The organism is Neisseria shayeganii 871 (genome assembly GCF_000226875.1).
GTDB classification, from domain to species: Bacteria; Pseudomonadota; Gammaproteobacteria; order Burkholderiales; family Neisseriaceae; genus Eikenella; species Eikenella shayeganii.
On sequence record NZ_JH164926.1, the window covers coordinates 2279909 to 2322135 of the forward strand.

A 42227-nucleotide genomic window follows, 5' to 3' on the forward strand; every position below is an offset into this window, starting at 1 on the left:
GCAAAGGTCTCAGGCTATCTGAAAACAATAAAAAGCTGCATTCCCTCGAGAATGCAGCTTTTCGTTTGCCGGCCGGCCAACCCGCGCTCAATACCGCTTATGCCGCCGCAGCCACACCGCCAAACGCAGGCGCACGTCGTGCCCCACCGAGCCGAAGCCGAGCAAAAACAGCACCGCCGCTACCGGCCAAGTAAAGTGATAGCCCATGTGGTGAATGCCCCAGGCACCGGCCACGCCGCCGAGCACAAAGGCCAGCAGCATGCCGGCCAACAGGCGGAATTTGGTGCGGTCCACACGCACATCGGGCAGGCGCGGATTGCGGTCGTGCCGGTAATACAGCATTTTCGACAGCTCGATGCCCATATCCGTCACGTGTCCGGTCATGTGGGTGGCGCGGATTTGGCCGTTGGAGAGCACGGAAATCACGGTGTTGTGCATGCCCATGATGGCGCACAGCAAAAACAGGGTGGCCGGCACAAACACGGTGAATTCCGACAAGGTGCTGCCCATCAGGCCGAACAGCAAAAGATACAGGGCTTCCAGCCACATGGTCAGCCCGTAGCTGCTGCGGAAACGCTGGCGCTTGGCCCACAAAATCATCCAACTGCCGTGGGTGGCCCCAACGATAAAGCCGGCCACCACCAAAGCGGCGGTCAGTGCCAGCTGCCACTCGCCCAGATAAAGCATGTCCGCCGCACGCGACAATTCGCCGCTCACATGCGAGGTATAACTGCCAACGGCGAAAAATCCGCCTGCGTTGATGGCGCCGGCCAGAAAAGCCATCACGGCCCCCAAGAGACGGAAGCGGATGTCGGAAACCGGGCTTTCGTGGATATAGGGTTTGTCGGTCTGCCAGAAAGACAGACGGTAACGGTGAGCAGGCCGGGTCATAACAGGCTACCTGAAAAGAAACGGGAAAAGGCTGTCTCGCGACAGCCCTTGAAACCTGCGAAAGCCCCCGTTCCAGAAGGCCTTAAACAGGTTCTGAGCGGATACGGCAGCTTATTCTACCGTGACCGATTTGGCCAAATTGCGCGGTTTGTCCACATCGGTGCCGCGGGCCAGGGCCGCATGATAGGCCAAAAGCTGCACCGGGATGGTGTGGACCACGGGCGAGAGCACGCCGGCGTGGCGCGGGGTGCGGATCACGTGCACGCCTTTATCTTCATGGAAGTTGCTGTCGAGGTCGGTAAAGACAAACAATTCGCCGCCGCGCGCGCCCACTTCCTGCATATTGGCTTTCACTTTATCCAGCAGGCTGTCGTTGGGCGCAATCACCACCACCGGCATGTTTTCGTCCACCAGCGCCAGCGGGCCGTGTTTCAATTCGCCGGCCGGATAGGCTTCGGCATGAATGTAGGTGATTTCCTTCAGCTTGAGCGCACCTTCCAGCGCAATCGGATAATGAATGCCGCGACCGAGGAACAGCGCGCTGTTTTTCTTGGCGAACTTCTGCGCCCAAGCGGCAATTTGCGGCTCAAGATTCATCACATGCTGGATGCTGCCCGGCAATTGGCGCAATTCTTCCGCATAAGTCTGCGCTTGGGCGGAAGAAACATGGCCGCGCATTTTGCCCAGGGTTACCGCCAGGCCGAACAACACCACCAACTGAGTGGTGAAGGCCTTGGTGGAGGCCACGCCGATTTCGGCGCCGGCGCGGGTGTACAACACCAACTCGCTTTCGCGCGGCAGGGCCGATTCCATCACATTGCAGATGGAAAGGCTGTGCTGGTGACCGAGCGACTGGGCGTATTTCAAGGCTTCCATGGTGTCCAGCGTTTCGCCGGATTGGGAAATGGTGACCACCAGCTGTTTGGGGTTGGCGATCACGTCGCGGTAACGGTATTCGCTGGCGATTTCCACGTCCGCCGGCACTTTGGCAATGCTTTCCAACCAATATTTGGCGGTCAGCGCCGAGTAGAAAGAGGTGCCGCAGGCCAGGATTTTGATGCTGTCGATTTCGCCGAACACTGCGCGCGCCTTTTGGCCGAAATTCTCCGGCTCGAAGCCGCCGCCCAAAAACACCTCGGCCGTATCGGCAATCGCTTTGGGCTGCTCGTGGATTTCTTTTTGCATGAAGTGGCTGTAAGGGCCCAGCTCAAGCGAAGCGAGAGACAATTCGGACACCTTCACCTTGCGCTCGGCCGCCTGGCCGTTTTTATCCAACAGCTTTTCCATGCCTTTGGCACTCAGCAAAGCAATGTCGCCGTCTTCCAGATAAGCGATGCGGCGGGTAAAGGCGATCACGGCGGAAACATCGGAAGCGATAAAGGTTTCGTCTTCGCCGAAGGCCACCAACAGCGGGCAACCCATGCGCGCCACCACCATGTGTTCGGCATTGTCCTGCGCCATCACCGCAATCGCAAAAGCACCGTGGAAACGGCGGCAGGCGGCGGCCACTGCGGCAAACAGGTCTTGGCTTTGCCGGTATTCGTGATCCACGCTGTGGGCGATCACTTCGGTGTCGGTTTGCGATTCGAACACATAACCCAAATCCTGCAGGCGGCGGCGTTCTTCTTCGAAGTTTTCAATGATGCCGTTGTGCACCACGGCGATGTTGCCGCCGGAAATATGGGGATGCGCATTCGGCTCGGTGACGCCGCCGTGGGTGGCCCAGCGGGTGTGGCCGATGCCGATGTGGCTGGCCAGCCCTTTTTCTTTGGCCGCTTCTTCCATCAGGGCCACGCGGCCGACACGGCGCACGCGCTTGATTTTGTTTTTGCTGTTGACGGCAATACCCGAAGAGTCGTAACCCCGGTATTCCAGGCGTTTCAGGCCGTCGGTGAGAAAATCGACGACATTGTGATGGGCGCGGATGGCGCCGACGATACCGCACATAATCTGTTCCTTAGTATCGGTTGGAGGAAACGGGCGCGCCGACGTTCGGCATACGCCCGGCGTTGGTGCCGGAGGCGGGGCGAATTGTAACCAAGTCGGCGGCAAACAAACCAGCCGCCGGCCGGAAAACAGGCTACCTGAAAGTTTTCAGGTAGCCTGTTGCATGCGGAAGATCTTTATTCTTCGTTCATCAAGCGTTCCACTTCGGCCACATAAGCGCGCATGGCCTCCTCGCTAGACATGCCTTTCAAGCCGGCCCAAGCTTCGTATTTCTTTTTGGCCACCAAGTCGAACATACCGGGTTTGTCGCCCTGCACATCGCCGTCAGTGGCTTGTTTGTAAAAAGAATACAGTTTCAGCAAAGTGGCGTTGTCGGGGCGTTCGGCCAGGCTGACCACGTCTTGTTGCGCTTGTTCGAATTGCTGTTTCAAATCGCTCATTGCTTGCTCCTTTGCGGGGGTTAGGAAAACACGGTTTTTAGCACAGCGGCGCCGGTTTGCCTATGTGAAAAATCGGGTAAATGTTCCATAAACACGGCGGCGGCTGTTGTTTTATTCACCTTCCAAACCGTCGGGATGGGTCAGCAAACCCTGCCGTTTCAGCAAAGCCGCATTGGCCGGCGCATATTCGCGGCTGTAATAGCGGGCGAATTTTTCGCGGTAGGGAAACTTTTCGCGCGCCTCGCCGAAATCGCTCATCACCCTTTCATATTCGGCCAAGGCGGTGGCCAAGGTATCGTCGTCGGGGTAGCGGTTTTCCGCCACCGATGCGGCACGCGGCAGGCGCGGTTTCAAGCGCATGGTTACCGCGGGCTTGCCAATGCACAGGCCGAACAGCGGGAAGGTATGCGGCGGCAGCGCCAGCCATTCGGTGAGCTGGGGGGCAATCAGGCGGATGCCGCCGGTAAAACAGGTCGCATAACCGAGGCTTTCGGCAGCAGTGGCGGCATTTTGGGCGGCCAAAGCAGCATCGGTGGTGAGGGTGATCAGCGTGTCCACCGTGCCGACCGCGGCAAAACTGCCCGCATAAGCGCGGCTGGCCAGTTCGGCTTTGTGGGCATCGCCGATAAACAGCCAATATTCGGCACAGGTGGCGATTTGCGGGTTGGCCGGCTGGGCGGCGGCAATGCGCCCGCGCAATTCGCCATCGGTGATGCGGAGAATGGTGTAATGCTGGCCGTTCATCCAAGACGGCGCCTGGCAAGCCGCCGCCAACAGCAGAGAAACTTCTTCGGCGGATAGGGCGGCGGTCGGATCAAATTCACGATAGGTGCGGTGGTTCAACAGGGTATCGATTACGGCATTCATCACGGGCTCTCGGTAGAAATGAAGATATTCGGAAAGGGTGCATCGGCAGCCCCACCAATGAACAAAGGGCTGAGACCTTTGCAAAACCCCCAGATGTGGATGCAGTTCAAGGCGTAGCAGCGCAGCGAGCGTAGACATATCATGAAGATAGGCAAGCGAGCGAGCAGCGCACAACGCAGAAATGCGCCGCAGATGGGGGTTTTGCAAAGGTCTCAGGCTCAGGCTACCTGAAAATCGGCGAGCCCTTCACACGCCGAAATGCCAGGAAGCCATGTCCAAGCGTACGCACAGCAGGCGCCACAGCAGGGGGTGGGTGGCCGGCAGGCGCTGCGCCAAAGGTTGCAATAAGGCGTTTTTGCCTGGTTCGTTCAGCAGCAAAGCGGCTTTCAAAGCGGTTTGCAGCTCGGGCACCGACAATTGCTCGGCCTTGATCAAGCCGGCGGCGACAGGGTGCTCGGCCAGCCTACCGGACTGGGGCAACGGTGCCAGATAGGCTTTCAACAGCAACCACAGATAGGCGGTATCGGCTGTGTGCACTTGCCGGCGCAAAGCAATACGGATCAGATCCAAGGCAGCCTGTTGCGCAGCGGGCGGCTGCATCACAAAGGCGGGCAAGACATGTTCAAGCAATTCGGCATCCGGCATCAGCGTGGCTTTGGCCAATTGCCGCAACTGTTGCCGGACAAAAAGTGGGGTGCCGGCTGCCAGCAGCAGCTTTTCAGGTAGCCTGTGTGCTTGGAACAGATACAAAAGGGCGGCGGTGGCCCGTTCTCCGTCATAAGCGGCCGCCTGCCAATCGGCCGGCAACATCTTCAATCCGGGCAACACACGGTGGCGGCGGATGCGCGACTGCATCATGGCTTCGCAGCGGCGGTATTCGGTTTCCTTTTGCTCGGCCGCCAGCGCATGCTCCGGCAAGGGCTGGCCGGGCGGTGCCAAGCGGTGAAACGGCGTGTGTGCGAACACAACGGCATCGTGTTCGGCCAATTCGGGAGCCAAGCGGCGGGCCGCCACCGGATCCAGCCGCCGGATGCGCTCAAGCAGCGGTGGATGGGTGGCCGCCAAACGGGCATAAGACAGCCCGGCAAACAACATATGCGCATATTCGGGCGCATGGGGGGAATGCAGGCGGTGACCGCCGGCAAGCGCGGTTTTGCGCAAGGCTTCGACCAAGGGTTCCGTTTGGCGGGTAAACTGAACTGCGGCGGCATCGGCCAAAAATTCCCGCTGCCGGGACACCGCTGCCTGCACCCAAGAGGCAAACAAACTGCCGGCCGCTCCCAAAACCAGCAACAGGCCGCCGGGTATATACCAAGGCAGGCTTTGAAAAAAAATTTCCACCGCATTGTCGAAAGGATGGTTATCTACATTCTTTCGCCGGCGGTAGTCGTCCGCGGTGTCATCTCGCCCGTACAGCAGATAACGGCCGCTGCTGCTGATGCCCTGCAAGCCGTAAAGCCAACCGCTCAGGCGTTGATTGAGCCGGGTGTCTCTGTTGAGAATATGGCTGAATTCATGGGCGACCACGGCTTGCAGTTCGTCACGCTTCAATTGCACCAAAGCGCCGTAAGTCACACCGATTACCGCACACTCGGGGCTACGGCCGGCTGCAAACGCATTGATGCTGTGATCGCGGCGCAGCAAATACACTTGAGGCGGCGGCAAACCCGCCGCCACCGCAGTTTCCGCCACCAGATTGAGCAGCCGGCGCTCGAGAAAATGGGCCTGTTGCAACTGCAGCCGCTCGCCGCCTAAGGCTTTGGCCACCGCAGATCCGTCATCATCGATTTGCCGCAAGCGGTGCAGACTCAAGCCGACTGTCATCGCGGTAAACAGTGCGCCCGGCAAAGCATAATGCCACCACAGCTGCTCATGCGGCGACAGCCAAGCGATCAGGGTGCCCAGAACTGCGCTGACCGATACCACCGTTCCGGCAAAAGCCAGGCAATACCAGCCCACTAAACGCCTACTGCGGCGACGGGCTTGGTTTTGCATTCTGAAGAAGCGCATGGCGGATAAGGCTCACAAAACGGAATGGCCCATCATATCACCGAAGCCGTGGCCAAGGCCAAACGGGCAAACCTACCCTAGGGCAGAACCGGCACAGAAATACGCCGCAGATGGGGCTGGCAAAGGCATCAAGCGGCCAAGCACAATAAAGCGTATGATGCGCTTGAGCATAGGTTTCGACTCGGCTCCCGCGCTTCTGTTTCCTCTATTTCTCCTGTTTCGCCCTGCTTGGGGCTACCTGAAAACCGCTTGCCCGATCATGGCTTCATCATCCCGACCCAGAAAGAATAAGCAAATGGACCATCGTTATACGGATACTGCTTCCCCCAATCCCCTTCTCCCGGCAGCCTTGGCCGCCTTACTGACCGGAATCATGATTTGGTCTGGCATCCAACCCACCAGCCGTGCGGTGTGGTGGGCCGAAATACTGCCGGTTCTCGGCGTATTCGGTGCCCTGCTGCTGACTTACCGCCGTTTCCGCTTCAGCAATTTAGCTTATGTCTTGATGAGTTTTTGGCTGCTGATGCATACGGTAGGCGCCCATTACACTTTTGCCGACGTACCGTTTGATTGGGCCAACCGGCTACTGTCGCCGCTATTGGGCGAAGGCCGCAATCATTTCGACCGCGTGGGCCACTACATCATCGGCTTTTATGCCTATCCGATGGCCGAATGGTTGATGCGGCGGCGCGCCTGCAGCATGCACTTGGCTTTTTTCTTCTCGCTGTTTTTCATCATGGGCGTAGCAGCTGCCTATGAAATTATTGAGTGGCAATATGCCGTACTCGAAGGCGGCAATGCAGGTATTGAATTTCTCGGCTCACAAGGCGATATCTGGGACGCACAAAAAGACATGCTGGCCGATACTTTGGGCGCACTGACTGCTTTGCTGATTTATCTGCTGGTGCGGCCAGACCGACAACTCGCCTCTCCTGTTTCAAATGGCTGATTCTTTTTATTTGCCAGTAGCAATAAAAACATTTCAGGTAGCCTATAAAGCTACCTGAAATGTTTTTATCCCTAGACTAAGACCTTTACAAAACCCTCAGATGTGGATGCAGTTCAAGGCATAGCAGCGCAACTAGGGTGCTGCAACACGCCCTAAGCAAGCGCCTATTAGGCAAATAATTTACCCGGTAATTTTTTCGCTGCGGCCTGCCCCATCCAAGCAGCCGTTAATCCGATGAAAAAGGCACCGAAAATATCCATTGGCCAATGCACGCCCAAATAAATCCGCGACCATGCCACCAACAGCATGCTGACCACGGCAAACCAAGCAAATCGACGGGTGGCCGGTAACCAGCACAAACTGAAAGCAGGTGTGGCAATGGCGGTGACGTGTTTGCTGGGAAATGAAGAGGACCATTCGTGGGGCAGAAAATTGGTGCCCAAAGGCAAAGCGAAAGGGCGCGGATGGTAGCAGCCTTTACGAATCAGATAAGCAGCGGCGGCACCGATTGCCAAGCTTAAGATTAAAGCAGCCCACACTTGCGGATTGGCCCGGTGGCGCAGCAAAAGATAGCCCAACAACACCAGGAAAAACAGAATAATCAGATATTCCGCGCACAAAACGGCAAAAACAATGTAAGCGGTATGGCATCATGGTCTGCATTCAATTGCAGAAACAGCCAACGGTTGAAAGTATTCAAAGCATCCACGGCGATATTCGGGACTGAAATAGATTTGAAACATACCATCCACTGGAATCAGAACGGACTTTCAGTTTCAGCATAATAGATTCGATAGTCTACTTGAGTGCAGGCAAAAAAAGAAGCAGGGCAAACGAAAGAAAAATCAGCGGCACAAAATCCCGGATCGTGCATAACAACTGGCCAGCCAATAAAATGCTGAAACAGGCGGCGGCCCATCTGCTTCAGCCACTCAAGCTGTCAAATCCAGGCAAGCCTGATACTCAGACCACTGGATTTAGGTATTTCAACCCCAACAGCTGTTTATCGGCATCCAAATCGGTAATGCCCAATTTCAGGCGGGTTTTCGGCGGAATATCGATCGGAATGCCGACGGCGCGCCCCAATAATGGCAGGCCTTCAATCCGTACCAAATCGTCTTTCAGCAACACCGCCTGCAACTCACGCTCACCTTGCTGCTGCAGATACACCAAACTCCAATAAGCCTCCATCTGACGTTGGAAGTCTGCATAGGCGGCATAAGCCGTATCGAAATCACGCAAAGCGGCAAACAGCATGCTGTCGTTATGCGTAAAGCGCGGCTCGAAATGTTCGCTGATCAAACCGAGCAATTGCTGCTGGTTGATGCAGTCGGCCGCCCGCCGCAGAGGCGAAGTAAACCAGCCGTAATGTTGCACGCCCATGCCGATATGCGCTTCAGATTTGGTGCTCATGCGCACCTTGCCTGCGGTCGGCTGAACACGAAACAAGCCGGGCAAGCCGTGATCGTCCAACATTTTGGCCCAGGTGCTGTTGGCCAAAATCATCATTTCGGAAACCAGGGTATCGATCGGCGCACCGCGTTCGCGACGGCTGATGCGTACCTGCCCGTTTTCGTCGAACTCAATGCCGTAGTCGTATTGGGGCGGCTGATCCGCATCATAGCGGTTACGCTGTTTTTGCAAAGCGAGGGCAAATTGGTAAAACCAGCATAAATCGTGATGATGGGCAAACTGCTCCCCGTTTTCGGCCTGCAAACCGCTTTGTCGGTTAAACAAAGATTCGATTTGCTGGATGCGCAGATTCGCTCCGATCTGCACCCGCTCCAAGCGGATATTCGGCGAGGCTACCTGAAACTGTTCGTCCACATCAAAATAGATGCTCAAGGCGGGGCGTTCGCCTTGATCGAGACTGAAAGCAGCAATCCAATTATCCGGCAACATAGTGATTTTGCCGCCCGGGTAATACACCGTACTCTGCCGCTCGTTCACCAGCGCCTGAATCGGGCTGTCGGCCGCCATCAGCAAAGTCGGCACCGCTATATGAATGCCGACCCGCTTGCCGCCGCCCGCCAAATCTTGCAAAGATAACGCATCGTCAATTTCGGTAGTGCTTTCGTCGTCAATCGAAAAAGCCGTGACGCCTTCCGCCGCCGGCAATTCGGCATAAGTCGGCATCTCAAGCGGCGGCAGCGCCGTGCCTTTGGGGAAATGCTTAACCGTGAAACCGTCCAACAAATATTGCGGCACGGATGTTACGCCGCCGGTTTGTTTGGCCAATTGGTAGGCGGAAATTTTCAAAGCCTCCGCAGCCTTGGTAAAGGCCTTGTAAGTAAGGGACTGTTTGTCCGGCGCATGCAGAATCTGCTTCAAATCCGCAGCCACGCTGGCCGGCAAACTGCCCGCTTGTAATTCTTCCGCCCATGCTTCGATTTGCGCTTCTTGCTGTTTTTTGCGCTCAATGGCGGCCAAAGCTTGTTTTAAGGTTTCTTCGGGAGCAGCTTTGAACACACCTTTGGCTTTTTTGTAGAAATACATCGGGGCCGCATATAAAGCCATCAAAGTAGCGGCCAATTCGATTTGGCTGGGCGGATGACCGAAATATTCTTCGGCAATGCTGCCTGCGGAAAACTCCTCTTCACCGCATACTTCCCACAATAAGTCGGTGTCGATTTCTGCCGCTTCGGCTTCAACCCGAGCCAAAAAATCTTGCAAGGGCATCTCGAACTCAACAAAAACATGGTTTGCCTTAACTTTGGTTCGTTTGCCGTGTTGCGTATCCACCTGGTAAGTGCTGTCGTTTTTCTGCACCACAGAAGCCACTTTGAACTGGCCGCTTTCTTCGTAAAAAATATTCATTGCTGCAAACAGTTTCAGGTAGCCCTCAGCAGGCTACCTGAAAGAAATTGAAAGAGGTACGGATTTTAGCATAAAGCCCGGCCGGCCGTAGGAAACAAAACCGGCCATCATGTTTCACGTGAAACCTAATCGGTTTAATCGTGTACCTTCAGCAATTCGACTTCAAACACCAAAGTGGCATTCGGCGGGATCACCCCGCCTGCACCGCGGGCGCCGTAGCCCATTTCCGGCGGAATGGTGAGCTTGCGTTTGCCGCCTTCTTTCATGCCGCTAAAGCCTTCGTCCCACCCGCGAATCACCTGGCCGACGCCTAGGGTAATGGTTAAAGGCTGCTTACGGGATAAACTGGAATCAAATTGGCTGCCGTCGGTCAACCAGCCGGTGTAATGAACGGTAATGTCTTTCCCTTTCACCGCTTCTTTGCCGCTACCGGTTTGCAAATCTTCAATAATCAAATCCATCTGATTTCTCCAAACAATGATTTACCAAATGGCGGCGATTATAAACCGAAACCGGCCCGGCTGCCGAATCTGTTCATACCGGCTCAATTACCCACGCATTGGTGCAAGGGGAAACGATGCTTCTCCGCTTGTGCCAGCTGTTCTTTTTTGCCGAAACGCTGCCAGGCTTTTTCATGAAAATAGAACACCACCGTATTGGCCAAGGGTTCGATTAAAGCAACAGCACTGGAGATGCCGATGCTGCCGGTTAAAACATAAGCAATGGTAAACGCCACACCGAAATGCAAAACCGCGAAGGTTAAAGTTTTCAACATAAATTGATTATCCGAATGATTGCTTTCATAATTTACGGCCGCCATGATGCCGTCTTCGCCACCGGCAATACAGTTGGAATTTTCTATTCTTTGTTTTAATAAATCTATCAGAAATAAAATTTAAATAGTCAAAGGAAATTTATGCAGACGCTGACCGTGGTGTCTTTGGATCAAGACACCTTAATCAACCAAGATTACCATCTTGATTTTCCTCATCAATTGGTGCTACATGCCAGCACTTCTCCAGAACAAACCGACGCCCACTTAGCCGGCGCCCACATCGCCATCAGCAATAAAGTCAGCATCACCGCCGAACACATGGCGGCCAATCCGCAATTGAAACTGATTGCGGTAGCCGCTACCGGCTACGACCACATCGACATCCAAGCCGCCCGCGAACGGGGCATCACGGTATGCAATATCCGAGGTTACGGTAACGATTCGGTAGCCGAGCACGCTTTCATGCTGATGATTGCCCTGATGCGTCAATTGCCTGCCTACCAGCGCGACGTGGCCGCCGGACTGTGGGCTTCCTCACCCCATGCCTTTTACTTCGGCGCGCCCATGCGCGATTTAAACGGAAAAACTTTGGGCATATTCGGGCGCGGCGGCATCGGCCGGGCTTTGGCCCAACGCGCCGAAGCATTCGGTATGCGGGTGATTTTTGGCGATCACAAACATGCGGGCGCCATCCGGCCGGACTACCTGAAATTTGAAGAAGTTTTGGCACAAGCGGACGTGCTTTCCCTGCATTGTCCGCTCAACGAAGATACCCGCCATATGATTGGGGAAACCGAACTGAAAATGATGAAACCGCAGGCCATACTGATTAACGTCGGCCGCGGCGGTTTGGTGGACGAACAGGCTTTGGTGGCGGCGCTCAAATACGGCCAACTGGGCGGCGCCGGCTTCGATGTTTTGAGCGAAGAGCCTCCTAAAAACGGCAATCCGCTGCTGAACACCCGTCTGCCGAATCTAATCGTTACCCCACATATGGCTTGGGGCAGCCAAGAAGCCATGCAGCGTTTGTTCGAAATGCTCAACGACAATATCCGGGCTTTTGTGCGCGGAGAAGCACAAAACATCGTGGTGTAAACAAAGCTTGGAAAATTCCGCTATTCAGGCTACCTGAACAGGAAAAGCAGACGATTCACTGTTTACGAAAGCCGGGTTATCCCCGGTTTTTGGCAAAGCAGAAAACTTATCCACAATTTTCCACCTTTTAAACAGAAGGTTTGCACAGTTTATTTTTTCAATAAGACGCTTATTTACATTAAGAAAATGAACTTATCTGCCAATATCCGGCCTGCTTATTATTATTATCCCTAAAATTTTTCTTATTATTTTTATTTGAATTTTCTTTTTGTCGTACAATCCATCGGCCTGCCTCCATCTGATCCTATAAAACAAGAAAGGAAATTTGATGACCACAGAACATCGTTTGCCTTATATCAGCCGTACACTCGCTTATACCGCTCAGGACGGTACTGTGCTGAAAAGCCGTCTGTGTTTGCCCCAACATGCGGTGAGCGGTTTATCGGCCGTATTGGTTTTTCCTGAGTGGTGGGGCATGAGCGAACATGCCAAGCATAGTGCAGAGCGTTTGGCCCAAGCAGGTTACGCAGCCATGACGGTGGATTTATACGGTGAGGCTTTATTGACTGACGATGCCGCCGTAGCCAATGAAAATAGGAATGCTTTATTGGCCGATCCGCTTACTTTGATTGAACGCACCAATTTGGCTCTGCAAGCGGTAAAAAACCTAGCCGAAGTGAATGAAAACCGTATTGCCGCCATCGGCTTTTGTTTCGGCGGCAAAGTGGCTTTAGACATGGCCAGACGCGGTGCAGACCTCAAAGCGGTATGCAGCTTCCACGGCAACCTGACCCCGGCTATTCCCGCCATGCCCGGCATGGTGAAAGCCCAAGTGTTGGTTCAGCACGGCGGCCAAGACAGCATGGTGAGTATGGAAAGTTTGGACGCTTTCCGTGAAGAAATGGATGCTGCCGAAGTCATCTATCAAATAGATGTTTTCCCAGATGCCAAACACGGTTTCACCAATCCGCAAGCCACTGCCAACGGTGAAAAAAACGGCGTAGATTTGGCTTATCACGAAACCGCCGCCATTAAAGCTTGGCAAAATATGTTGGATTGGTTGGCAAAAAACATTTAAAAGCAAGCAAAACAGCAGGCTACCTGAATATGTTTTCAGGTAGCCTGCTGTTTGTTCAAATCCAATCCTTAAGCCGCCTTAGGCAGGGCATGGAAAGCATCGGGCAAACCTTCGTTATGCGGGAAAGTGACCCATTCATGACTGCCTTCATCGGCCAATACCGCCCGCAATAGGGCATTATTGATGGCATGGCCCGATTTGTAGCCTTCAAAAGCGCCGATGATCGGCGCGCCGACAATATACAAATCGCCGATGGCATCCAAAATTTTATGGCGCACGAACTCATCGGGATAACGCAAACCTTCCGGGTTCAATACATCATGATCGTCGATCACCACCGCATTATTCAAATTACCGCCTAAGCCCAAACCGTGCGCACGCATCATTTCCACTTCCTGCATAAAACCAAACGTGCGCGCACGGGCGATTTCATCGATATAAGAAGCACCAGCAAAATCGATTTCAAAAGTGGGATGGCTGCGGTTAAACACCGGATGGTCGAATTCAATCGTCAAACTCAGTTTGAAACCGTTGTATGGCGAAAAACGCACCCACTTGCCGGTTTCTTTCACTTCCACCGGCTTGAGAATCCGTAAAAAGCGTTTTTCGGCTTTTTGATTGACGATGCCGGCATCCTGCAGCAAATAGATAAACGGCAGGCTCGAGCCGTCCATAATCGGAATTTCCGGCGCATTCAACTCAATCAATACATTGTCGATGCCGTAAGCCGCCAGAGCCGACATAATGTGTTCGATGGTGCCCACCCTCACACCCCGTTCGGTTACCACGGTAGAAGACAAACGGGTATCGTTGATCAGATAAGGATTGAGGGCAATCACCTCTGCCTGCTCGCCGGACAAATCGTTGCGGCGGAAAGCAATGCCGCTGTTTTCCGCTGCCGGATAAAGCGTTAAAGCCACCCGCTCTCCGGAATGCAAACCGACACCGGTAACGCTGACCGGTTTGGCTAAAGTGCGTTGTTGCATCGTTATTTTTCCTGCATAACTTTAATCTCGCCGAATCATACGTGAAAAGCTTCCGGCTTGCCTGAGGGTTTGATTAAATTTACCTATGATTCAGGTAGCCTAGCGATCGGTTTGCTAGCGCGATGTGTTTTAGCGGGCAATTGTCCACATCCCGTTAAACGCTTTACTGATTTATCTACCGGTTTCCACTTCAATACTTCTGGTTTTCCCAAACAAAATCACAGGTTTTAAATCAATAAATATATTTTTAAACATAATCTTATGTGAATAATCCACAGATTTCCCTGCTCTTATCATTAAATTCATCATTTTTATTTCTTAAATAAAACTATAATTTTGCGTTTGGAAAACTGATTTTATCTGCTATATGAAAATTCTGTTGGTCCGTTTGTCCAGTATGGGCGATTTGATTCATACCTTGCCTGCAATACAGGATTTGTCCCTACATCAGCCTGAAATTGAATTACATTGGCTGACGGAAACTGCTTTTGCAGATATTCCCCGTTTACATCCCTTTGTACGGAAAACGATTCCGATGGGTTGGCGGATGTGGCGGAAAAATCTGTTTGACCGAGCGGTTCGCCGAGAAATTTACGCTTTAAAGCAAATATTGGAAACGAATGCCTACGATTTTGTTTTAGACAGCCAAGGCTTATTGAAAAGCGCTTTGTTTGCCCGCATGGCGAAGGCACCCGTAAAAGGGTTTGATCAACACAGCGCTCGGGAAGGAATAACGGCTTGGTTTTACCGACAAGGTTTTCAGGTAGCCAAAGGTCGCGATGCGGTTTGGCGCAACAGGGAATTGTTCGCCAAGGTTTTTTCCTATTCTTTCGATAAAGCAGTCAATTTCGGCATAAAATTGCCGTCTGATGCCATTGTTTCCGAATTGCCGCAACATTTCCGCGTGGCCCTGCACGCCACCAGCCGAGACAGTAAACTTTGGCCCGAAGAACATTGGATTGCGTTGTTGAAAAAATTGCATGAGCAAGACGGCGCAGGTGTTTGGCTGCCTTGGGGAAACGAGGGAGAACGCCAGCGGGCACTGCGTTTGGCAGGCAAAATTCCCGGCGCCTGGGTAAGCGGGCGTTTGGATTTATTGCAAACGGCTTATGTTTTGCAGCAGTCGGCCGGTGTCGTTGGTGTGGATACCGGATTGCTGCATTTGGCCAATGGTTTGGACAAACCCTTAATCGGGATTTACACCGATACCGATCCCGCAAAAACCGGCGTCCAAACTTCACCTTGGGCTTTTAATTTGGGCGGTATTGGAAAAATTCCGGCTGTTAATGAGGTTTTTTCAGCTTTGTCTGAGGCGGAAAAAACGCGCGGGGCTACCTGAAAGCGTTTTGGCGGTCGACGTTTACATTTTCATGAGGCAAACTTGCATTATCTTTCAGGAGTGGGCAAAATAGAGCGCTGTTACCGTATTGGTTTTACTTTCCATTCAACAAATAAGGAGAAGGCATGAAAGCACTGGTTGCCGTAAAACGCGTGGTTGATTTCAATGTCAAAGTGCGTGTGAAAGCCGATGGTTCCGATGTGGACATCGGCAATGTCAAAATGTCCATGAACCCGTTTGACGAAATCGCCGTAGAAGAAGCCGTGCGTTTGAAAGAAGCCGGTAAAGTCAGCGAAATCGTGGTGGTGTCTTTGGGCGTGAAGCAATGCGAAGAAACCCTGCGTACCGCATTGGCAATGGGTGCCGACCGTGCTGTCCATGTAGAAACCGACGCCAAATTGGAGCCTTTGGCCGTAGCCAAATGCCTGAAGGCCGTGGCGGATAAAGAACAGCCGCAGCTGCTGATTTTGGGCAAACAGGCGATTGATGACGATGCCAACCAAACGGCACAAATGTTGGCTGCCCTTTTGAATGCGCCGCAAGGTACGTTTGCCAGCAAAGTGGAAGTGGGCGACGGCGAAGTGTCGGTTACCCGCGAAATCGACGGCGGTTTGGAAACCGTGGCTTTGAAACTGCCGGCGGTGATCAGCACCGATTTGCGTTTGAACGAGCCGCGTTATGTGAAGCTGCCCAATATCATGGCGGCAAAGAAAAAACCTTTGGAAAAAATCGCCTTGGCCGATTTGGGCGTGGATGCCGCTCCCCGTTTGAATCAGGTGAAAGTAGCCGAACCCAAAGCCCGCAGTGCCGGCATTAAAGTGGAAAGTGTGGCCGAATTGGTGGCCAAGTTGAAAAACGAAGCCAAGGTTATTTAAGGAGAAAGCCATGACCGTATTGATTATTGCCGAACACGACAACGCAAAACTCAATCCCGCCACCCTGCACGCGGTTACTGCGGCGCAAAAATTGGGTGAGGTACATGTATTGGTGGCCGGCAACGGCGCTGCCGCCGTGGCCGACCAGGCCAAGCAGGTAGCCGGCGTGGCCAAAGTATTGCTGGCGGATGCCGCCCACTATGCCGAAAGTTTGCCGGAAGAAGTGGCACCCTTGGTGGTGAAGCTGGCCGGCGACTATAGCCATATCGGCGCCACTGCCACCGCTTTCGGCAAAAACCTGCTGCCGCGTGTGGCCGCGTTATTGGATTGCTCGCAAGTATCCGATTTGACCGAAGTGGTGGATGCCCAAACTTTTGTCCGCCCCATTTATGCCGGCAATGCGTTCGCTACCGTGAACAGCAGCGAATCCAAACTGGTGCTGACTTTCCGTGCCACTGCTTTTGATGCGGCGGCTACCGCAGGCGGCAATGCTGCGGTGGAAACCGTAGAAGCGACCGCTCAACAAGGTTTGAGCCGTTTTGTGGGCCGTGAACTGACCAAATCCGACCGTCCTGAGCTTACCCAAGCCAAAATCATTGTTTCCGGCGGCCGTGCATTGGCCAATGCCGAGCAATTCAACAGTGTGCTTACCCCCTTGGCCGACAAATTGGGTGCTGCGATCGGTGCTTCCCGTGCGGCAGTGGATGCCGGCTATGCGCCGAACGATTACCAAGTCGGCCAAACCGGTAAAGTGGTGGCGCCCGAGCTGTATATTGCCGTGGGCATTTCCGGTGCCATCCAGCACATCGCCGGCATGCAAGACAGCAAAGTGATTGTGGCCATCAATAAAGACCCGGAAGCGCCGATTTTCAATGTTGCCGATTATGGTTTGGTAGCCGATTTGTTTACTGCGGTGCCTGAATTGGTAGAAGCGCTGTAAAAATGTTTCATGTGAAACCATCAAATGAAAAGCCGGGATTTCCCGGCTTTTTGTATCAGTTATTTGCGGAGCGGTTTTGGGTGAGAAAAATCTGGTAATGTTTTCTGACTATATACCCTAAGCAAAAACAGGCTGAGACCTTTGCAAAACCCCCATCTGCGGCGCATTTCTGCGTTGTGCGCTGCTCACTCACTTGCCTATCTGCATGATATGTCTGCGTTCGCTGCGCTGCTACGCCTTGAACTGCATCCACATCTGGGGGTTTTGCAAAGGTCTCAGGCTACCTGAAATTTTCAGGTAGCCTGTTTCAGCAAGCAATTGATTGGAAAGCCGATCAATCAAATAAATCGCGCAGCTTGTCCATAAACGATTTTTGGCGCGGTGTTTGTGCGCGGTCCAAACCGGTGGAGATTTTTTCAAATTCTTCCAACAGCTCTTTTTGGCGGTCGGTGAGGTTGACCGGCGTTTCTACCACAATATGGCAATAGAGATCGCCGGTTGCGGAAGAGCGCAGCGATTTCATGCCTTTGCCTTTTACCCGCATGCGGCGGCCGGTTTGGGTTTCTTTGGGGATGTTGAGCTTGACGCGGCCGTCTAAAGTGGGCACTTCCACTTCGCCGCCCAAAGCAGCGGTGGTGAAGCTGATCGGCAGCTCGCAATGCAGATCCATGCCGTCGCGCTCGAATATATCGTGGCGGCGGATGTGCACCACTACGTATAAGTCACCGGAAGGCGCGCCGTGGGTGCCGGGTTCGCCTTCGCCGGCCAAACGGATGCGTTGCTCGTCGTCGATGCCGGCCGGAATGTTTACTTCCAGCGTTTTGCGTGTTTTCACCAAGCCTGCGCCGTGGCATTTGACGCAAGGGTCTTTGATTTGTTTACCGGTGCCGTGACAGGTGGGGCAGGTTTGTTGCAGTTGGAAAATGGCTTGGCGCACGTGCACCACGCCGCTGCCGCCGCAAGTGGAGCAGGTGGTGGCCGATGTGCCCGGCTTGGCGCCGCTGCCATGGCACAAATCGCATTCTTCATGTGTGGGAATGGTGATTTTTTTCTTGGCGCCGGCTGCGGCTTCTTCCAAGGTAATTTCGATGTCGTAGCGCAAATCGGCGCCCTGGAAATTTTGTTGGCGGCCGCCACCGCCCGCGGTACCGCCGAACATTTGACTGAAAATGTCGCCGAAATCAAAGCCGCCCGCGCCACCAAAACCGCCAAATCCACCGCCGCCGCCCATATTCGGATCAACGCCCGCATGGCCGAATTGGTCGTAGCGGGCCCGTTTTTCAGGATCGGACAAAATATCGTAGGCTTTTTGTACTTCTTTAAACTTTTCTTCGGCCTCTTTATTGTCGGGATTGCGGTCCGGGTGGTACTGCATGGCCAGTTTGCGGTAGGCCTTTTTGATGTCGCTGTCGCTGGCTCCTTTGGCCACGCCCAGCACTTGGTAGTAGTCTTGATTGCTCATGGTTTTTTCGCTTGAAAACGGATTTGCGCCGCAAATAAGGGCGAAAACGGGAAAAACAAGACGTCGCCGTTTTTTTCAGGTAGCCTTGGCGATTTTTGGAAGATGTGACCATGTCTGCTTTGCTTTATCTGGCTTCCGGCAGCCCGCGGCGGCGGGAAATTTTGTTGTCTTTGGGGTTTGAAGTGTTGCGGGTGGCGGCTGAAATCGATGAAACGCCTTACTCTGATGAAGCCCCCGGCCCATATGCTTTGCGCTTGGCACAGGCAAAAAACCGGGCGGCACAAATTGTAGCGCGACAGCAAGGTTTGGATGATTCCGTTCCTTTGCTGACCGCAGACACCACCGTGGCTTTGAACGGTCGGATTTTGGGCAAGCCCGAATCATGGGAAGATGCACGGGCCATGCTGCAGGCTTTATCCGGTACGGTGCATCAGGTCTTTACCGCAGTATGTGTGAGCCGGCAGGGAAAAATGCAGTCGGTGCTGCAACAGAGTGATGTGCATTTTAAAACCCTGACAGCGGCGGAAATCGAAGCGTATTTGGCCAGCGGCGAGCCGATGGATAAAGCAGGTGCTTACGGCATTCAAGGTTTGGGCGGTGTGTTCGTCCGGCATTTGGCCGGTAGCTTTACCGGCGTGATGGGGCTGCCGGTGTTTGAAACCACTGCTTTGCTGGCCGATTTAGGGGTCAGTCTGCCTGCTTTGGCGAGCGGCCGATATTCTGAGACCTTTGTCAAGACAAAATCCCAGGTGTGGATGCCGTTCAAGGCATAGCAGCGCAGCGAGTGTGAACGCTAGGAATCCCCGTGGGACAAACATATCAATAAGTAGTTAAGCGAGAGTGAGCAGTATGCCCTAAAGCATAAACGCACAATGCAGAAATGCACCTACTGTTTGATTTAAGCAGCATGTTACGTTTTATTGGGCACGAAGCCACCGCCAAACAAGGAATGCCATAATCACAGTCAATAGGTTCGCCAACCACACTTTACCCCAACCAGCAGCAGTTGGTCGCGGGCGGGCGGTTTTGCGGAGACGGACATAAAAAAACGGACTGAGCAACATGGACATCGACAGCGCTAAAGCAAGGCCTAGATAATAGATTTTTTCAATTTGCATGATGTCAGTAATGTTCTATCGCAATATTTGGGATGATGAGCAGAGACCCTCAAAGTCCACTCAATCTTTAAAATTTCCAACAATACCAATCTCAAATAATTTATTGACAGGATGAGACCTTTGCAAAACCTCCATCTGCGGTATTTCTGCATTGTGCGTTTATGCTTTAGGGCATACTGCTCACTCTCGCTTAACTACTTATTGATATGTTTGTCCCACGGGGATTCCTAGCGTTCACACTCGCTGCGCTGCTATGCCTTGAACGGCATCCACACCTGAGGATTTTGCAAAGGTTTCAGGCTGTCAAATCGGCCGCCAATCGATCATTTGGTGCGGTTTCAACAGGGAAAATCGGCCAATGCGTTTGGCAATCATCGGTGGTGTAGTTTGTCGGAAGAAAATGCTCATGTGAACCCACTAAATGTCCGGATGGCAATTTAGGGCATATGGGGATATTTTGCAAAAGTCTCAGGATGTGTTGTTGGTGTTGTTTCATGCCTGTGGCAAGCACGGTAATAGGCAATCAGCGCGGCGGTGGAGGCATCGTGCGGACCGCCCGCTGTTCCGCCCAACTCCGGCAGGATATGCTTGGCCAACACCTTGCCGTATTCCACCCCCCATTGATCAAAAGAATTGATGCCCCAGACCGCGCCTTGTACGAACACCTTGTGCTCATACAGCGCCAACAGCATGCCCAAATAATACGGGTTGATCCGCTCAACGGCAAAGAGGTTGCTCGGGCGGTTGCCGGGAAACGTCTGCTGCTTCGCCAAGCAGCTTTTTTCTGCTTCCGACAAACCGCAGCCGTCCAGCGCCGCCAAGGCTTCGGCCTCAGTTTTGCCGCACATCAAGGCTTCGGCCTGCGCCAAGGCGTTGGCCACCAGCGCGGCATGGTGGCCCTCCAGCGGCGAATCGCCGTGCATGGGCACAATAAAGTCCAAAGGAATCAGGTCGCTACCCTGATGCACCAGCTGCATGAAGGCATGCTGGCAGTTCACCCCTTCCTCACCCCACACCACCACGCCGGTGCGGCAGCCGGCCGCGTCGCCGCTGCGGCAGCGCGCTTTACCGTTGCTTTCCATGTCGAGCTGCTGCAAATGGGCGGGGAAACGGCGCAAACCGTGATGGTAGGGAATCACCGCATGGCTGGCCGCGCCGTGGAAGTTCTGCTGCCAGATGCCGATCAGGGCGGCCAATACGGGCATATTGTGCCGCCACGGGGTATGGAAAAAATGCGTGTCCATGCGGTGTGCGCCGCGCAGGAAATCGCGGAAATGGTCGCTGCCCACGGCACACATCAAGGGCAGGCCGATGGAAGACCATACGGAATAGCGTCCGCCTACCCAATCGAACATGGCAAACACGCGCTCGGCATCTATGCCGAAGGCTTGCGCGGCGGGCACATTGGCGGAAACGGCAGCAAAATGGCGGGCGATATCGCCCTCGCTCCGACCTTGGCTCAGAAACCAACGGCGGGCGGCCTGCGCGTTGAGCAGGGTATCCTGGGTGCCGAACGATTTGCTCGCCACGATAAATAGCGTGCTTTCCGCATCCAAGCTGGCCAGGGTTTGACACAAATCCGCGCCGTCGATATTGGCGACAAAATGGACATTGAGTGCCTGCCGGTAGGGCTGCAAGGCCAGCACGGCCATGCGCGGGCCGAGATCCGAGCCGCCCACGCCGATGTTGACCACATCGGTTATCCGCTTGCCGGTGCAGCCCAGATAGCGGCCTTGGTTCAGGCTGTCGGCAAATGCCAGCGCGCGCCGCAGTTCGCGGTGCACCAGCGGCACGATGTTTTCGCCGTCCACGCAAACCGGCTCGGCGTTTTCAGGTAGCCTCAACGCGGTGTGCAAAACGGCACGCCGCTCGCTCTCGTTGATTTTATCGCCGCGGCGCATGGCATCGCGCTGCCCGGCCAAGCCGCATTCGTCGGCCAGACGGCACAGCAGGGCCAGCGTGTCTTCACCGATGCGGTTTTTGCTGTAATCAAACAACAGGCCGTCCAAACGCTCGTGCAGACGCTCGAAGCGGTCGGGTTCGGCAGCGAAACGGTCGCGCAGATGCAGGTGGCGGGTGGCCTGAAAATGTTCGTTCAGAGCCTGCCAGGCAGGAAGGCGGGTCGGGTTCATGGCTCAATATTAGGAAGATATGGAAAGCAGGCTACCTGAAACCGTTTCAGGTAGCCTGCCGCAAGCGGTTTACTCGGCGGGCGCAGCCGGCTCGGGCAGGCGGATAAAGTGGGTGCGGTAATGGCGCAGCTCTTCGATGCTTTCCAAAATATCGTCCAGCGCTTTGTGCGAGCCTTTTTTGACCACGCTTTTATACACTTGCGGATGCCAGCGGCGGGCCAGCTCTTTCAGGGTGGAGACATCGAGATTGCGGTAGTGGAACCACGCTTCCAGCTGCGGCATGTGGCGGGCCATGAAGCGACGGTCTTGGTGGATGGTGTTGCCGCACATCGGCGTGCTGTTCTGCGGAATCCAAGCCGACAAAAACGCCAACAGCCGCCGCTCCACTTCCTGCTCGCTGAAAGACGAGTCTTTCACCCGCTGGGTGAGACCGGTGCGGGCGTGGGTGGCGGTGTTCCAAGCGTCCATATTGTCCAGCACTTCATCGCTTTGATGGATGGCATACACGTCCGACTGCGCCAGCACATTCAGTTCGCTGTCGGTAATGATCATCGCCACTTCGATGATTTTGTCGCGGTCGGGGTCGAGGCCGGTCATTTCCATGTCCAGCCAACACAGATGATTGGGGTTCTGCACGCAATTTCCTTATTCTGATTCTGTTTGGGTGGTCATCAGCATCACCGTCAGCTGTTGCGGCTGGCGGCCGAAGGTCTGCTGCACGGCAGTGCGCACGGCGGCATCCACTTCGCCTACCGTGCGTCCGGCAACCTGTCCCGGCTCCAATACCACCATCACCTGCATCAGCTCGCCGTTCAACATATTCACCACCACCGAAGCATCGGCGCCGAGCGAGGCCTTGAGCGCTTCGGCCACCTTCTCGCCCTGCTCGCCGGATGCCAGCACCTGCTGCTGCAACTGCTCCACTTGGCCGCAGCCGGCCGGCAACACAGCCAGCAACAGCGCACCGCCGAGGGCGGCAAAAGCATTCTTCATCGCGGATTCCGCCAAACAAAAGAGCGCATTGTAGCCGATAAGCGCGGGCAGGTCTAAACACCGCCGCCCGCCGGCTTTACCTTTCGCGGCAGACAGGCCACAATTCGGGCTACCTGAAACACCGAACACACTGCCATGGCCTTACATATCGAAATCCTGCCCGTCACCCCCTTCCTGCAAAACTGCGCCCTCTTATGGGACGACGAAAGCCGCGAAGCCGTGCTGACCGACGTCGGCGGCGAAGCCGACCGCCTGCTGGCCGAAGCGGCCAAACGCCAATTGGTTCTGAAGGGCGTCTGGCTCACCCACGGCCATGTCGATCACGTCGGCGGCGTGGCCGACCTCACCGCCAAAGTTCCCTTGCCCGTATCCGGCCCGCACATCGACGACACCTTCTGGCTGGACGGCTTGCCCGAGGCCACCGCCGCTTACCGCTTTCCCCATTCCCCCGCCATCCGCCCCGACAGCTGGCTCAACGAAGGCGACGAGCTGAGCGTGGGCCGCTACCGCTTCCAAGTGCTGCACATTCCCGGCCACACGCCCGGGCATGTGGTGTTTTATTGCGCCGAAGAAAAACTGCTGATTGCCGGCGACGTGCTGTTTTACGAATCCATCGGCCGCACCGATTTCCCGCGCGGCAACCACGCCGACCTCATCCGCAACATCCGCGAAAAACTGCTGGTCTTGCCCGAAGACGTACGCGTGCTGCCCGGTCACGGCGCGATGACCACCATCGGCCACGAGAAACGGCACAACCCCTTTCTGTAAAATTTAAGCGGGCAACTGTGAAAAAACGGCCGGCTTGTCACAGCAAAGCCGCCGCAGGGGGTAAATTCCGGTTAAATGGCCTTTCGCTGCACCGGCGCCTGCATTAGCATGGCCCGCCATGAACTCGGCGCCCCTTCAACACATCCTGGGGCGTTGAGACTTTTTCCACACCCAACAGGAGTGTTTACATGAACATGAAAACTTTGATTCTGCCCGCTTCCCTGGCTTTGGTATTGGCTGCTTGCGGTACCACTTACCACGGCAACCAGGGCCATCAAGGCCACCAAGGCCATCACCACGGCCACGCCCACCAAGGTCAAGCCGGCCAAGCCGAAAACTTCAGCTGCCGCAACGGCCTGTCCGTTACCGTACGCCACCTCGGCAATGACCGCGTTGAGCTGCGCTTGGACGACAAACAAACCGTGATGAGCGCCGCCGTTTCCGGCTCCGGCGAACGCTATGTTTCCACCAGCGGCCTGTTTGGCAGCGGTGCCGAATGGCATCAAAAAGGCGGCGATGCGGCCTTCAGCTTTAAAGATCCTTACGGCAACGCCGTGGACACCACTTGCAGCCGCCGTCGATAAACGATAAACCGGCCGGCCGGTCTTCAAAAAGGCTACCTGAAAACACTTTCAGGTAGCCTTTTACCTAAAAAGCACAGGCGGTCAGCGGGTTTTGTCTTCCAAAGCGTTCTGCTCTTCCGTCTGCGTTTGCTGCTGCGGGCGCACGGTTTGGAAATCGCCGTCAATCACATCATCCGGCTGATGGCCAAAACGGCGGTCGAAACCGCGCCCGGTTTGTACCGCCGCCGGGCCGCCTTTGATCGGCAGCAGCAGCACCAAAGCCACAACCGTGGAGGCAAAACCCGGCGACATCAGCATCAATGCCGCCACAATGTAACGCAGCGGCCACAGCAATTGGTAAAACGACACCTTGCCCTGCCGGCCGAACAAAGAGCCGGCCAGCATCACCGAAGAAAAACCGAGATTGCGCAACATCAACAGGCCGGCCGCAAACGATAAAGCCATCAGCAGCAAGGTGGGCAGCCCGCCCAACCAGTCGGCCATCAACACGATGGAAGCCACTTCCGCCAGCAACAGCGCCAGCAAAGCAAGTCCGAAATACGGCATGGAGTTTCTTTCTTTGAGGATTCAGGGCGCTACTATAAGCGCAAACCGGCAAATTTCAAGCGTTCTCGCCGTTGCGTGGGTAGAAAATACCGCTGCGTATAGTATGATTCGGTCTGCCCCTTCCGGCAGACCGAGCAACTGCCGAACAGGCGGATAGCCCAGGCCTTCCTTTCTTGCGCAGCGGTTTTCCGAGACAACACCGCCGATACCCGGCGCAAATGCGCGCAAGACGGAACATCAGGGGCCAGGCATCAGATGCCATTGCTGGCCGAATGCCGCCGCCGAGAGATCAAACAGGTTCTGAAACCTATGCAACCTCCTCCCGCCGCGGAGCACACAGCAACCAGACTACGGAGTACCTTAATGAATTTTTTCCGCAACCTTGTCAGCGGCCTCTCCTGCGCCGCCCTATTGGCGGCTTGTGCCGGCACGCCGGCGCCCGGCGGCAGCGGCGCCGTACCCGAAGGCCATTACCGTGTCCAACGCGGCGACACCCTCTACCGCATCGGCCAGCGCTTCGGCCAATCCGCCGCCACGCTGGCGGCTTGGAACCAGCTGCGCGATCCGTCGCAAATCGAAGTCGGTCAGATTTTGCGCGTGCGCCCACAAGGCCGCAGCAGCAGCAACACCGCCCGCAGCGGCAATGTCAGCGTCAGCCGCCCGACCAGCCGCACCGCCGCCCCCAGCCGTTTGCAATGGCCGGTGCGCGGCGACATTCTCTCCCGCTTCAACGGCACCTCCAATAAAGGCATCGACATCGGCGGCCAAGCCGGCACGCCGGTGCAGGCCGCGGCCGCCGGTCGGGTGAGTTATGCCGGCGAAGGCCTGCGCGGCTACGGCAAACTGATTCTGATCAATCATGGCGGCGGCATGCTGACCGCTTACGCCCACAACCAAAGCCTGCAGGTGCGCGAAGGCGAGCAGGTGTCCGCCGGACAAACCATCGCGCGCATGGGCGACACCGGCACCGACCGCGTCAAACTGCACTTTGAAGTGCGCCTCAACAACCGCGCCGTCAACCCATTGGACTACCTGCCCAATTAAATTTGGCCATTTGCCGTAGCGCTTTCAGGTAGCCTGCCGACCATCCCGTTTTCCGACTCAGGGAAACCTTTGCAAAACCGCCAGATGTGGATGCCGTTCAAGGGGGAGCAGCGCAGCGGGCGTAAACGCCAGGAATCCCTGTAGGACAAACATATCGCACGATAGACAACGAACAGTACCCCTAAGGGCATAAACGCACAACGCAGAAATCCGCCGCAGACGGGGGCTTATCAAGGTCAAAGGCTACCTGAAAGCCCCGCCGCTGATATATGATGGCGCCGTTTTGTTTTCATCCGACTGGGAGCCGACCCCATGCCCGCCTGGACCCCCCCCGATTTCGAACAAAAAATCTGCCCGCCCGACGAACTGGCGGCCCGACTTGCCCGTCTGCCGCGCCCGCTGGTGATGACCAACGGCTGCTTCGACATCCTACACCGCGGCCACGCCACCTATCTGGCTCAAGCCCGGGCCTTGGGCGCGTGCTTGGTGCTGGCCTTGAACACCGACGCCTCGGTGCGCCGCCTGGGCAAAGGCAGCGACCGCCCCATCAATACCCTGGCCGACCGTGCCGCCGTGGCCGCCGCATTGGCCAGCGTCGATTTGGTGACTTGGTTCGACGACGACACCCCCGCCGCCCTCATCGAAACCGTCCGCCCCGATATTTTGGTCAAAGGCGGCGACTGGCTACCTGAAAACATCGTCGGCGCCGCGGAAACCCTAGCCCGCGGCGGCCAAGTTCACTCCATCCCCTTCCTGCACCCCACCTCCACCACCCAAACCCTGGCCAAAATCCGCGCCTCGGAGCAGGCATCATGATGCAGGCCGCACACTGGCAGCTGCTGGCCGAGCTGGCCGACGGCACCTCCCACCACGTGACCGAGCTGGCCAAGCGCCTAGGGGTCAAGCCGCCGCAGCTCAACGGCTTCTGGCAGCAGATGCCGCCGCACATCCGCGGCCTGCTGCGCCAGCAAGACGGCCGCTGGCGGCTGGTGCGCAGCCTCGCCATTTGGGACGCCAAACGGCTTCAGCAGCAGGCATTGCAGCACGGCTGGCAAGCCGAGCTGCTGCATGAGCATCCCTCCAGCAACACTTACCTGATGGAGCAAGCCAAAAGGCTACCTGAAAGCATCCACCGCCAAGCGGTGTTCGTCCACCGCCAAACCCACGGCCGCGGGCGACAGGGCAAAAGCTGGGAAAGCCGCTTGGGCGAATGCCTCACCTTCAGCATCGGCTGGTATTTCGACTGCCCGCAAACCGCTTTGGGCGGGTTGGCGCTGGTGACCGCACTGGCCTGCTGCCGCGCCCTGCAAAAAGCCGGCGTGGCGGCGCAAATCAAGTGGCCGAACGACCTGGTGGTCGGCGGCGAAAAACTCGGCGGCATCCTCATCGAAACCGTCGCCCACCAAGGGCGCACCGCCGCCGTGGTGGGCATCGGCATCAATTTCGTGCAGCCCAAAACCGTGGCGGCGGCCTCGGCGGTGCAAACCCAGTCCCAGCAAACCGGCGCCCACCATTTGGCCGACCAGCTGCTCGCCGAACTGGCCGCCATTTTCCCCCGTTTCGAACAACACGGTTTACAACCCTTTTTGGACGACTACCACGCCCTGCACCGCGACCAAAACCGCCCGGTGCGCCTGTTGCACAACGGCGAGGCAGTGCTTGAAGGCACTGCCTTGGGCGTGGATGGCGGCGGCGCACTGCACATCCGCGACGCAGCCGGCAAAGAACACACCGTGGTCAGCGGCGAAATCAGCCTGCGGCCGCTGCACGAAGGCGAACCAAGCGCGCACACGCCCCCGGCCGGCAAATGCCTGCTTTTGGATGCCGGCAACAGCAAGCTGAAATGGGCCTGGCTGGAAAACGGCCGCTTGGGGGCGGCCAATAAAGCCCCGTATTGGGATTTATCGGCCTTAGCCGAAAGCTGGCGCCAGCACGGCGGCGAAACAGTGCGCATTGTCGGCTCCGCCGTTTGCGGCTCAGTCAAAAAAGCCGCCGTCGCCGAAGCACTGGGGCAAACGCCCGAATGGCAAACCTCCATGTCTGCTGCCTTGGACATCCGCAACCATTACCGCCATGTAGAGGAACACGGCGCCGACCGCTGGTTCAACATACTGGGCAGCCGCCTGTTCAGCCAACATGCCTGCGTGGTGGTGAGCTGCGGCACGGCGGTCACCATCGACGCCCTCAGCGCCGACAACCATTACCTAGGCGGCAACATCATGCCCGGCTTCAACCTGATGAAAGAAGCCATGGCCCTGCATACCGCCAACCTCAACCGCCCCATCGGCCGACCTTATCCTTTCGGCACCACCACCGCCAACGCGCTGGCCGGCGGCATGTCGGATGCCGTTTGCGGCGCCGTCATGCTGATGCACCGCCGCCTGCAACAGAAACACCCCGGCCAGACGGTGGACATCATCATCACCGGCGGCGGCGCAAACAAGGTAAAACAAGGATTACCCGAAGACTTTGCTTTGGACAACCCTATTCAAATTGTGGATAATCTCGTGCTTTACGGATTACTCAACTGGGTGAATCAGGCATGAAATGGCTGTTTGCCATCTTGGTGGCTTTGAATATCATTGTTTTCGGGGGCATGCTGTTCAGCCGCATGGGCGCACCGCAACAGCAGCAGGCCGCCGCACCGCCAGCCGCTCCCGCCCAGCCGACCGTGGTACAGATTCACACCGGCGCCCAACCAGCGGCCCCCGCGCCACAAGCGCCCGCCCAACCCGCCGCTCCCACAAGCGCCCAAACAACGCCGCGCACACCGGCATCCGCGCCCCGCCGCGCCAACGAAACCGCCGGCAAACCGGCCGAACCCGCCGCACCGAAACAAAACGACAGCGGCATCCGTGCCCCAGCCACCGCCTGCACCGCCACCGCCGTGATGCCCGAAGACGATTACCACCGCATCAAAGGCCTGCTCAGCCGCTGGCCGCATTCCGCCACCCGCGTGGTCGAGCGGCGCAACGACAGCCGCCAGGCCGCCGCCCGCTACCAAGTCAGCGTGGCGGTTGACGGCGACCAGCAGGAAACCGCCGCCAAACTCAAATCGCTGGGCCTAAACGCCACGCCCGCCGGCGGCCGCCTCAACATCGGCACCTTCAACAACGAGCAGCAAGCAGAGCGTGCCGCCGCCCGCGCCCGCCAGGTCGGCCTGGTGCCGCAAATCAACCGCACAGGCTCCGGCGGCAGCGAGCAATCCGCCGCCTTGGGCGAATCCAAAATGCAGCTGACCTTTATTAATGTGGACGATGCCGCCGCCGCCGGCATCAGCGGCGTCATCGGCCGCTATGCTTCCCTGCGTCGGGCACCGTGCCGCCGCTGACGGCCTCCCCCAACCGACCGCTTCCCCTTTTCCACCGTGTGAGTGCGCCACCATGGATACCCCTCTGATTCAGCAAGTGACCGAACGGCTGGCCGAACGCGGCGAAACCGTTACCTGCGCCGAGTCTTGCACCGGTGGCCTGTTGGCTGCCGAAATGACCCGCCTGCCCGGCAGCTCGGCGTGGTTTGAAACCGGCTTCGTGACCTACAGCGACCAAGCCAAACAACAGCTCTTGGGCGTGAATGCCGCCACCCTGCGCCACTACGGCGCGGTGAGCGAACAAACCGTGCGCGAAATGGCCTTGGGCGCCTTGATTGCGGCCAAAGCAGACTACGCCTTGAGCATTTCCGGTATCGCCGGGCCCGACGGCGGCAGCGAGGAAAAACCGGTTGGCACCGTTTGGTTCGGCTTGGCCACCAAACAGCGGATTTGGGCCAAGCAACACCAATTCTCGGGCGACCGCCAAGCCGTGCGCAGCCAATCGGTGCAGTTTGCCCTGCTCATGCTCAAGCGCTATTTGGAACGCTGATCCCGCAACCCATCGTCATTCGGTTGAGTCAAATTTCGTTATTTTTCTTTAAACGCAGGCCAGCTGAAACCGCCTTATTTGCAAGATGCGGTTTTCAGGTAGCCTGCGTCTGCATGATTGGATAGGGATTTCGCGACCGCCCGATCCGATCGCCCCAAGCGGGGCAGACCGCCATCATCCGCCAATAGCTTGAAAATAGAAATAGTTCGTATTAGAATGCGCGGACTATGCAAAACGATGACCGTTCTCTTTCCCTAACCGTACTGCTGTGCGTGATTGCTGCGCACATTGCAGTTTTTTTTGGCATCGCCCTGTTCAAAACGCCCGAGCCGCCATTGGAGCCGCCCGGGCTGAGTTTCGTGGATTTGGGCATGGCCGGCGGCGGGTCAGGCGGCGAAGGGGGCGGCGCACCGGGTGGAGACAGTGCACCGCCGGCCGAACCGGAGCCGCCCAAACCGCAACCCAAGCCCGAACCGCGCAAACCCCAACCTCGGGCCACGCCCAAACCGCAAGAGCGTATCCAACCGGTTATCCGCCGCGACGACCGGCCGGCCGATGTGGTGCAAACCAAGCCCGAACCCAAACCGGAGCCTAAGCCCGAACCGAAGGTCGACCCCGCGCGTCAGGAATCCTCGCGCCCGAACAATAACCAGCCCGCCAATAACCGCAACACGCAAAATGCCGCTTCACAAAACCCATCCGGCAGCGGAGAAGGCAACAGCGCCGGTTCCGGCAGCGGCGGCAGCGGTGCATCAGGTTCCGGCAGCGGCCAAGGCCAAGGCAGCGGTGACGGCACCGGCAACGGCCCGGGTAGCGGCGGCGGCAGTGGCGGCGGTTCCGGAAACGGGGGCGGCGGTGGCGGCGACGTAACCTTACCCTCCCACACCGGCGGCTTCCTGAACAACCCCCGCCCGCCCTATCCGAAACAATTGGAAGAAGACGGCGTCAGCGGCACGGTGCGCCTGCGCGTGATGGTGGAAGCCAACGGCAAACCCTCCAGCGTGGAAGTGGTGAGCGCTACCCACCCCCTGTTTGCCCGCAGCGCCAAAGAAACCGTGGCCAATGCCTACACCTTCCGCCCGGCCACCCGCAACGGCCAGCCCGTCCGCCACCCCTACACCTTTACCATCCGTTTCCGGGCGCCCAACTGAGCCTCCCCATTTCCAACTTGATTGCCATACATAGGAACATCCATGGATTTATTACAAGTCTTCAAACACGGCGACGCCGTCTTGATTGCCGTTTTCCTGATTTTGGTGCTGATGAGCATCGTCACTTGGTGGATCATCATCATGCGCGCCATCAAGCTGCATAAAATCAAACATGCCTGCCGCGGCACCGTGGAAGCCGTGGCCACTTCAAACAATGTTGAGGACATGCTGCGCAAGGCCAAAGCCCATCCGTCCCCACTGAGCGAGCTGACCGAATCGGCCGTGGCCGCCGCCCGCCAATACCGCGCCTGCAGCGGCATCCCGCTGACCACCATTCCGCTGGCCGACTATCTGGTGCAGCACATCCGCAACCAGCTCACCACCATCAAACGCCCGCTGAACGGCGGCCTCACCATCCTCGCCTCCGTCGGCGCCACCGCCCCGTTTATCGGCCTGCTCGGCACCGTTTGGGGCATTTACCGCGCCCTGCACAACATCAGCCTGCAGGGCCAAGTGAACATCGCCACCGTGGCCGGTCCCATCGGCGAAGCGCTGGTGGCCACCGCCATCGGCCTGTTCGCCGCCATTCCCGCCGTATTGGCCTACAACTTCATCGTGCACCACAACAAAAAAGTGGCACAGGTATTGGACACCTACGCCTACGACCTGCACGTCAAGCTGATGAACGACAAGGAGTAAAGCCATGGCTTTCGGTTCGATGAACGAGGGCGACGACGCCCCGATGGCCGACATCAACGTCACCCCGCTGGTGGACGTGATGCTGGTGCTGCTGATCGTTTTCATGATCACCATGCCGGTGATGACCCACTCCGTGCCCCTACAGCTGCCCACCGCCTCGGAAAAACAGCAGCAGGAAAACCAGCCGCAGCCCAAAGACCCGCTGCGCATCAGCATCAATGCCGACGGCCAATACCACCTGGCCGAAGGCGAAGCGCTGCTCTTTAAAGATTTGGAAGCGCGCCTGCTGCAAATCGGCAAGGAAAACCCCGATACCGTGATTGCGATTGCCGCCGACAAAAACGTGCCTTTCGAACGGGTGGAAGACGCCCTAAGCGCCGTGCGAGACGCCGGCCTGAGCAAAGTGGGTTTTGTCACCCAAGAAGCGGACAGCCGCTAACACCTACCTCCGGCTCAAAAACAGGCTACCTGAAAACCAGCCACGCAAGTTTCTGCGTAGTTTGTTTTCAGGTAGCCTGTTGGATTGCTGCCGGATGGTTTTCCGGCAGCCGCCTCATTTCTTTAAATCAATAACGGGTAACCGCCACCACGCCGTGCTCGGCCTGTTGCGCGGCCAAGCGGCCGTTATCGACAAATTTCACTTGGCCGCCGGCGGCCAGCACTTTCTCAATCATCTCGTCCACGATGTCTTCATAAGTGCGCTCGGATGCGGTGAAACCTTCCGGCAACAGCGTGAGTTGGCGGCCGTCTTCGCTGACCTCGGCAGCCAGGCTGCTGTCTTCTTCCACCACCAGCATTTCCGCCCGGCCGTCGATGGCGGCCTGCCACACCTCGTTGAGGCTGTCGACAAAGCGGTGGTTGCTCTTGGCCGCTTCCAAATCGGCAAACACTTTTTCGCGCTCCTGGCTCAGGGCTTCTTTCACCTGCGGCCAAATATGCTGTGCCAGCTGATGCTCGCTTTCTTCGTTGTGGCCGCTGTGGATATACAGCATTACCTCGTCGCTGTTGCGCGCGCCTTCGCGGAAGTGGCCGATGTTGCGGTCCACGCCCACCACCACGATGGGGGCGGGAATCTGTTTTTGCGCTTCGGCCAAAGCATCGCCGATTTCACGCATATTGTCGGCCACAATCTGGTCGCGCACATGGCTGATGTCCTGGCTGGGGCTGGCGCTGGCCACGGTGTTGGCCAGGCTGAAAGGGAAGCCGTAGGCGTGCACTTCGTTGAGCAGGTCTTTGCGGCCGACAAACAGGCGTGAGCCATGCTCGCTCAATACGGTGAGCAAATACAGCGGGCTGCGGTTCATGGCATACACCAGATCGCGGGTAACGAAGTTGTCTTCAATGCTCACGCGCTCGGGCACGCGGAAGGGCAGCTTGAACGACTCGCTGTATTCGGCGCTGGCAAAAATCACCAAGCCGTCGAGATTGTGCTCATGGTCCACCTCATCGGCCAAACGATGGATAGCGGCGGCGATATCCGCCGTTTCGCGTTTGCCGAACTCCTCTTCCAAGCGGGCAACCGCTTCGCTCACCAAGTTTTTCAGCCGAATGGGGTCTTTGTCGTTGTCGGGGGAAGTGCGGTAGGTCGGCAGGGTGATGGTCACACTCGGGTAAGCCTGCTTGCTTTGGATGTCTTTGATGGTGGCCAGATTCATGGCTTTCCTTTCATATCAATCAATGGAGCCTGAAACTCAGGCACTCGGCTCAGATCAGCTTCAACCGCGCCCAATGTCGTGCGCGATAGCGTCAAATCATTTCTTATCACCGCAATTGGCAGCAAATGCCCATTTTTCAAACCAAAACCTTTATTTTTAACGCGAACTAACCACTTGCGCACAAAGCCTTACTTTCAGATCGGCTCCAGCAAAGCAAACAGGCTACCTGAACACGTTTCAGATAATATCTTAGCCGGTCAATGTAAAAATTTTGTGATTTATGCAATTTGCTGATTTTTATAGTTAAATTGTGTTACGCTTTTGCATTGGCAATAGCTTACCCGCCGCTTCCGTATTGATGGAGGCGGTTTTTTTATGGGTGCATGGCGTTGCGCCGCCTATGCGGTTTTGGACGGAAGGCCGTATCTGGACGGATCGAAATCTTGACCGTTGTGCCAGAGATTCCAGGCGATGGCGGCCAGTTTGCGCATGAGTGCGACGAGAATAACCTTTGTGGGCTTGCCTTTGGCTTTCAGCCTATCAACAAATTTGGCGAAAAAGCCGAAGCGATAGGCGACCAAAGCTGGCATATAGAGTTCGCCTTTCAAGATGCGGTTTCCGTATTTTGACAGGCGCTCTTTTCTGTTTACCGATGTACCGGATTTTTGCCATTGCGGAGCTAATCCGGCAAAGGCAATGAATTTGTTTTCGGTGTCAAAGCGGTACATGGTCAGATAATGTGCGAGAACTGAAGCGGTGGTTTGGCCAATGCCGGGAATGGTTTGCAGTTTGGCCGCTGCCTGCCTAGATTCCGCCTGCTCAGTCAAAGTAGCCAATTGCTCTTTGACTGCTTCAATGTGGTTTTTGAATTCTTCGGCCTGCTTGGCCAAGATGGTTTTTACAAACGGATCTTTGGCCGTTTTGATGCGATTTTTGATGCCGGTTAAATCGCCCCTAAGCTGGCGGAACAGAGTAATGGCGCGACGCATGGCATACTGATCTGCGCTTGGCTTGACGTAATCTGGCTTTGGCTTCAAATCGCGACAATATTCCGCAATCAGCTTGGCATCTTGTTTGTCTGTTTTGGTGCGCTGAAAGCGGCTTTTGGCAAAAGATTTAATTTTCAGCGGGTTCACAACGCTTACAGGATAACCTTGTTCAACCATGAAATCGGCCAATCCTTCGTAGTAGACGCCGGTGGCTTCCATGCAGATATGCGGCTGGATTCCGAGCTCTTCGATCGCTGCCTGCGCTTTCAGGTAGCCTGAACGGTTATTACTGATCTGTAAATAGTGCTGTTTGTTTTCCAGCAACAAAAAGCATAAGTCAATTTTATCTTTTGAGACATCACAGCCAAGTATTGTCATATGGAATTTTCCTTATATTCAGCTTTGTAGCTATTGATAATATCCAATCTTAATGATTCCGGCGTCCAATCTGAAACCCAGCCTGAAGGCTTGGTGGCTTTACGGACTTGTGCCGGTCTTGCCGCGCAAGGCAAGGTAGCTGATAGTAGCAAGCAATTGCTGATAATTTAAAGGTTTTTTGGGCGTTCCCTTCGGGCATGGCGGTGCGTTCTCGCCTGCGGTTATTTCAAACGATGGTTTACGTTTGAAAAACCTCCGACAACCGAACGCATTTTCCGCTGGATACATGCCCTGCGGGGCGGGCTAAAATTCTGTAATTTCTCATGCTTGCAAAAACAGAACGGAGCCTGGGTCTCCGCCTCTTCAGGTCTATATCCCTAACGCATCTATTCCCACCCCGAGCAGCGGCCGCAGCGGCAAAGGCGGCATGCCCTCGCCTATGGTTATTTCAGGTGATAGTTTGCACCTGAAAAACCTCCGGCAACCGAGCATGATTTCCGCTGGTCTTTACCACTGCGGCCGCCGCTCACCACCCCATTTTTTTTTATTTCTACAGGCCGGCAGGCGTTTGTGGGAGCAAGCCGCTACGTTAATTTTTAAAGCATCAGTCCGGCTATCGGGTCTATGGGGCTGGTGCGATTGAAGCATCCATAAAAAAGCAGTCAATACGGTATTCATAAAGAAATTCGTTGAATTTCTTTACAAAGCTTCCGTATTGACTGCTTTTTTATTCCTGCTTTTTCAATCGCGCCCCATACGACTCCGATAGCCGGACTGATGCTTTAAAAAAAAACTTCGCTAACCGTTTTGCCCCTCCAACCCCTCCTACCGTCCTGAGGCGGGGAAAACCCAACCTGAAAGGAAAAGACATGGAAATCATCATCAAAGAAACCAACACCCGTGAAACCTTGTCAATTATTGACCACAAAACAGGCTGCAACTTTATCGCCGATTTTATTGGAAACACCGGCGCTCTAGATGATGGACAGTTTGAATGGAATGAAGAACAAAATGCCTATATCTGCAACCAAGAAACCTTCGACTGGTGGGAAAAGGTTATAAGCGACAATCAAGCGCTAGAAAATCGCATCGCCGAATTAATTGAGGAACACGGCTCAGATGCCGTCTATAAAGTCGTGGCCGATGCCGCCTACGGCGACCTAGAAGACCACGCAGCAATTATAAATTCTGAACTTGATGAAAATTTCAAATAAAAAAGCCCTGAAAGGAAAAGATATGAAAATTCTATACTTCTTAAGCCACGATGGAGACAACTATTTCATCACGAAAAGTTACAAAGAAGCAGTAAATTGGCAAGAAAGCCAAGAACTGAATTTTGCAACGGAGATTTGCTATGATGAAGATTTCAGAATCACACATATAGACCGGAACGAGATAGATTGGTTCGCAGAAAGCATATCCGATGAAATAGGAAGCCCCCAGTTCCAAGAGGCGAAAGAGATGCTAAACAAAGAATACGAATTCCCCGAAGAATTGAAGTAACACAGCCCCGGAAGGGGCTTTTCTTATGAACCGTTACCGTGACGGTAGCGGTTACCCACCCTGCCACACTCAAAAAAGGCGGAAGCCCTCGACTGCGGTTCTTTCAAGTGATGGCAGGCACTTGAAAAACCTTCGCCAACCGGACTTGTTCCGCATGGTCTTTTTCGAATGCGGCTTCCCACCCGATATTATTTCTTTCTTAAATAACGAAAAATTTCACTAATAATCTGGGAGATAATACGACGGATGATGTAGTTTTTCATGATTCGGGAGCCTTAATTGGCGTTACAGCCTGTCGTTCAGGCTCTTTGTAGGGATTGAACGGCAGGCCGTTTTCGGTATAGCTGATGCATAATTCGGTACTGATTTCGGCCAATTGCGTGCCTTGATCGCTGTAGCAGTTGCAGGAACTGCCGGAGGCGATGCAGCCGGCGACGCGCTCGAAGGTGCGGACCTGGCGGACATTATTGTAAATAGGCTTGGATTCGGGCTTTTCGGCCAGCGTAGGGACGAAATCAGCAGGGCTTAGATTTTGGCTTTGTGCGGCGGTAAAGCCTTCCTGAGCCGTAGGCACATTGCCGCCATAGGCGGCTGTGGCCAGCGGCTCAGAAGCAGATTCAGCCACTGCTGCCGCTTCGCTGCCGCCGGTGGCGCCGGAATATGCGCCGTAGACGCCCCAAGCTTTCCAGCCGATGAAGGCGAGTATGGCGGCAAATGCCCAAACGACCAACGGCACACGTTTTTTGAATTTTTGATGTTTGCTGGCTGATTTGTAGTATTTGAATGCTGCCTTTGGCGGCTTCCAAGATGCGGATTCCGTGCCGGACAGGCCGGCAGGATTATCAAGCGTGGTAACGCATTTGTACCACCAATACTGCTTCATGCCGACGGATTTTCGCTCAAGATGGATATGCTTTGAAACCAAATTACGCACGAATATATCCAATTGACTTGGATGCTGTGTCATGAGGATTAAGGTGAATCCGTCATGCCGCAGTTCGGAAAGTTTCTGCACATAGGGCGGCACGGCTTTGGCGGCGGAGCGAACGGGATACGTCCAATGCGCTTCATCAACAATTAAAACGGCACCGGTCGGCAGAATTTCATCCAGCGGGGCGGACTGAATTTCTTCCTTAGTCAATTCGTGGGCATGGAATTTGGCGGCATCCAAGCCGTCTATATGGCAGAAATATAAGGGGCGGTCTATTGGCGTGCCGTCTTCCGCGGTGGTTTTAAATAGGCCGTCTTCATTGGTCAGAATCATATTGACAGCACGACTGGTTTTGCCGGTGCCCATATTGCCGGTTATCAGGTAAATCATACGTCTTACACTCCGTATTCAGTTTGCCGTTATCTAGGCATGACAAAAGTAAGTTTGTTTAATGTGGTCATACTGATTCTGAAGGCAAAAGCACCGAACAGGTAGCCCAAGCCTTGACCGAATCCGCCAATCATTAACAGATTGAAGATATCGGCAGGCATGGAATTGGCGGCGTCAAGAATATAGGCTTTGAATTTGCCCAAAGCCAAAATGTAACCGCCGTAGGTGACGAAGGTCAGACCGGTGGCAATGATGATGCGGACAATCAGCAGTTTGAGCAGGATACCGATTAAAGGTATCAATGCGGCAGCAGCGGGCAGAGCCATGGCGTTATCCTTGTTTTAGACCGCCGAAAGAAATGTATGCGGCAGAGACGATGAAGCAGATCAGGACAATGAAACGGATGGTTTCCATGAAGGAGCAGAGCGGCTGATACGATACCGATACGGGCTTGCCCATGACGTGAAAGGTTTTGGGTGCAGGACAAACGCCGGTTGACGGCAAGAACAAGTCTTCCTGCCATGTGCGGTTATCGACGTGAACGGGTATTTTGATATCGTCAAACTGGCCGGGATCGGGCTGCCCCATTTGCTGGCAGGCGAGTATTTCGGGATGCTCTTTGCACAGGTCAAACGGGGGCGGTTGTTCAGTGCCGGTTTGATTGCCGGACTGGCTGCCGGATTGGCCGCCCGTGCCGGGCACAGTATCGCTGCCGTTGGCCGGCGGATTATCAGGAGCCGGAGCTTCTGGGCTGTTGGGCTGAAGATCGGGACGATCAATTAAGGTTTCCTGAACGCAAGATTGGCCGTCATCACAATCGTAGAATTGCCAACGCGCCTGCTTGGCTTTGCCGTCTTTGGAATCGGTGTAGGGCTGGCTATTGACGATGGTGCCGGGCAGAACGTGGACTTTTGGCTGCGACCATTCGGAATCCGGCAACTGGGCGGCTTCGAGGATGGCTTCCGGGCGCTGCTGGAGGAGCGGGGAGACAATGCGCTCATATTCGGCGGGCGTGAGCAGACGATTCGGATTCCTGACGACATCCCAACTGTAAAAATTACGCTCATCATTACCGAGGGCGACAACGCAAGACCCAGTCTCAACGCCATCATACCTGAGATATCTGTATCGCTGATAATTAGGCAACGATGGTTTGATAATATCCCAAGCATCACGGCACAGCTGATCGACAACAACACCGTAGTTAGATATGCCGAGATTGGACACCATGCCGCGCTGTTTGACGAGATGGATTTTACCCGCATTGCCAATGGTATACACACGGACCAAATACTCGGAGGACGACAAAAATTCACCGCTGGCGTCGTCATATTGATAGCCGTCGTCTTCGAGCATAGTCAGGATTTCGCCGAGGATGAGGCCGCCGACAAGGCCTTGCGGTGTGAGACGGGCGAGCTTGGTGCGGCTCAGGAGATTGCGGAGAACGGTGGCTTTGGGGACGGTACGGGAGATGGTGGCGGGGACTTTGGCGCTAGAGACTGCGCCAGAGGTGGCAGAGCGGAGACTTAAAGATTCAGCAGTGCCATGAACATAATTACCACCGATAACCTTAGCTGTGATAATACCATTAGGGCGAGAACTAATAACACCTGCTAAACGAACGTGACCATCAGGAGTTTTAATTAGCCCTAATTCAGCAAATGCTTTAGATGGGAATAGACATAAAATAACCATCGGCAGGACGAAATATATTAATTTCACTCTTTCCGATAATAAACGAAGAGCGGTCAGAAAATAGAATTTCAAAAGTCCCATATTTATCCGACACTTTACTATAAAAATTATGCACTTTTTCAAGCTCAAAAATAGAGCCTGTTTCAAAAGTCAAATAAACAACCTGATAAAACACCCACGCCAGCGGCTTACCCTGAAACTGCGGCTCAAACGAGCGGTGCATCAATTCGTCTTCGCTGATGTAGAAATAACCTTCTTCGGGGAACATGGTTCATCCTTTCGTTAATTGTTAAGAAACGTCAGGAATGTACCACAGTTTCAATCTTTGAACAGCATCACGCCGATCATGGCGACGAAGGCGAAGCCGACGAGAAAGTAAAAGTCAATCACGGCCTACCTCATTTGTTTGCGAAGCAAGGTAAAAACGTACATGGCCGCCATGGCACCGAAGAACAGCCAGCCGAGTTCCGTTCCGTCTTTGAAGTTTTGTGCCGGATCGCATTCGGGCAGCTTGGCTTGAAGTATCTGGCCGTTTAGCTGCCAATGCTGGCCGGTATATTCCGGCTGGATGATTTTGCCGTCCGTGGTGACGACAGGGGCTACCAAGCTGTAATAATGGTTTTCAGCCTGTTGTTTGTCTGTAAAACATTGATTACCGACCTGGTAGCCCATGACGACACCTTAGCGCATTACTTCATCACGCGACGGATCAGGCCGATCACAAAGATGGCCGCTAATACACCAATCACCAGCCAGCCAGCTTCGAGGCCGTCTGCTTTGGCACCTTCCAAAGCGGTTTTCACACCGTCAGGCAAAGCGGCCATAGCCATTGCCGGCAGGGCCATTACACCGCCAAAGGCGGCCATTTTTGCGCCGTAGCGCTTCGCAACGTTCATTGCTTTCATAGCATTTTCCTTTTTCGTAAATTGTTTTGGGCGGCTGTGTGTAAGGGATTTGATGCCGCCGCCCGAAGCACCAATCTGCTTAACTTTCCACCGCTTCCCAAAAGGCGAAGACGGCAAACTGTTCTCCGATCTCATCCATGCCGGCGGTTAAGGCGTCATCACGAGTTTCGAACTTGCCGGCCAATTTGATATAAGGCGTCAATCCGATATCGCCTGCCGGATCGGGGTAAAGGAATTCGAAGCTTTCCAAATCCTGCACGATGTAGCGCATTTCAAAGTTCGGCATGGCGTCAGCCTTTCTTTTGTCCTTCCGGTACACGGAAATCTTTAATCACGACGGTTTCTTTACCGCTGCCGTTGGTGACGCGGGCAAGCTGGATTTCCAACTCGCAAGGGAAAACCAAGCCGCGGAAGCGTTCGAAATTGCTGCTGTCGCCGAAACGGACTTTGGCGAGACCCAAGCCGAGGGCGTTGCCGGAAGCGTCATTGAACGGTGCGGCTTTGAAAACGGTGCAACTGTCGATGATGTTGCCTTCGATTTCGCCCTTAAATTTGGTTACGCCCATGACAATGGCGCGTTCGAATACGGGCTGTTGGAGCATGTCAAAATTCATGATGGATTCCTTTCTAGAGAGACAATTTCAGGTTCTGGGATATAGGTGGGATACTCTTGTTTCCGAATCAGCGATTCGGCAATATGGCCGGCCTGCTGAAGGCGTTTGCGAGCTTCGATTTCTTCATACAGTGCATGGCATTCAGCATCGGTGGGCATGTATTCATCAATCGTCATGCGGAATTCGTCCAAATCGAAGGGCGCAAAACCGTCATGGTGCAAATAGTGAACCCTGATGGCATCGCAGTTATATTCGGACGGATCCAGCCCTTTCGGGTATTTGCCTTCATCGGCCACCAGACGGCGGACGATTTCCGAATCGGGGAAACCGGCATCCACGAGAAAACGGACAAAGCGGCCGACTTGGTTTCTGGCATGGAATTCCCGCTGTTCGAAAGTGAGGTTCACCACATTGGCTTTAGTTTCAATACGATTGGCCGCTACCTGAAACAGTTCTTCACCGATCGGGAAAGCACCCGTCAAATACTGACCCGGCTTAATCAAAATATCGTGCGGTATCACACAATCATGTTTGCGGAACTCGACTTCGAAGCGAACCCACGGGCTGGACTTGTCGCCGAACTTTTTGCCTTTCTCGTAAATGCGCGCTAGCTTGGACGAGCCTTTGCGACCGATGTAAAGCGTTTTGCCGGAACCATCTTCAATATTCCAGGCAGTGCCGCGGCATTCGGCTTTAGGTGTAACGTTATGGTTGTCGTAACGGCCTTTTTTGTGATCAACCAAAGCCTGATCAGGCGTGTATTCGCCGTTGAAAAAATCATGGGCCACATCGCAACGGGTAATGCGCGGTTTGATCGCCTGTTGCAGGAACTCATACAAACGGCCTTCCCAACCGGGCAGGGCGGCTTGGCAGCCGACGGCATTTAAATCAATCAATACGGTGTTACGTTGACCGCCGTGATGAAGCGTGCCGTATGCCGCGTTATCGGGGCCGATTTGGTAATAAGCCTGATAGAAGAACTTGCCTTTACCAAGCATTTTTTTGGTAATGCCGAAACCGAAGATTTTTTCGAGTGATTCGCTACAGGCGGAAATAAAATCGTTTTGGCCGACCAGACGGTTTTGCAGGTAGTGAAAAATGGTGTCTTCGTGAAAAGTGAAGGTGAGGTAGTCAATCAGCGCACCGTCTTCACGGCCTTTACGCAAGGGAATTTCAAGAAGGTTGCCTTTGGCGTCGGTAACGTAGGTTTGGAAATATTCGGTGGTTTGAATATTGGCCCAGTCGATTTGCTCCCCCGCTGAAGGTTTTTGGGTTTCTTGCTCCCCCCCTGTTAGCCTAGGGGGGGCATCTGCCGCCGCTGCCGCGTCAGCCGCCGCTAAGCGGCTGTCTGCCGCGTCATCTGGCGGCAGATACTTTGATGCGGCAATGACAACATCAATTTCGGCGGCATCCGGTAAGGTGTTTCTTGTGCGAGACATGGATCACACCTCAAGCTGCGAACAAATCGACTTGGTACAGACGCAGGTTTAAATCGACCTCGTCATAAAACGGCACGTCCAAATCATGAGCGATACGCTCAGCTTTGTTGCGGGCGAAATTTTGGACAAATTCGGCGGTAGAACCGACGTCATCAAAGGAAAAGGTGTCCACGCAGGCGCTATGCTGTTGGCTGAGTGATACGAAGATGCACATGCGCGACCCCTGAAAAGCTAAGGTTACGCATGGGTAAATTTGATTGTTGTATTGATACACAGGCAGCCCCTTACACTTGGCAATAAAAATCCCCGAATCCAAAATCTTGAACTTGTCAAGACCCTGAAAACGGGGGTCAATATATAAG

At 55.0% G+C, this 42227-nt stretch carries 49 protein-coding genes; 20 read left to right on the forward strand and 29 right to left on the reverse strand.

What is annotated here, in order from left to right; genetic code table 11:
- Positions 1-87 precede the first annotated feature (87 nt).
- From HMPREF9371_RS10500 to HMPREF9371_RS10520, 5 genes are all read right to left on the reverse strand, one after another.
- Positions 88-891, reverse strand: a complete 804-nt coding sequence (locus HMPREF9371_RS10500) for a YoaK family protein (protein WP_009120129.1) — start codon at positions 889-891, stop codon at positions 88-90.
- A gap of 111 nt (positions 892-1002) precedes the next feature.
- Positions 1003-2838 carry a glutamine--fructose-6-phosphate transaminase (isomerizing) gene (gene glmS / locus HMPREF9371_RS10505; protein WP_009120130.1) on the reverse strand — a complete coding sequence of 612 codons (1836 nt, stop codon included), beginning with the start codon at positions 2836-2838 and terminating at the stop codon, positions 1003-1005.
- 176 nt (positions 2839-3014) lie between these two features.
- The gene (locus HMPREF9371_RS10510) at positions 3015-3278 is read right to left on the reverse strand and encodes an acyl-CoA-binding protein (protein WP_009120131.1); all 264 of its coding nucleotides are present in this window, start codon (positions 3276-3278) and stop codon (positions 3015-3017) included.
- Positions 3279-3389: 111 nt separating this feature from the next.
- Positions 3390-4145, reverse strand: a complete 756-nt coding sequence (locus HMPREF9371_RS10515; protein WP_009120132.1) for a nitroreductase family protein — start codon at positions 4143-4145, stop codon at positions 3390-3392.
- Between the two features lie 246 nt (positions 4146-4391).
- Complete coding sequence (locus HMPREF9371_RS10520) at positions 4392-6140, reverse strand: M48 family metalloprotease (RefSeq protein WP_232203101.1); 1749 nt, start codon at positions 6138-6140, stop codon at positions 4392-4394.
- 388 nt (positions 6141-6528) lie between these two features.
- Here HMPREF9371_RS10520 and HMPREF9371_RS10525 point away from each other — a divergent pair, with 388 nt between their 5' ends.
- Positions 6529-7104: a DUF2238 domain-containing protein gene (locus HMPREF9371_RS10525; protein WP_232203102.1), complete on the forward strand. Its 576-nt coding sequence runs from the start codon at positions 6529-6531 to the stop codon at positions 7102-7104.
- 167 nt (positions 7105-7271) lie between these two features.
- On the opposite strand, the gene HMPREF9371_RS10530 is transcribed toward HMPREF9371_RS10525, so the two are convergent.
- From HMPREF9371_RS10530 to HMPREF9371_RS10545, 4 genes are all read right to left on the reverse strand, one after another.
- Positions 7272-7724 carry a phosphatase PAP2 family protein gene (locus HMPREF9371_RS10530; protein ID WP_009120135.1) on the reverse strand — a complete coding sequence of 151 codons (453 nt, stop codon included), beginning with the start codon at positions 7722-7724 and terminating at the stop codon, positions 7272-7274.
- 343 nt (positions 7725-8067) lie between these two features.
- Positions 8068-9921 (reverse strand): ribonuclease catalytic domain-containing protein, encoded by a 1854-nt coding sequence (locus HMPREF9371_RS10535; RefSeq protein WP_009120137.1) that lies wholly within the window; start codon positions 9919-9921, stop codon positions 8068-8070.
- Positions 9922-10055: 134 nt separating this feature from the next.
- The gene (locus HMPREF9371_RS10540) at positions 10056-10382 is read right to left on the reverse strand and encodes an FKBP-type peptidyl-prolyl cis-trans isomerase (protein ID WP_009120138.1); all 327 of its coding nucleotides are present in this window, start codon (positions 10380-10382) and stop codon (positions 10056-10058) included.
- Positions 10383-10465: 83 nt separating this feature from the next.
- A complete protein-coding gene (locus HMPREF9371_RS10545; RefSeq protein ID WP_040661143.1) occupies positions 10466-10696 on the reverse strand; it encodes a DUF2061 domain-containing protein in 231 nt (76 codons plus the stop codon).
- Between the two features lie 141 nt (positions 10697-10837).
- Here HMPREF9371_RS10545 and HMPREF9371_RS10550 point away from each other — a divergent pair, with 141 nt between their 5' ends.
- Both HMPREF9371_RS10550 and HMPREF9371_RS10555 read left to right on the forward strand, forming a co-directional pair.
- Complete coding sequence (locus HMPREF9371_RS10550) at positions 10838-11791, forward strand: D-2-hydroxyacid dehydrogenase (RefSeq protein WP_009120140.1); 954 nt, start codon at positions 10838-10840, stop codon at positions 11789-11791.
- A gap of 328 nt (positions 11792-12119) precedes the next feature.
- Entirely contained in the window at positions 12120-12869 is a 750-nt protein-coding gene (locus tag HMPREF9371_RS10555) for a dienelactone hydrolase family protein (RefSeq protein ID WP_009120142.1), read from the forward strand.
- A 68-nt stretch (positions 12870-12937) separates the two neighbouring features.
- Here HMPREF9371_RS10555 and lpxC read toward each other — a convergent pair whose 3' ends face one another.
- The gene (gene lpxC / locus HMPREF9371_RS10560; RefSeq protein WP_009120143.1) at positions 12938-13855 is read right to left on the reverse strand and encodes a UDP-3-O-acyl-N-acetylglucosamine deacetylase; all 918 of its coding nucleotides are present in this window, start codon (positions 13853-13855) and stop codon (positions 12938-12940) included.
- 171 nt (positions 13856-14026) lie between these two features.
- On the reverse strand, positions 14027-14164 hold the full coding sequence (locus HMPREF9371_RS12675; RefSeq protein WP_009120144.1) for a hypothetical protein: 138 nt from the start codon (positions 14162-14164) through the stop codon (positions 14027-14029).
- Between the two features lie 58 nt (positions 14165-14222).
- Here HMPREF9371_RS12675 and waaC point away from each other — a divergent pair, with 58 nt between their 5' ends.
- From waaC to HMPREF9371_RS13730, 4 genes are all read left to right on the forward strand, one after another.
- On the forward strand, positions 14223-15194 hold the full coding sequence (waaC, locus tag HMPREF9371_RS10565; protein ID WP_009120145.1) for a lipopolysaccharide heptosyltransferase I: 972 nt from the start codon (positions 14223-14225) through the stop codon (positions 15192-15194).
- 125 nt (positions 15195-15319) lie between these two features.
- A complete protein-coding gene (locus HMPREF9371_RS10570; protein WP_009120146.1) occupies positions 15320-16069 on the forward strand; it encodes an electron transfer flavoprotein subunit beta/FixA family protein in 750 nt (249 codons plus the stop codon).
- 10 nt (positions 16070-16079) lie between these two features.
- A complete protein-coding gene (locus HMPREF9371_RS10575) occupies positions 16080-17009 on the forward strand; it encodes an electron transfer flavoprotein subunit alpha/FixB family protein (protein WP_009120147.1) in 930 nt (309 codons plus the stop codon).
- 141 nt (positions 17010-17150) lie between these two features.
- Positions 17151-17297 carry a lipoprotein signal peptidase gene (locus tag HMPREF9371_RS13730; protein WP_083814016.1) on the forward strand — a complete coding sequence of 49 codons (147 nt, stop codon included), beginning with the start codon at positions 17151-17153 and terminating at the stop codon, positions 17295-17297.
- Between the two features lie 46 nt (positions 17298-17343).
- Here HMPREF9371_RS13730 and dnaJ read toward each other — a convergent pair whose 3' ends face one another.
- Positions 17344-18471, reverse strand: a complete 1128-nt coding sequence (dnaJ, locus tag HMPREF9371_RS10580) for a molecular chaperone DnaJ (protein ID WP_009120149.1) — start codon at positions 18469-18471, stop codon at positions 17344-17346.
- Between the two features lie 110 nt (positions 18472-18581).
- Between dnaJ and HMPREF9371_RS10585 the strand changes: the two genes are divergently transcribed.
- Positions 18582-19244: a Maf family protein gene (locus HMPREF9371_RS10585; RefSeq protein ID WP_040660520.1), complete on the forward strand. Its 663-nt coding sequence runs from the start codon at positions 18582-18584 to the stop codon at positions 19242-19244.
- 782 nt (positions 19245-20026) lie between these two features.
- Here HMPREF9371_RS10585 and pgi read toward each other — a convergent pair.
- The 3 genes from pgi to HMPREF9371_RS10600 form a co-directional block, all read right to left on the reverse strand.
- Positions 20027-21721 carry a glucose-6-phosphate isomerase gene (pgi, locus tag HMPREF9371_RS10590; protein WP_009120151.1) on the reverse strand — a complete coding sequence of 565 codons (1695 nt, stop codon included), beginning with the start codon at positions 21719-21721 and terminating at the stop codon, positions 20027-20029.
- A 69-nt stretch (positions 21722-21790) separates the two neighbouring features.
- A complete protein-coding gene (gene orn / locus HMPREF9371_RS10595; RefSeq protein WP_009120152.1) occupies positions 21791-22357 on the reverse strand; it encodes an oligoribonuclease in 567 nt (188 codons plus the stop codon).
- Positions 22358-22366: 9 nt separating this feature from the next.
- On the reverse strand, positions 22367-22714 hold the full coding sequence (locus HMPREF9371_RS10600; RefSeq protein WP_009120153.1) for a hypothetical protein: 348 nt from the start codon (positions 22712-22714) through the stop codon (positions 22367-22369).
- Between the two features lie 135 nt (positions 22715-22849).
- Here HMPREF9371_RS10600 and HMPREF9371_RS10605 point away from each other — a divergent pair, with 135 nt between their 5' ends.
- Together HMPREF9371_RS10605 and HMPREF9371_RS10610 are read left to right on the forward strand one after the other, a co-directional pair.
- A complete protein-coding gene (locus HMPREF9371_RS10605) occupies positions 22850-23482 on the forward strand; it encodes an MBL fold metallo-hydrolase (protein WP_009120154.1) in 633 nt (210 codons plus the stop codon).
- Between the two features lie 188 nt (positions 23483-23670).
- The gene (locus tag HMPREF9371_RS10610; RefSeq protein WP_009120155.1) at positions 23671-24066 is read left to right on the forward strand and encodes an MliC family protein; all 396 of its coding nucleotides are present in this window, start codon (positions 23671-23673) and stop codon (positions 24064-24066) included.
- Positions 24067-24147: 81 nt separating this feature from the next.
- On the opposite strand, the gene HMPREF9371_RS10615 is transcribed toward HMPREF9371_RS10610, so the two are convergent.
- Complete coding sequence (locus tag HMPREF9371_RS10615) at positions 24148-24612, reverse strand: FxsA family protein (protein ID WP_009120156.1); 465 nt, start codon at positions 24610-24612, stop codon at positions 24148-24150.
- Between the two features lie 363 nt (positions 24613-24975).
- Between HMPREF9371_RS10615 and HMPREF9371_RS10620 the strand changes: the two genes are divergently transcribed.
- The 8 genes from HMPREF9371_RS10620 to HMPREF9371_RS10655 all read left to right on the forward strand — a co-directional run bounded on the left by HMPREF9371_RS10620 (position 24976) and on the right by HMPREF9371_RS10655 (position 31805).
- Positions 24976-25656, forward strand: coding sequence for a murein hydrolase activator EnvC family protein (locus HMPREF9371_RS10620; RefSeq protein ID WP_009120157.1), 681 nt, complete (start codon positions 24976-24978; stop codon positions 25654-25656).
- 312 nt (positions 25657-25968) lie between these two features.
- Positions 25969-26472: an adenylyltransferase/cytidyltransferase family protein gene (locus HMPREF9371_RS10625; RefSeq protein ID WP_009120158.1), complete on the forward strand. Its 504-nt coding sequence runs from the start codon at positions 25969-25971 to the stop codon at positions 26470-26472.
- The gene (locus HMPREF9371_RS10630; protein WP_009120159.1) at positions 26469-28202 is read left to right on the forward strand and encodes a biotin--[acetyl-CoA-carboxylase] ligase; all 1734 of its coding nucleotides are present in this window, start codon (positions 26469-26471) and stop codon (positions 28200-28202) included. Before HMPREF9371_RS10625 ends, HMPREF9371_RS10630 begins: the two co-directional genes overlap by 4 nt.
- Entirely contained in the window at positions 28199-28987 is a 789-nt protein-coding gene (locus HMPREF9371_RS10635; protein WP_009120160.1) for a hypothetical protein, read from the forward strand. The genes HMPREF9371_RS10630 and HMPREF9371_RS10635 overlap by 4 nt, the downstream gene beginning before the upstream one ends.
- 52 nt (positions 28988-29039) lie before the next feature.
- Positions 29040-29516 (forward strand): nicotinamide-nucleotide amidase, encoded by a 477-nt coding sequence (gene pncC, locus HMPREF9371_RS10640; protein ID WP_009120161.1) that lies wholly within the window; start codon positions 29040-29042, stop codon positions 29514-29516.
- 227 nt (positions 29517-29743) lie between these two features.
- Positions 29744-30667, forward strand: a complete 924-nt coding sequence (locus HMPREF9371_RS10645; RefSeq protein WP_009120162.1) for an energy transducer TonB — start codon at positions 29744-29746, stop codon at positions 30665-30667.
- A 42-nt stretch (positions 30668-30709) separates the two neighbouring features.
- On the forward strand, positions 30710-31366 hold the full coding sequence (locus HMPREF9371_RS10650; RefSeq protein WP_009120163.1) for a MotA/TolQ/ExbB proton channel family protein: 657 nt from the start codon (positions 30710-30712) through the stop codon (positions 31364-31366).
- A gap of 4 nt (positions 31367-31370) precedes the next feature.
- Positions 31371-31805, forward strand: coding sequence for an ExbD/TolR family protein (locus HMPREF9371_RS10655; protein WP_009120164.1), 435 nt, complete (start codon positions 31371-31373; stop codon positions 31803-31805).
- 127 nt (positions 31806-31932) lie between these two features.
- On the opposite strand, the gene HMPREF9371_RS10660 is transcribed toward HMPREF9371_RS10655, so the two are convergent.
- The 3 genes from HMPREF9371_RS10660 to HMPREF9371_RS10665 form a co-directional block, all read right to left on the reverse strand.
- On the reverse strand, positions 31933-33021 hold the full coding sequence (locus tag HMPREF9371_RS10660; protein ID WP_009120165.1) for an AOC03_06830 family ribosome hibernation factor: 1089 nt from the start codon (positions 33019-33021) through the stop codon (positions 31933-31935).
- Positions 33018-33203: a hypothetical protein gene (locus tag HMPREF9371_RS12680; RefSeq protein ID WP_156787031.1), complete on the reverse strand. Its 186-nt coding sequence runs from the start codon at positions 33201-33203 to the stop codon at positions 33018-33020. Before HMPREF9371_RS12680 ends, HMPREF9371_RS10660 begins: the two co-directional genes overlap by 4 nt.
- 216 nt (positions 33204-33419) lie before the next feature.
- Entirely contained in the window at positions 33420-34388 is a 969-nt protein-coding gene (locus HMPREF9371_RS10665; RefSeq protein ID WP_009120167.1) for an IS110 family RNA-guided transposase, read from the reverse strand.
- An 869-nt stretch (positions 34389-35257) separates the two neighbouring features.
- Here HMPREF9371_RS10665 and HMPREF9371_RS10670 point away from each other — a divergent pair.
- Both HMPREF9371_RS10670 and HMPREF9371_RS10675 read left to right on the forward strand, forming a co-directional pair.
- A complete protein-coding gene (locus tag HMPREF9371_RS10670) occupies positions 35258-35602 on the forward strand; it encodes a hypothetical protein (RefSeq protein ID WP_009120169.1) in 345 nt (114 codons plus the stop codon).
- Between the two features lie 22 nt (positions 35603-35624).
- Positions 35625-35891 (forward strand): hypothetical protein, encoded by a 267-nt coding sequence (locus HMPREF9371_RS10675; RefSeq protein WP_009120170.1) that lies wholly within the window; start codon positions 35625-35627, stop codon positions 35889-35891.
- A gap of 259 nt (positions 35892-36150) precedes the next feature.
- On the opposite strand, the gene HMPREF9371_RS10680 is transcribed toward HMPREF9371_RS10675, so the two are convergent.
- From HMPREF9371_RS10680 to HMPREF9371_RS12830, 10 genes are all read right to left on the reverse strand, one after another.
- Positions 36151-37212, reverse strand: coding sequence for a zonular occludens toxin domain-containing protein (locus tag HMPREF9371_RS10680; RefSeq protein ID WP_009120171.1), 1062 nt, complete (start codon positions 37210-37212; stop codon positions 36151-36153).
- A gap of 29 nt (positions 37213-37241) precedes the next feature.
- Positions 37242-37538 carry a DUF2523 domain-containing protein gene (locus HMPREF9371_RS10685; protein ID WP_009120172.1) on the reverse strand — a complete coding sequence of 99 codons (297 nt, stop codon included), beginning with the start codon at positions 37536-37538 and terminating at the stop codon, positions 37242-37244.
- 4 nt (positions 37539-37542) lie between these two features.
- A complete protein-coding gene (locus tag HMPREF9371_RS12325) occupies positions 37543-38988 on the reverse strand; it encodes an IgG-binding virulence factor TspB family protein (protein ID WP_009120173.1) in 1446 nt (481 codons plus the stop codon).
- Positions 38879-39175, reverse strand: coding sequence for a hypothetical protein (locus HMPREF9371_RS12825; RefSeq protein ID WP_040660525.1), 297 nt, complete (start codon positions 39173-39175; stop codon positions 38879-38881). Before HMPREF9371_RS12825 ends, HMPREF9371_RS12325 begins: the two co-directional genes overlap by 110 nt.
- 125 nt (positions 39176-39300) lie before the next feature.
- Positions 39301-39579 carry a hypothetical protein gene (locus tag HMPREF9371_RS10705; RefSeq protein WP_009120174.1) on the reverse strand — a complete coding sequence of 93 codons (279 nt, stop codon included), beginning with the start codon at positions 39577-39579 and terminating at the stop codon, positions 39301-39303.
- A gap of 17 nt (positions 39580-39596) precedes the next feature.
- Entirely contained in the window at positions 39597-39812 is a 216-nt protein-coding gene (locus HMPREF9371_RS10710; protein ID WP_009120175.1) for a major capsid protein, read from the reverse strand.
- Between the two features lie 79 nt (positions 39813-39891).
- A complete protein-coding gene (locus tag HMPREF9371_RS10715) occupies positions 39892-40098 on the reverse strand; it encodes a hypothetical protein (protein WP_009120176.1) in 207 nt (68 codons plus the stop codon).
- 4 nt (positions 40099-40102) lie between these two features.
- Entirely contained in the window at positions 40103-40426 is a 324-nt protein-coding gene (locus tag HMPREF9371_RS10720; RefSeq protein WP_009120177.1) for a hypothetical protein, read from the reverse strand.
- Entirely contained in the window at positions 40423-41865 is a 1443-nt protein-coding gene (locus HMPREF9371_RS10725; RefSeq protein WP_009120178.1) for a replication initiation factor domain-containing protein, read from the reverse strand. The genes HMPREF9371_RS10720 and HMPREF9371_RS10725 overlap by 4 nt, the downstream gene beginning before the upstream one ends.
- A 10-nt stretch (positions 41866-41875) precedes the next feature.
- Positions 41876-42227 (reverse strand): hypothetical protein (locus tag HMPREF9371_RS12830; protein WP_009120179.1); only part of this gene is annotated, 352 nt, incomplete at its 5' end.

Bases quoted from the DNA above. Each gene is read 5' to 3' on its own strand.
- HMPREF9371_RS10705 (WP_009120174.1), bottom strand. From the start codon at position 39,579: ATGGGCTACCAGGTCGGTAATCAATGTTTTACAGACAAACAACAGGCT.
- HMPREF9371_RS10625 (WP_009120158.1), top strand. From the start codon at position 25,969: ATGCCCGCCTGGACCCCCCCCGATTTCGAACAAAAAATCTGCCCGCCC.
- HMPREF9371_RS10665 (WP_009120167.1), bottom strand. From the start codon at position 34,388: ATGACAATACTTGGCTGTGATGTCTCAAAAGATAAAATTGACTTATGC.
- HMPREF9371_RS10620 (WP_009120157.1), top strand. From the start codon at position 24,976: ATGAATTTTTTCCGCAACCTTGTCAGCGGCCTCTCCTGCGCCGCCCTA.
- HMPREF9371_RS10585 (WP_040660520.1), top strand. From the start codon at position 18,582: ATGTCTGCTTTGCTTTATCTGGCTTCCGGCAGCCCGCGGCGGCGGGAA.
- HMPREF9371_RS10600 (WP_009120153.1), bottom strand. From the start codon at position 22,714: ATGAAGAATGCTTTTGCCGCCCTCGGCGGTGCGCTGTTGCTGGCTGTG.
- HMPREF9371_RS12825 (WP_040660525.1), bottom strand. From the start codon at position 39,175: ATGTTCCCCGAAGAAGGTTATTTCTACATCAGCGAAGACGAATTGATG.
- HMPREF9371_RS10715 (WP_009120176.1), bottom strand. From the start codon at position 40,098: ATGCCGAACTTTGAAATGCGCTACATCGTGCAGGATTTGGAAAGCTTC.
- HMPREF9371_RS10615 (WP_009120156.1), bottom strand. From the start codon at position 24,612: ATGCCGTATTTCGGACTTGCTTTGCTGGCGCTGTTGCTGGCGGAAGTG.
- pgi (WP_009120151.1), bottom strand. From the start codon at position 21,721: ATGAACCCGACCCGCCTTCCTGCCTGGCAGGCTCTGAACGAACATTTT.
- HMPREF9371_RS10645 (WP_009120162.1), top strand. From the start codon at position 29,744: ATGCAAAACGATGACCGTTCTCTTTCCCTAACCGTACTGCTGTGCGTG.
- lpxC (WP_009120143.1), bottom strand. From the start codon at position 13,855: ATGCAACAACGCACTTTAGCCAAACCGGTCAGCGTTACCGGTGTCGGT.
- HMPREF9371_RS10515 (WP_009120132.1), bottom strand. From the start codon at position 4,145: ATGAATGCCGTAATCGATACCCTGTTGAACCACCGCACCTATCGTGAA.
- HMPREF9371_RS10555 (WP_009120142.1), top strand. From the start codon at position 12,120: ATGACCACAGAACATCGTTTGCCTTATATCAGCCGTACACTCGCTTAT.
- HMPREF9371_RS10575 (WP_009120147.1), top strand. From the start codon at position 16,080: ATGACCGTATTGATTATTGCCGAACACGACAACGCAAAACTCAATCCC.
- HMPREF9371_RS10550 (WP_009120140.1), top strand. From the start codon at position 10,838: ATGCAGACGCTGACCGTGGTGTCTTTGGATCAAGACACCTTAATCAAC.
- HMPREF9371_RS10680 (WP_009120171.1), bottom strand. From the start codon at position 37,212: ATGATTTACCTGATAACCGGCAATATGGGCACCGGCAAAACCAGTCGT.
- HMPREF9371_RS10510 (WP_009120131.1), bottom strand. From the start codon at position 3,278: ATGAGCGATTTGAAACAGCAATTCGAACAAGCGCAACAAGACGTGGTC.
- HMPREF9371_RS10720 (WP_009120177.1), bottom strand. From the start codon at position 40,426: ATGAATTTTGACATGCTCCAACAGCCCGTATTCGAACGCGCCATTGTC.
- HMPREF9371_RS10535 (WP_009120137.1), bottom strand. From the start codon at position 9,921: ATGAATATTTTTTACGAAGAAAGCGGCCAGTTCAAAGTGGCTTCTGTG.
- HMPREF9371_RS10630 (WP_009120159.1), top strand. From the start codon at position 26,469: ATGATGCAGGCCGCACACTGGCAGCTGCTGGCCGAGCTGGCCGACGGC.
- dnaJ (WP_009120149.1), bottom strand. From the start codon at position 18,471: ATGAGCAATCAAGACTACTACCAAGTGCTGGGCGTGGCCAAAGGAGCC.
- HMPREF9371_RS10605 (WP_009120154.1), top strand. From the start codon at position 22,850: ATGGCCTTACATATCGAAATCCTGCCCGTCACCCCCTTCCTGCAAAAC.
- waaC (WP_009120145.1), top strand. From the start codon at position 14,223: ATGAAAATTCTGTTGGTCCGTTTGTCCAGTATGGGCGATTTGATTCAT.
- pncC (WP_009120161.1), top strand. From the start codon at position 29,040: ATGGATACCCCTCTGATTCAGCAAGTGACCGAACGGCTGGCCGAACGC.
- HMPREF9371_RS10635 (WP_009120160.1), top strand. From the start codon at position 28,199: ATGAAATGGCTGTTTGCCATCTTGGTGGCTTTGAATATCATTGTTTTC.
- HMPREF9371_RS10545 (WP_040661143.1), bottom strand. From the start codon at position 10,696: ATGTTGAAAACTTTAACCTTCGCGGTTTTGCATTTCGGTGTGGCGTTT.
- HMPREF9371_RS12675 (WP_009120144.1), bottom strand. From the start codon at position 14,164: ATGATGAATTTAATGATAAGAGCAGGGAAATCTGTGGATTATTCACAT.
- HMPREF9371_RS10540 (WP_009120138.1), bottom strand. From the start codon at position 10,382: ATGGATTTGATTATTGAAGATTTGCAAACCGGTAGCGGCAAAGAAGCG.
- HMPREF9371_RS10725 (WP_009120178.1), bottom strand. From the start codon at position 41,865: ATGTCTCGCACAAGAAACACCTTACCGGATGCCGCCGAAATTGATGTT.
- HMPREF9371_RS10500 (WP_009120129.1), bottom strand. From the start codon at position 891: ATGACCCGGCCTGCTCACCGTTACCGTCTGTCTTTCTGGCAGACCGAC.
- HMPREF9371_RS10525 (WP_232203102.1), top strand. From the start codon at position 6,529: ATGATTTGGTCTGGCATCCAACCCACCAGCCGTGCGGTGTGGTGGGCC.
- glmS (WP_009120130.1), bottom strand. From the start codon at position 2,838: ATGTGCGGTATCGTCGGCGCCATCCGCGCCCATCACAATGTCGTCGAT.
- HMPREF9371_RS10655 (WP_009120164.1), top strand. From the start codon at position 31,371: ATGGCTTTCGGTTCGATGAACGAGGGCGACGACGCCCCGATGGCCGAC.
- HMPREF9371_RS12325 (WP_009120173.1), bottom strand. From the start codon at position 38,988: ATGGGACTTTTGAAATTCTATTTTCTGACCGCTCTTCGTTTATTATCG.
- HMPREF9371_RS10660 (WP_009120165.1), bottom strand. From the start codon at position 33,021: ATGAATCTGGCCACCATCAAAGACATCCAAAGCAAGCAGGCTTACCCG.
- HMPREF9371_RS10685 (WP_009120172.1), bottom strand. From the start codon at position 37,538: ATGGCTCTGCCCGCTGCTGCCGCATTGATACCTTTAATCGGTATCCTG.
- HMPREF9371_RS10670 (WP_009120169.1), top strand. From the start codon at position 35,258: ATGGAAATCATCATCAAAGAAACCAACACCCGTGAAACCTTGTCAATT.
- HMPREF9371_RS10710 (WP_009120175.1), bottom strand. From the start codon at position 39,812: ATGAAAGCAATGAACGTTGCGAAGCGCTACGGCGCAAAAATGGCCGCC.
- HMPREF9371_RS10675 (WP_009120170.1), top strand. From the start codon at position 35,625: ATGAAAATTCTATACTTCTTAAGCCACGATGGAGACAACTATTTCATC.
- HMPREF9371_RS10610 (WP_009120155.1), top strand. From the start codon at position 23,671: ATGAACATGAAAACTTTGATTCTGCCCGCTTCCCTGGCTTTGGTATTG.
- HMPREF9371_RS10570 (WP_009120146.1), top strand. From the start codon at position 15,320: ATGAAAGCACTGGTTGCCGTAAAACGCGTGGTTGATTTCAATGTCAAA.
- HMPREF9371_RS10650 (WP_009120163.1), top strand. From the start codon at position 30,710: ATGGATTTATTACAAGTCTTCAAACACGGCGACGCCGTCTTGATTGCC.
- HMPREF9371_RS10520 (WP_232203101.1), bottom strand. From the start codon at position 6,140: ATGCAAAACCAAGCCCGTCGCCGCAGTAGGCGTTTAGTGGGCTGGTAT.